At 67.3% G+C, this 52,898-nt stretch carries 59 protein-coding genes and 2 tRNA genes (1 of these 61 only partly in view); 43 read left to right on the top strand and 18 right to left on the bottom strand.

What is annotated here, in order from left to right; translation table 11 throughout:
- Together AC3WT0_RS01920 and AC3WT0_RS01915 are read left to right on the top strand one after the other, a co-directional pair.
- A protein-coding gene (locus tag AC3WT0_RS01920; protein WP_492750989.1) for an acyl-CoA dehydrogenase family protein crosses the window boundary here: on the top strand, positions 1-1,091 show its 3' portion. Its footprint begins 49 nt before the window's first position; 1,091 of the gene's 1,140 nt are visible here — the last part of the coding sequence; its start codon lies beyond the left edge, outside the window; the stop codon is at positions 1,089-1,091.
- A 76-nt stretch (positions 1,092-1,167) separates the two neighbouring features.
- A complete protein-coding gene (locus tag AC3WT0_RS01915) occupies positions 1,168-2,979 on the top strand; it encodes a gamma-glutamyltransferase family protein (protein ID WP_492750987.1) in 1,812 nt (603 codons plus the stop codon).
- 5 nt (positions 2,980-2,984) lie between these two features.
- On the opposite strand, the gene AC3WT0_RS01910 is transcribed toward AC3WT0_RS01915, so the two are convergent.
- A complete protein-coding gene (locus AC3WT0_RS01910; RefSeq protein ID WP_492750986.1) occupies positions 2,985-3,500 on the bottom strand; it encodes a hypothetical protein in 516 nt (171 codons plus the stop codon).
- Between the two features lie 83 nt (positions 3,501-3,583).
- Here AC3WT0_RS01910 and AC3WT0_RS01905 point away from each other — a divergent pair.
- Positions 3,584-3,660, top strand: a tRNA-Arg gene (locus AC3WT0_RS01905).
- Between the two features lie 312 nt (positions 3,661-3,972).
- Positions 3,973-5,478, top strand: coding sequence for a PQQ-dependent sugar dehydrogenase (locus tag AC3WT0_RS01900; RefSeq protein WP_492750985.1), 1,506 nt, complete (start codon positions 3,973-3,975; stop codon positions 5,476-5,478).
- A gap of 3 nt (positions 5,479-5,481) precedes the next feature.
- Here the strand turns inward: AC3WT0_RS01900 and rsmI are convergent, their stop codons facing one another.
- Entirely contained in the window at positions 5,482-6,321 is an 840-nt protein-coding gene (rsmI, locus tag AC3WT0_RS01895) for a 16S rRNA (cytidine(1402)-2'-O)-methyltransferase (protein ID WP_492750984.1), read from the bottom strand.
- A gap of 12 nt (positions 6,322-6,333) precedes the next feature.
- Here rsmI and AC3WT0_RS01890 point away from each other — a divergent pair, with 12 nt between their 5' ends.
- Positions 6,334-7,524 carry a penicillin-binding protein activator gene (locus AC3WT0_RS01890; RefSeq protein ID WP_492750983.1) on the top strand — a complete coding sequence of 397 codons (1,191 nt, stop codon included), beginning with the start codon at positions 6,334-6,336 and terminating at the stop codon, positions 7,522-7,524.
- A gap of 6 nt (positions 7,525-7,530) precedes the next feature.
- On the opposite strand, the gene hemW is transcribed toward AC3WT0_RS01890, so the two are convergent.
- Genes hemW through rph form a run of 3 tightly spaced genes read right to left on the bottom strand, consistent with a single transcriptional unit; the run spans position 7,531 to position 9,988 of the window.
- Positions 7,531-8,667: a radical SAM family heme chaperone HemW gene (hemW, locus tag AC3WT0_RS01885; RefSeq protein ID WP_492751189.1), complete on the bottom strand. Its 1,137-nt coding sequence runs from the start codon at positions 8,665-8,667 to the stop codon at positions 7,531-7,533.
- Complete coding sequence (rdgB, locus tag AC3WT0_RS01880; protein WP_492750981.1) at positions 8,664-9,278, bottom strand: RdgB/HAM1 family non-canonical purine NTP pyrophosphatase; 615 nt, start codon at positions 9,276-9,278, stop codon at positions 8,664-8,666. Before rdgB ends, hemW begins: the two co-directional genes overlap by 4 nt.
- Positions 9,275-9,988, bottom strand: coding sequence for a ribonuclease PH (rph, locus tag AC3WT0_RS01875; protein ID WP_492750980.1), 714 nt, complete (start codon positions 9,986-9,988; stop codon positions 9,275-9,277). Before rph ends, rdgB begins: the two co-directional genes overlap by 4 nt.
- Before the next feature lie 102 nt (positions 9,989-10,090).
- Here rph and AC3WT0_RS01870 point away from each other — a divergent pair, with 102 nt between their 5' ends.
- The 4 genes from AC3WT0_RS01870 to AC3WT0_RS01855 all read left to right on the top strand — a co-directional run bounded on the left by AC3WT0_RS01870 (position 10,091) and on the right by AC3WT0_RS01855 (position 12,762).
- A complete protein-coding gene (locus AC3WT0_RS01870) occupies positions 10,091-10,285 on the top strand; it encodes a hypothetical protein (RefSeq protein ID WP_492750978.1) in 195 nt (64 codons plus the stop codon).
- 32 nt (positions 10,286-10,317) lie between these two features.
- On the top strand, positions 10,318-11,358 hold the full coding sequence (gene hrcA / locus AC3WT0_RS01865; protein WP_492750976.1) for a heat-inducible transcriptional repressor HrcA: 1,041 nt from the start codon (positions 10,318-10,320) through the stop codon (positions 11,356-11,358).
- Positions 11,355-11,897, top strand: a complete 543-nt coding sequence (grpE, locus tag AC3WT0_RS01860) for a nucleotide exchange factor GrpE (RefSeq protein ID WP_492750974.1) — start codon at positions 11,355-11,357, stop codon at positions 11,895-11,897. The genes hrcA and grpE overlap by 4 nt, the downstream gene beginning before the upstream one ends.
- A gap of 142 nt (positions 11,898-12,039) precedes the next feature.
- Complete coding sequence (locus AC3WT0_RS01855) at positions 12,040-12,762, top strand: SIMPL domain-containing protein (RefSeq protein WP_492750972.1); 723 nt, start codon at positions 12,040-12,042, stop codon at positions 12,760-12,762.
- 107 nt (positions 12,763-12,869) lie between these two features.
- On the opposite strand, the gene AC3WT0_RS01850 is transcribed toward AC3WT0_RS01855, so the two are convergent.
- Positions 12,870-13,373 carry a vgr related protein gene (locus tag AC3WT0_RS01850; protein WP_492750970.1) on the bottom strand — a complete coding sequence of 168 codons (504 nt, stop codon included), beginning with the start codon at positions 13,371-13,373 and terminating at the stop codon, positions 12,870-12,872.
- Positions 13,339-13,773, bottom strand: a complete 435-nt coding sequence (locus AC3WT0_RS01845) for a copper chaperone PCu(A)C (RefSeq protein WP_492750968.1) — start codon at positions 13,771-13,773, stop codon at positions 13,339-13,341. The genes AC3WT0_RS01850 and AC3WT0_RS01845 overlap by 35 nt, the downstream gene beginning before the upstream one ends.
- A 148-nt stretch (positions 13,774-13,921) precedes the next feature.
- Between AC3WT0_RS01845 and dnaK the strand changes: the two genes are divergently transcribed.
- The 3 genes from dnaK to AC3WT0_RS01830 all read left to right on the top strand — a co-directional run bounded on the left by dnaK (position 13,922) and on the right by AC3WT0_RS01830 (position 17,847).
- Positions 13,922-15,829: a molecular chaperone DnaK gene (dnaK, locus tag AC3WT0_RS01840; protein WP_492750967.1), complete on the top strand. Its 1,908-nt coding sequence runs from the start codon at positions 13,922-13,924 to the stop codon at positions 15,827-15,829.
- Between the two features lie 106 nt (positions 15,830-15,935).
- Positions 15,936-17,063 carry a molecular chaperone DnaJ gene (gene dnaJ / locus AC3WT0_RS01835; protein WP_492750965.1) on the top strand — a complete coding sequence of 376 codons (1,128 nt, stop codon included), beginning with the start codon at positions 15,936-15,938 and terminating at the stop codon, positions 17,061-17,063.
- An 88-nt stretch (positions 17,064-17,151) separates the two neighbouring features.
- Positions 17,152-17,847 (top strand): RcnB family protein, encoded by a 696-nt coding sequence (locus AC3WT0_RS01830; RefSeq protein ID WP_492750964.1) that lies wholly within the window; start codon positions 17,152-17,154, stop codon positions 17,845-17,847.
- 524 nt (positions 17,848-18,371) lie between these two features.
- On the opposite strand, the gene purB is transcribed toward AC3WT0_RS01830, so the two are convergent.
- Positions 18,372-19,688: an adenylosuccinate lyase gene (gene purB, locus AC3WT0_RS01825; protein ID WP_492750962.1), complete on the bottom strand. Its 1,317-nt coding sequence runs from the start codon at positions 19,686-19,688 to the stop codon at positions 18,372-18,374.
- Between the two features lie 203 nt (positions 19,689-19,891).
- On the opposite strand from purB, the gene AC3WT0_RS01820 reads away from it, so the two are divergent.
- The gene (locus AC3WT0_RS01820) at positions 19,892-20,290 is read left to right on the top strand and encodes an EF-hand domain-containing protein (RefSeq protein WP_492750960.1); all 399 of its coding nucleotides are present in this window, start codon (positions 19,892-19,894) and stop codon (positions 20,288-20,290) included.
- A 169-nt stretch (positions 20,291-20,459) separates the two neighbouring features.
- On the opposite strand, the gene radC is transcribed toward AC3WT0_RS01820, so the two are convergent.
- A complete protein-coding gene (gene radC / locus AC3WT0_RS01815) occupies positions 20,460-21,152 on the bottom strand; it encodes a RadC family protein (protein ID WP_492750959.1) in 693 nt (230 codons plus the stop codon).
- A 192-nt stretch (positions 21,153-21,344) separates the two neighbouring features.
- Between radC and AC3WT0_RS01810 the strand changes: the two genes are divergently transcribed.
- The 5 genes from AC3WT0_RS01810 to AC3WT0_RS01790 are packed head-to-tail and all read left to right on the top strand — an operon-like array spanning position 21,345 to position 23,755.
- A complete protein-coding gene (locus AC3WT0_RS01810; protein ID WP_492750958.1) occupies positions 21,345-21,653 on the top strand; it encodes an AtpZ/AtpI family protein in 309 nt (102 codons plus the stop codon).
- Positions 21,654-21,667: 14 nt separating this feature from the next.
- Positions 21,668-22,405: a F0F1 ATP synthase subunit A gene (locus AC3WT0_RS01805; RefSeq protein WP_492751187.1), complete on the top strand. Its 738-nt coding sequence runs from the start codon at positions 21,668-21,670 to the stop codon at positions 22,403-22,405.
- A gap of 42 nt (positions 22,406-22,447) precedes the next feature.
- Positions 22,448-22,672 (top strand): F0F1 ATP synthase subunit C, encoded by a 225-nt coding sequence (locus AC3WT0_RS01800; RefSeq protein ID WP_492750956.1) that lies wholly within the window; start codon positions 22,448-22,450, stop codon positions 22,670-22,672.
- Between the two features lie 32 nt (positions 22,673-22,704).
- Positions 22,705-23,190 (top strand): F0F1 ATP synthase subunit B, encoded by a 486-nt coding sequence (locus tag AC3WT0_RS01795; RefSeq protein WP_492750955.1) that lies wholly within the window; start codon positions 22,705-22,707, stop codon positions 23,188-23,190.
- Between the two features lie 4 nt (positions 23,191-23,194).
- Positions 23,195-23,755: a F0F1 ATP synthase subunit B family protein gene (locus AC3WT0_RS01790; RefSeq protein WP_492750954.1), complete on the top strand. Its 561-nt coding sequence runs from the start codon at positions 23,195-23,197 to the stop codon at positions 23,753-23,755.
- Between the two features lie 31 nt (positions 23,756-23,786).
- Here AC3WT0_RS01790 and AC3WT0_RS01785 read toward each other — a convergent pair whose 3' ends face one another.
- Positions 23,787-24,296: a DUF4337 family protein gene (locus AC3WT0_RS01785; protein WP_492750953.1), complete on the bottom strand. Its 510-nt coding sequence runs from the start codon at positions 24,294-24,296 to the stop codon at positions 23,787-23,789.
- Between the two features lie 177 nt (positions 24,297-24,473).
- Between AC3WT0_RS01785 and uvrC the strand changes: the two genes are divergently transcribed.
- The 3 genes from uvrC (at position 24,474) to AC3WT0_RS01770 (ending at position 28,393) form a co-directional block, all read left to right on the top strand.
- Complete coding sequence (gene uvrC, locus AC3WT0_RS01780) at positions 24,474-26,396, top strand: excinuclease ABC subunit UvrC (protein ID WP_492750951.1); 1,923 nt, start codon at positions 24,474-24,476, stop codon at positions 26,394-26,396.
- A gap of 159 nt (positions 26,397-26,555) precedes the next feature.
- Positions 26,556-27,506, top strand: a complete 951-nt coding sequence (locus AC3WT0_RS01775; protein ID WP_492750949.1) for a polysaccharide deacetylase family protein — start codon at positions 26,556-26,558, stop codon at positions 27,504-27,506.
- Positions 27,503-28,393: a GNAT family N-acetyltransferase gene (locus AC3WT0_RS01770; protein ID WP_492750947.1), complete on the top strand. Its 891-nt coding sequence runs from the start codon at positions 27,503-27,505 to the stop codon at positions 28,391-28,393. The genes AC3WT0_RS01775 and AC3WT0_RS01770 overlap by 4 nt, the downstream gene beginning before the upstream one ends.
- On the opposite strand, the gene AC3WT0_RS01765 is transcribed toward AC3WT0_RS01770, so the two are convergent.
- Positions 28,362-28,733 (bottom strand): teicoplanin resistance protein VanZ, encoded by a 372-nt coding sequence (locus AC3WT0_RS01765; RefSeq protein ID WP_492750945.1) that lies wholly within the window; start codon positions 28,731-28,733, stop codon positions 28,362-28,364. The genes AC3WT0_RS01770 and AC3WT0_RS01765 overlap by 32 nt on opposite strands.
- 79 nt (positions 28,734-28,812) lie before the next feature.
- Between AC3WT0_RS01765 and recO the strand changes: the two genes are divergently transcribed.
- From recO to AC3WT0_RS01750, 3 genes are read left to right on the top strand one after another with little or no spacing between them, the layout of a single operon-like run.
- A complete protein-coding gene (gene recO, locus AC3WT0_RS01760) occupies positions 28,813-29,544 on the top strand; it encodes a DNA repair protein RecO (RefSeq protein ID WP_492751185.1) in 732 nt (243 codons plus the stop codon).
- A 15-nt stretch (positions 29,545-29,559) separates the two neighbouring features.
- Positions 29,560-30,603, top strand: coding sequence for a 3-isopropylmalate dehydrogenase (gene leuB, locus AC3WT0_RS01755; protein WP_492750943.1), 1,044 nt, complete (start codon positions 29,560-29,562; stop codon positions 30,601-30,603).
- Positions 30,600-31,703 carry a glycosyltransferase gene (locus tag AC3WT0_RS01750; RefSeq protein WP_492750941.1) on the top strand — a complete coding sequence of 368 codons (1,104 nt, stop codon included), beginning with the start codon at positions 30,600-30,602 and terminating at the stop codon, positions 31,701-31,703. Before leuB ends, AC3WT0_RS01750 begins: the two co-directional genes overlap by 4 nt.
- A 109-nt stretch (positions 31,704-31,812) precedes the next feature.
- Here the strand turns inward: AC3WT0_RS01750 and AC3WT0_RS01745 are convergent, their stop codons facing one another.
- Positions 31,813-33,057: a phospholipid carrier-dependent glycosyltransferase gene (locus AC3WT0_RS01745; protein ID WP_492750940.1), complete on the bottom strand. Its 1,245-nt coding sequence runs from the start codon at positions 33,055-33,057 to the stop codon at positions 31,813-31,815.
- Positions 33,058-33,190: 133 nt separating this feature from the next.
- Between AC3WT0_RS01745 and AC3WT0_RS01740 the strand changes: the two genes are divergently transcribed.
- The 6 genes from AC3WT0_RS01740 (at position 33,191) to AC3WT0_RS01715 (ending at position 38,881) form a co-directional block, all read left to right on the top strand.
- The gene (locus AC3WT0_RS01740; RefSeq protein ID WP_492750937.1) at positions 33,191-34,399 is read left to right on the top strand and encodes a trans-sulfuration enzyme family protein; all 1,209 of its coding nucleotides are present in this window, start codon (positions 33,191-33,193) and stop codon (positions 34,397-34,399) included.
- Complete coding sequence (apaG, locus tag AC3WT0_RS01735) at positions 34,396-34,794, top strand: Co2+/Mg2+ efflux protein ApaG (RefSeq protein WP_492750935.1); 399 nt, start codon at positions 34,396-34,398, stop codon at positions 34,792-34,794. The genes AC3WT0_RS01740 and apaG overlap by 4 nt, the downstream gene beginning before the upstream one ends.
- Positions 34,791-35,573, top strand: a complete 783-nt coding sequence (locus AC3WT0_RS01730; RefSeq protein ID WP_492750934.1) for a LysR family transcriptional regulator — start codon at positions 34,791-34,793, stop codon at positions 35,571-35,573. The genes apaG and AC3WT0_RS01730 overlap by 4 nt, the downstream gene beginning before the upstream one ends.
- Positions 35,574-35,742: 169 nt before the next feature.
- Positions 35,743-36,834, top strand: a complete 1,092-nt coding sequence (locus tag AC3WT0_RS01725) for a helix-turn-helix transcriptional regulator (protein ID WP_492750932.1) — start codon at positions 35,743-35,745, stop codon at positions 36,832-36,834.
- A gap of 156 nt (positions 36,835-36,990) precedes the next feature.
- Complete coding sequence (locus tag AC3WT0_RS01720) at positions 36,991-37,665, top strand: Npun_F0296 family exosortase-dependent surface protein (protein WP_492750930.1); 675 nt, start codon at positions 36,991-36,993, stop codon at positions 37,663-37,665.
- 223 nt (positions 37,666-37,888) lie between these two features.
- The gene (locus AC3WT0_RS01715; RefSeq protein ID WP_492750929.1) at positions 37,889-38,881 is read left to right on the top strand and encodes an SdiA-regulated domain-containing protein; all 993 of its coding nucleotides are present in this window, start codon (positions 37,889-37,891) and stop codon (positions 38,879-38,881) included.
- A gap of 89 nt (positions 38,882-38,970) precedes the next feature.
- Here AC3WT0_RS01715 and AC3WT0_RS01710 read toward each other — a convergent pair whose 3' ends face one another.
- Positions 38,971-39,645, bottom strand: a complete 675-nt coding sequence (locus AC3WT0_RS01710; protein WP_492750928.1) for an RBBP9/YdeN family alpha/beta hydrolase — start codon at positions 39,643-39,645, stop codon at positions 38,971-38,973.
- 200 nt (positions 39,646-39,845) lie between these two features.
- Between AC3WT0_RS01710 and AC3WT0_RS01705 the strand changes: the two genes are divergently transcribed.
- From AC3WT0_RS01705 to AC3WT0_RS01680, 6 genes are all read left to right on the top strand, one after another.
- Complete coding sequence (locus tag AC3WT0_RS01705) at positions 39,846-40,580, top strand: TlyA family RNA methyltransferase (RefSeq protein WP_492750926.1); 735 nt, start codon at positions 39,846-39,848, stop codon at positions 40,578-40,580.
- A 258-nt stretch (positions 40,581-40,838) separates the two neighbouring features.
- On the top strand, positions 40,839-41,393 hold the full coding sequence (locus AC3WT0_RS01700; RefSeq protein ID WP_492750925.1) for a TspO/MBR family protein: 555 nt from the start codon (positions 40,839-40,841) through the stop codon (positions 41,391-41,393).
- Positions 41,394-41,404: 11 nt separating this feature from the next.
- Positions 41,405-41,707: an accessory factor UbiK family protein gene (locus tag AC3WT0_RS01695; RefSeq protein WP_492750923.1), complete on the top strand. Its 303-nt coding sequence runs from the start codon at positions 41,405-41,407 to the stop codon at positions 41,705-41,707.
- A gap of 238 nt (positions 41,708-41,945) precedes the next feature.
- On the top strand, positions 41,946-42,458 hold the full coding sequence (locus AC3WT0_RS01690; RefSeq protein WP_492750921.1) for a type III secretion system chaperone family protein: 513 nt from the start codon (positions 41,946-41,948) through the stop codon (positions 42,456-42,458).
- A gap of 85 nt (positions 42,459-42,543) precedes the next feature.
- The gene (locus AC3WT0_RS01685) at positions 42,544-44,367 is read left to right on the top strand and encodes a cation:proton antiporter (RefSeq protein WP_492750919.1); all 1,824 of its coding nucleotides are present in this window, start codon (positions 42,544-42,546) and stop codon (positions 44,365-44,367) included.
- Positions 44,364-44,996, top strand: a complete 633-nt coding sequence (locus AC3WT0_RS01680) for an OmpA family protein (RefSeq protein ID WP_492750917.1) — start codon at positions 44,364-44,366, stop codon at positions 44,994-44,996. The genes AC3WT0_RS01685 and AC3WT0_RS01680 overlap by 4 nt, the downstream gene beginning before the upstream one ends.
- Before the next feature lie 9 nt (positions 44,997-45,005).
- Here AC3WT0_RS01680 and AC3WT0_RS01675 read toward each other — a convergent pair whose 3' ends face one another.
- Positions 45,006-45,779, bottom strand: coding sequence for an SDR family oxidoreductase (locus AC3WT0_RS01675; RefSeq protein WP_492750916.1), 774 nt, complete (start codon positions 45,777-45,779; stop codon positions 45,006-45,008).
- Between the two features lie 106 nt (positions 45,780-45,885).
- Between AC3WT0_RS01675 and AC3WT0_RS01670 the strand changes: the two genes are divergently transcribed.
- From AC3WT0_RS01670 to AC3WT0_RS01655, 4 genes are all read left to right on the top strand, one after another.
- Positions 45,886-46,731, top strand: a complete 846-nt coding sequence (locus tag AC3WT0_RS01670) for a helix-turn-helix domain-containing protein (RefSeq protein ID WP_492750914.1) — start codon at positions 45,886-45,888, stop codon at positions 46,729-46,731.
- Between the two features lie 70 nt (positions 46,732-46,801).
- On the top strand, positions 46,802-47,479 hold the full coding sequence (locus tag AC3WT0_RS01665; RefSeq protein ID WP_492750913.1) for a fumarylacetoacetate hydrolase family protein: 678 nt from the start codon (positions 46,802-46,804) through the stop codon (positions 47,477-47,479).
- Positions 47,480-47,486: 7 nt separating this feature from the next.
- Positions 47,487-47,795 carry a hypothetical protein gene (locus AC3WT0_RS01660; RefSeq protein ID WP_492750911.1) on the top strand — a complete coding sequence of 103 codons (309 nt, stop codon included), beginning with the start codon at positions 47,487-47,489 and terminating at the stop codon, positions 47,793-47,795.
- Entirely contained in the window at positions 47,749-47,901 is a 153-nt protein-coding gene (locus AC3WT0_RS01655; RefSeq protein ID WP_492750910.1) for a hypothetical protein, read from the top strand. The genes AC3WT0_RS01660 and AC3WT0_RS01655 overlap by 47 nt, the downstream gene beginning before the upstream one ends.
- Before the next feature lie 24 nt (positions 47,902-47,925).
- Here the strand turns inward: AC3WT0_RS01655 and AC3WT0_RS01650 are convergent, their stop codons facing one another.
- Positions 47,926-49,080: a GGDEF domain-containing protein gene (locus tag AC3WT0_RS01650; RefSeq protein WP_492750908.1), complete on the bottom strand. Its 1,155-nt coding sequence runs from the start codon at positions 49,078-49,080 to the stop codon at positions 47,926-47,928.
- Between the two features lie 128 nt (positions 49,081-49,208).
- Here AC3WT0_RS01650 and proC point away from each other — a divergent pair, with 128 nt between their 5' ends.
- Positions 49,209-50,033, top strand: coding sequence for a pyrroline-5-carboxylate reductase (gene proC, locus AC3WT0_RS01645; RefSeq protein ID WP_492751183.1), 825 nt, complete (start codon positions 49,209-49,211; stop codon positions 50,031-50,033).
- Here proC and AC3WT0_RS01640 read toward each other — a convergent pair.
- Positions 50,023-50,505 carry a MarR family winged helix-turn-helix transcriptional regulator gene (locus AC3WT0_RS01640; protein ID WP_492750906.1) on the bottom strand — a complete coding sequence of 161 codons (483 nt, stop codon included), beginning with the start codon at positions 50,503-50,505 and terminating at the stop codon, positions 50,023-50,025. The genes proC and AC3WT0_RS01640 overlap by 11 nt on opposite strands.
- Positions 50,506-50,602: 97 nt before the next feature.
- On the opposite strand from AC3WT0_RS01640, the gene AC3WT0_RS01635 reads away from it, so the two are divergent.
- The gene (locus AC3WT0_RS01635) at positions 50,603-51,700 is read left to right on the top strand and encodes a branched-chain amino acid aminotransferase (RefSeq protein ID WP_492750904.1); all 1,098 of its coding nucleotides are present in this window, start codon (positions 50,603-50,605) and stop codon (positions 51,698-51,700) included.
- Between the two features lie 83 nt (positions 51,701-51,783).
- Positions 51,784-51,858 (top strand) — tRNA-Gln (locus AC3WT0_RS01630).
- A gap of 117 nt (positions 51,859-51,975) precedes the next feature.
- Here AC3WT0_RS01630 and AC3WT0_RS01625 read toward each other — a convergent pair.
- Together AC3WT0_RS01625 and AC3WT0_RS01620 are read right to left on the bottom strand one after the other, a co-directional pair.
- Entirely contained in the window at positions 51,976-52,431 is a 456-nt protein-coding gene (locus tag AC3WT0_RS01625; protein ID WP_492750903.1) for a winged helix DNA-binding protein, read from the bottom strand.
- Entirely contained in the window at positions 52,379-52,855 is a 477-nt protein-coding gene (locus AC3WT0_RS01620; protein WP_492750901.1) for a hypothetical protein, read from the bottom strand. Before AC3WT0_RS01620 ends, AC3WT0_RS01625 begins: the two co-directional genes overlap by 53 nt.
- Positions 52,856-52,898 lie beyond the last annotated feature (43 nt).

Below are 52,898 nucleotides of genomic sequence, written 5' to 3'. Positions count from 1 at the left end.
GCCGCTTCCTGACCGAGACGTTCGATTTCGAAACGCGGCGCAAGGTCGTGGCATCGGATGCGGGGCGCGATCCCGGCATCTGGCGCGCGCTTGCGACCGAACTCGGCATTCTCGGCGCGCCTTTTGCCGAGGTGCATGGCGGGCTCGGCGGTGACGCCGTCGATAACATGGTGGTGATGGAGAAGCTGGGCGAGTCGATCGCGATCGAGCCTTATCTCCAGACCGTGGTGATCGGCGGCGGTGCGCTGAAGGCCGTGGGCGGCGCGGTTGCCGATGCCGTGATCCCGCAGATCATCGGCGGCGATGCGATCATCGCCTTCGCCTATGCCGAGCCGCAGGGCCGCTATGACCTCGCCAATCTGCGCACGACCGCGAAGAAGGACGGTGCCGGCTGGGTGCTGAACGGGCACAAGGCCGTCGTCTATGCCGCGCCCTGGGCCACGCATCTGCTGGTCACCGCGCGCACCGGCGGCAGCCGGAGCGAGAAGGCCGGCGTCTCGCTGTTCCTGATCGATGCCAACGGGCCCGGCATTGTCCGCCGCGACTATCCTACCGTCGATGGCTTCCGCGCCTCGGAGATATTCTTCGAAAACGCCTCCATTCCCGGCGATGCGTTGCTGGGCGGCGAGGGGGCCGCGCTCCCGATCGTCGAGCAGGTGGTGGACGAGGCGATCGCGGCGGTCTGCGCAGAGGCGGTCGGCGTGACGCGCAAGCTGCATGCCGGCACGATGGACTATGCCAGGCAGCGCAAGCAGTTCGGCAAGGCGATCGCTGACTTCCAGGTGCTCCAGCACCGCATGGTCGACATGTTCCTCGAGGTGGAACAGGCCGTCAGCATGACGCTGATGACGACGCTCAAGCTGGGCCTGCCCGCTGCCGAACGTGCGGCGGCAGCGTCGCAGGCCAAGGCCAAGATCGGCAAGGCCTGCCGCTTCGTCGGGCAGAGCGCGATCCAGATCCATGGTGGCATCGGCATGACCGACGAGCTGTCGATCGGCCATTATTTCAAGCGCGCGACGATGATCGAAGGGCAGTTCGGCTCGGTCGATCATCACCTGGCGCGCTACGAGGCGCTGACGATCGCCGATTGATCGCGCGGCGGGGATGGAGCGACGGCACCATCCCCGCTAGCGTCCACCCCGAGACTCATCCTTTCGGGGGACCGCAATGCGCCGTCGCACTTTCCTTGCCACTATTCCCGCCGTCGCGATCGCCGCCGGCGCACGCGCGCAGAGCGATGCAGGCATCGCACCCGACAGGGGCAAGGTCGACAATCTCCACCGCCCCGACGTTCATGCGGGCGACCGGCCGGTCGGCGCCAGCTATGGTAGCCGATCCGCCGTCTATGGCGTGAGCGGCGCGGCGGCTTGCGCCCATCCGCGCGCGACGATGATCGCGATCGATATATTGCGCAAAGGCGGATCGGCGGTTGACGCGGCAATCGCGATGAACGCCGCGCTCGGCTTCCTCGAGCCGACCTCGAACGGCATGGGCGGCGACGTCTATGCGCTGATCTGGGATCCGAAGCTCGGCAAGCTGCAGGGGCTGGCGGGATCGGGGCACAGCCCGCGCGCGCTGACGCTTGATATCGCCCGTTCGCGCGCGAAGAACGGCGTGCTGCCGCCCGTCGGCGCGGTGAGTGTTTCGGTGCCCGGCGTGGTCGACGGCTGGTGGACGATGCACCAGCGCTATGGCCGCCTCAAATGGGCCGAACTGTTCGAGCCGGCGATTGCGCTGGCCGAGGACGGGATGCCGCTGGCTCCTGTCATCGCTTTCTACATGCAGCGCGGGATGGAGGGCTTCCGCCGCCCGGGGCGGGGAATCGAGGAAACCGCGAATGCCTTCGCCACCTATACGCCGGGCGGCAAGCTGCTCGGCGAGGGCGACGTCTTCCGCAATCCGGATCTCGCGCGGACCTTCCGCATGATCGCGGTGGGCGGGCGCGATGCCTTTTACGACGGGCCGATCGCCGACACGATCGAGCGCTATTTCAAGCGCATCGGCGGCTGGATGACGCGCGCCGATCTCGCCTCGCAACATGCCGTGTGGAGCGAGCCGCTGACGACAAGCTATCGCGGCGTCACCGTCCACGCGATCGGCGAGAATACGCAGGGGCTCGCGACGCTCCAGATGCTCAACATCCTCGAAACGTTCGACATGGGCGCCGCCGGTTTCCAGTCGGCCGAGTCGATCCACCTGCAGGCGGAGGCCAAGCGCCTCGCCTATGAGGATCGCGCCCGATATTATGCCGATCCGAAATTCGCCAAAATCCCGATCGAATGGCTCGTGTCCAAGGATTATGCCGCCCAGCGCGCCAAACTCATCCGCCGCGACCGCATTTCGACCAGCGTCAGTCCCGGTCAGGCGCCCAGCCATGGCGACACCACCTATTTCACCTGCGCCGACAAGGACGGGATGATGGTCTCGATGATCCAGTCCAACTTCCGCGGCATGGGATCGGGGCTGGTCGCCGACGGCCTCGGCTTCATGTTCCAGGATCGCGGCCAGCTTTTCTCGCTGCAGGACGGCCACCCCAACATCTACGCGCCCGGCAAGCGGCCGTTCCAGACGATTATCCCCGGATTTGCCTCGAAGGATGGCAAGCCCTGGCTCTCCTTCGGCGTGATGGGCGGCGACATGCAGCCGCAGGGCCAGACGCAGATCGTCGTCGACCGGGTCGATTACGGCCTCGACGTCCAGGCGGCCGGCGACAGCCCGCGCTGGCATCATGAGGGATCGTCGGAGGCGATGGGTGAGGACAGCGAGGATGTGAAGGCGTCGCCCACCGGACTGCTACGCCTCGAATCGGGCGTGCCGGATGCGACGCGCGCCAAACTTGTAGCAATGGGCTGGACGATCGGGAAATCGGATGGCGGCTTTGGCCGTTACCACTGCGTCGAGCGCATGGATAAGGTCGGCGGGCGCGTCTACGCCTCGGCGACGGAGATGCGCGCCGACGGGACGGCGCTGGCTTACTGACGCAGTCAGCCGAGCGGGGCAGAGACTTTCGCCAGCGTCTCGCGCTGCGTGGTTGTCTGCGCGGCGGCGCGCTCGCGGATCGTGCGCAGCGCATCGAGCCCGGCGACGCTGCCGCCGCCGATCGCGGTATCGAGCCGCGCCAGATAAAGCTCGTCGATATCCGAGAGAACCGACGAGCTCGCCTCGGCCGCGGTCTGGAGCGTCGTGAGGCCCTGTTGCGCTGCGACCCAGGCGTCGCTGCCCTGCGGCGCGCGCGCACCCTTGTCGATCGCGGTGCGGGCGACTGGCAGCGCCGCATCGAAGTCGCGCGCGCTCTGGTCGATGCGCGCGGCGAAGCTGTCGATCTGTTTCTGCAGGTCGGCGTCGGGCGCCTGGGTAGCGGGGGCGGGCTTCCCCGCCGGCTCGTCGAACGTCACCTTCTCGATCGGCCGGGGGGAGAGCGACGGCGATTGATTCGGCCCCGAGGCGCATCCGCCGAGCAGGAAAGCGACGATAAGCGAGGCGGAAAGCGCGGATTTCATGGCTCCGCTCTAGAGCGGGGGCAAAAATGTCGCAACGGGGTTGCGCGCTTCGCCCGACGCCTCTATGTGACCGCCTCCACCGCGCGCCCGTAGCTCAGCTGGATAGAGCATCAGACTACGAATCTGAGGGTCGGACGTTCGAATCGTTCCGGGCGCGCCAATTTTTCCAGAACAATCTGTAGGCTTGCCGGAGCGGCTTTTCACGCGCCGCGCTTGCCGAAGCCATGTGTCGGCCGTCGCCTTACAGGGCGATGCGTTGCGACGGCGCGATGGAGCGAGACGGGGCCGCTATGGACAGGATCGCCCATATCTTCATCTCTTGATAACCTGCCTTCCATAAATATTAACCCGCGAAATTCGTTGATAATACAACGTAATCAGGGGGTTGTGGGATATGGTTCGCGATACTCGCAAAGTTGGTTCGCTCGCGCATCGGCGCGGGGCGAGTGCCGCGTCGACTTTGGCATGTCTTTTGGCGCCGCTTTTCCTCGCGGCCTGCGGCGGGGGCGATGGCGGCAACGGCGGGGTGAACCCCACCCCGACTCCCACCCCGACTCCAACCCCCACACCGACGCCCAATGCCGCGCCGGTCTTCACGTCGGCGGCCGCCGTCAGCGTCGTCGAGAATAATGCCGCCGCCTATCAGGCGACGGCGACCGATGCGAACAATGACGCGATCAGCTTCGCGATCGCGGGCGGCGCGGACGCCGCGCTGTTCCAGATCACTTCAGCCGGATCGCTCAGCTTCCGCACCCCGCCGCTCGTCGCGCAGCCCAGGGACGCCAATGGCGACAATGTCTATGAGGTGCAGATCGGCGCGAGCGACGGCAAGGCGACGACGCTGCTCAATCTACTCGTCACCGTTACCCCGGCGGGAACGGGCTTCAAGATCGTGCGCGTCGGCACGGGCTTTACCCAGCCCACCTATGTCGGCCCGGTGCCGAACGATCCGGCGCATGTCTTCGTGGCGGAGAAAGGCGGGCGGCTCTGGTCGCTCGATACGGCGAGCGGCGCCAGGGAATTGCTGCTGACCATCCCGACTGCCGATATCTCGACCGGCGGCGAGCGCGGGCTGGTCGGCGTCGCGCCGGACCCTGGCTACCAGACGAACAAGCTGGTGCTGGTTCATGTCACCGACGCTGCCGGTGCGGTGCAGATCCGCCAGTACAAGATCGGCGACGCCAGCTATAATGGCGGGCGCGGTTTCATCCTCGTCGTCAGCACCGATCATTCGGGCGCGGACAATCATAATGGCGGCTGGATCGCCTTCGGGCCGGACGGCAATCTCTATGACGGGATGGGCGACGGCGGCACCGGCGGCAATCCGGCGCAGGACGCCAATTCGCGTCTCGGCAAGATATTGCGACTGGCGCGCAATCCCGACGCGACGGCGGCGGCTGCGACGCCCTTCGTGCCGGCGCCCGGCAACCCCTTCGCGGCCGGGGGCGGTGACCCCTATGTCTTCGCGATGGGGCTGCGCAATCCGTTTCGCGCCAGCTTCGCACCCGACAATCGCCTGATCATCGGCGACGTGGGCGAAGGCGCGCGCGAGGAAGTCGATTTCCTCCGCACCGATCAGCCCGGCCGCAACTATGGCTGGCCCTTCATGGAAGGGACGCGCGTCAATCGCACGGGCGCGCCCGCCGGGCTGATCGCGCCGGTCACCGAATATACCCATGGCAGCGGCGATTTTCAGGGCGCCAGCATCACCGGCGGGATGGTCTATCGCGGGCCGGTCGCGGCGCTGCAGGGGCAATATTTCTTCGCCGATTTCGTGAACAACAAGATCTGGTCGGTGCCCTACGCCTCGCTGGCCGAGGGGCAGATCTTCCCCGCCGAGCAATATCGGCTGCGCAATGCCGATTTCACCGCGCCCAATGGCGCGATCCGCAGCGTCGTCTCTTTCGGCGAGGATAGCGCGCGCAACATGTATATCGTCGATCTGGGCGGGCACATTTACGCAGTGCTCCCCAATTAGGCGCTAGTTGCTGGCTTTGGCCTTCATCGCCAGCGCGTAGAGCGCCTTGCGGTCGGCCCCCGTGGCCTTGGCGACCTCGCTGGCCGCCTTGGCCGGGGGCAGGCGGGTCAGCGCTTCCGACAGCGCGGCCTCGATCGTGTCGGCCGAGGCGGGGGGCGCCTCGCCGGGGGGAGCGACCACGATCACGATCTCGCCTTTGGGCGGTTGCTCGGCATAGCGATCGGCCAGTTCGGCAAGCGTGCCCGTCACGCATTGTTCGAAGCGCTTGCTGATCTCGCGCGCCACCGCCGCCTCGCGGTCGCCCAGCCCTTTGGCGAGCGTGGCGAGGCAGGCGGCAAGGCGCGGTCCCGATTCGTAGAGCACCAGCGTGGCGCGCAGCGCGGCGACTTCGGCGATTGCATCCGCACGCGCTTTCTCCTTGGGCGGCAGGAATCCCATGAACAGGAAACGGTCGGTCGGCAGCCCGGCGAGCGTCAGCGCGGCGATCGCGGCGCACGGGCCGGGAATGGTGACGATATTGTGCCCCGCGGCGCGCGCATCGCGCACCAGCTTGAAGCCCGGATCAGAAATGAGCGGCGTGCCCGCGTCCGAAACGAGCGCGATCGCCTCGTGCCCCAGCCGCGCGACGAGATCGGGGCGGACCTGATCGGCGTTATGATCATGATAGGGCATCATCGGTTTGCGGATGCCGAGATGCTGGAGCAGCTTTGCGGTGACGCGGCTATCCTCCACCGCTATCATGTCGACGCCTGCGAGCACCGCCCCGGCGCGCGCCGAAAGATCGGACAAGTTGCCGATCGGCGTGGCGACGATATAGAGGCCGGGTTCTAGGGTAGCGTTCATAAGGGGATGGTCATGGCAGAGGCACGGGCCGCGTCGCAACCGCGTCGTTTCACTTTGGCGCGAATCGCGGCGATGGGACTGGCGCTGCTGATCGCGGGTTGTTCGACGGTCGTTCCGCGCGGGCACGCGCCGACGCCGACACAAACGCCGTCCACCGCGCCGCAGGGGCCGATCGGGCCGGAGCTTCCGTCGGATCAGGAGCGCCACCGCATCGCGCTGCTCGTGCCGACCACCGGCGCCAATGCCGGCGTGGGCCAGTCGATCGCCAATGCGGTCAATCTCGCGGTTATCGATACCGGCGGCAAGCGCATCCGCGTGACCACCTATGACACCGCCACGGGCGCGGCGGCGGCGGCGCAGCGCGCCATTTCGGACGGCAATCGCCTGATCCTGGGGCCGCTGCTTGCCGAGGATGCGCGCGCCGTCGCTCCCGTCGCGCAGCGCGCGAACGTGCCGGTCATCAGCTTCTCCAACGACGCCAGCGTCGCCGGGCGGGGCACTTATATTCTGGGCTACAGCCCGGTGCAGTCGATCGAGCGCGTGGTGAGCTATGCCAAGTCGCGCGGCGTGGTGCGCTTTGCCGCGCTGATGCCCGCCGGCACCTATGGCGAGCGGGCATCGCGCGCGATGATCCGCGCGGTCGAGGATGCGGGCGGCCAGCTTGTCGCCATGCAGAGCTTCGATCGCAGCCGCACGTCGCTGTCGGCCGCGATCGCGAAGCTGCCCAAGAATGGCTATGACGGGATCATGATCGCCGACAGCGGGCGCATCGCTATTCAGGCCGTGCCGTTGATCCGCAAGGGCAGCAGCGCCTCGGCGCGCGTGCTGGGCACCGAGCTGTGGAATACCGAGACCGATCTCAATACGGCGCCGGCGATGAGCGGGGCGTGGTTCGCAAGCGTTTCGGACGGGCTCTACAAGCAGCTTGCCGCCAAATATCGCGCGCGCTTCGGCACCGCGCCCTATCGCATCGCGAGCCTCGGCTATGACGGCGTGCTGCTCGTCACGCGCATCGCGCAGGACTGGAAAGTGGGCAGCGCCTTCCCGGTCGCGCGGCTGAGCGACAGCGGCGGCTTCGCGGGCATTGACGGCGCCTTCCGCTTCGATGCGAGCGGGCAGGCCGAACGGATGCTCGTCGTCCAGCAGGTCGGCGCCGGCGGTTTCACCGTCGTGTCGCCCGCGCCCTCCAACTTCGGGAACTGAACGCGGTCAGACCGCGACGAGTTCGGCGAGGATCGAATCGAGCAACAGCATTCCGGCGGGAGTGACGCGAAGCACGCCGCCCGATCGCTCGACCAGCCCGAAGCCTTCGAGGCGCGCCGCCGCAGCGTCGTCGATCAGACGATCGACGCCGGTGCGTCGTGCGATGCGGGCGAGGTCGACGCCTTCGTCGAGGCGAAGGCCCATCAGCAGGGCTTCGGCCGCGCGTTCGGCGGGGGCGAGATCATTCTCCTCGACCATGCCGTGGCCGTTGCGGCGGACGGCGGAGAGGAAATTCTCGGGCTTGCGGTGGCGCTGCGTCGCGCGGGCGAGGCGGCGGCCATGTGCGCCGGGGCCGACGCCGAGATAATCGTCATAGCGCCAGTAGCTGAGGTTATGGCGGCTCTCGGCGCCCGGGCGTGCATGATTGGAGACTTCGTAGGCGGGCAGGCCGGCATCGGCGGTGATCGCGCGCGTCAGTTCGAACAGCGCAGCGCCATGATCGGGGTCGACGGGCGGTAGTTTGCCCTGCGCCGCGAGCGTCGCGAAGCGCGTGCCCGGCTCGATCGTCAACTGGTAGAGCGAGAGATGTTCGGTGCCGAAGGACAGGGCGCGGCGTAGTTCCGCTTCCCACGCATCGAGCGTCTGGCCGGGGCGCGCGTAGATCAGGTCGAAGCTCACGCGCCCGAAGGCGCGCTGCGCGGTTTCGAGCGCCGCCAGCCCTTCGTTCACGTCATGCGCGCGGCCGAGGAAGCCGAGCGTCTCGTCGTCGAGCGCCTGGAGACCCAGCGAAACGCGGTTGATGCCGGCGGTCGCCAGATCGTCGAAGCGCGCGGCCTCGACCGACGAGGGGTTGGCCTCCAGCGTGATCTCGATGCCTTCGGCGAAGCCCCAGTGGCGCTCGGCCGCCGCGATCAGCGCCGCGACGGTTTGGGGCGGCATCAGCGACGGCGTGCCGCCGCCGAAGAAGATCGAGGTCAGCGGCCGATCGGCGACCAGCGCGGCTTCATGCGCCAGATCGGCGAGCAGCGCTGCGCGCCATTCGGCCTCGTCCACCCCCTCGCGGACATGGCTGTTGAAGTCGCAATAGGGGCATTTGGAAACGCAGAAGGGCCAGTGGATGTAAAGGGCGAGGAGCGCGCTCAGAGCAGGGCCGCCTTCAGCCTGGCGAAGGCGTCGGCGCGGTGGCTGATCGCATGCTTCTCCGCGGGTTCGATCTCGGCGAAGGTTTCATCGCGGCCGAGGGGCTGGAAGATCGGATCATAGCCGAAACCCTTCTCGCCACGCGGGGGCCAGACGATCGTGCCGTCGACGCGGCCCTCGAAACTTTCAATATGACCGTCGGGCCAGGCGACGGCGAGGGCGCAGATGAAGTGCGCGTCGCGGCCGGTGTCGGGGCCCTTTCCTGCTAGGTTGTCATGCACAAGTCGCATGGCGAGGCCGAAGTCTTTCGTTTCGCCTGCCCAACGAGCCGAGAAAATCCCCGGATCGCCGCCCAGCGCCTCGACGCACAGGCCGCTGTCGTCGGCGAGCGCGGGGAGGCCCGAAAGATCGGCGGCGAGCCGCGCCTTCAGCTCGGCATTGGCGACGAAGGTGGTGCCCGTCTCCTCGGGCTCAGGCAGCCCAAGCGCGCCCGCCGACACCGGCTCGATCCCCGCAGGCCCCAACAATTCCGCGATCTCGCGGATCTTGCCCTTGTTGTGGCTGGCGATGACGAGCTTGCCGGGGGCGAGCTTGCGGCTGTCCTGATAGTTCATGCGACGGCCTGTTCCTGCGCGGCGAAGATCTGCGTGCAGCCCATCCGCGCGAGGCGGAGCAGGCGGAGCAGCGCTTCCTCGTCATAGGTCGCGCCTTCGGCAGTCGCCTGCGCCTCGGCGATGTTGCCATCCTCGGTCAGCACGAAATTGGCGTCGGCATGCGCGTTCGAATCCTCGATATAGTCGAGGTCGAGCACCGGATTGCCTTCATAGATGCCGCAGCTGATCGCCGCGACCTTCTGGATGATCGGGTCCTCGGTCAGCAGCCCCTGCTTGAGCAGGCCGTTGACCGCGAGGCGCAGCGCCACCCAGGCGCCGGAAATCGAGGCGGTGCGCGTGCCGCCATCGGCCTGGATCACGTCGCAATCGAGCGTGATCTGACGCTCGCCGAGCTTCTTGAGATCGACCACGGCGCGCAGCGAACGGCCGATGAGGCGCTGGATTTCCTGCGTGCGGCCGGACTGCTTGCCCTTGGCCGCCTCACGGTTGCCGCGCGTGTGCGTGGCGCGGGGCAGCATGCCATATTCGGCCGTGACCCAGCCTTCGCCCTTGCCGCGCAGCCAGGGCGGCAGGCGTTCCTCGACCGACGCGGTGACGAGCACCTTGGTGTCGCCGAAACCGATCAGCACCGATCCTTCGGCGTGGCGGGTGAAGTTGGGAGTGATGCTGATAGCCCGCATTTCGTCGGGCGCGCGGCCGGATGGGCGCATTGAGCCTGCTTCCTTATACTGGTTCGGCGCGGCCTTTACGCGCAAGCCGCGACGCTTGCCAGCCCGATCGTCGCGGGCGAGAGAGAGGGTGAGGAGATTGCGATGCGCAAAGGGCTGATGATCGCGGGGCTGGTGCTGCTGCTCGCCGGGCTGCTGTTCGCGGGGCAGGGGAGCGGGATGATCCGCTGGCCCGAATCGAGCTTCATGATCGGACGGCAGGAGTGGGTGCGCCACGGCTTCGCCTTCGTGGCGGCGGGCGTCGCGCTGATGCTGGTGTCGCGGCGCGCGCGCCGTTGAGCCGCGGCCGCGACTTTCCTACATAGGGCGACATGAACTCCCCCAACGTCATCGAGATGTCGGATCGCGCGCGCGAGGTGTTTCGCCTCGTGGTCGAATCCTATCTCGACAACGGCGCGCCGGTGGGGTCGCGGACGCTGTCCAAGTTTACGGGGCTCAACCTGTCGCCTGCCTCGATCCGCAACGTCATGCAGGATCTGGAGGAAGCGGGGCTGCTCGCTGCGCCGCATACCTCGGCCGGGCGGATGCCGACCGAGGTCGGGCTGCGCCTGTTCGTCGACGGGATGATGCAGGCGGCCGAGCCTTCGCCGGAAGAGCGCGCCGAGATCGAGCGCCGATCGGCCAATGCCGGCCCGATCGAGGAAGCGATTTCCTCCGTCACCGCCACGCTTTCGGGGCTTTCGGCCTGCGCGGGCATCGTGCTGGTGCCCAAGCATGAGCCGGTGCTGCGCCAGCTGGGTTTCGTGCCGCTGTCGCGCGGGCAGGCGATGGCCGTGCTCGTCGGGCAGGACGGCACGGTCGAGAATCGCGTGGTCGAGCTGCCCGAGGGCGTGACGTCCTCGACGCTGATCGAGGTCGGCAATTATGTGAGCGAGCGGCTTGCCGGGCTGACGCTGGCCGAGGCCGAGGCGCGGCTGGCGGCGGAGATCGGGCTGGGCCGCGCGGCGATCGACCATGCGGCGCGCGAGCTGATCGCGCGCGGGCTGGCGGTCTGGTCGGGCGATGGCGCGCGGCCGGTGCTGATCGTGCGCGGGCAGGCGAATCTGATCGACGAAAGCGCCGCCGCCGATCTGGAACGCGTCCGCCTGCTGCTCGACGAGCTTGAAGGCAAAGAGGAAATCGCCCGCCTGCTGGAGAATGCGCGCAGCGCCAGCGCCGCGCGAATCTTCATCGGATCGGAGAACAAGCTGTTCGCGCTTTCGGGATCGTCGGTGATCGCAGCACCCTATCGCGGCAGCGACGGACGCGTGCTGGGCGTGGTCGGCGTGATCGGCCCGACACGATTGAACTATGCCCGGATCGTTCCCATGGTTGACTTCACGGCGCAAACGCTTTCGAGACTGATGACATGACTGACGAAAACAAGACTGACAGCAACGTCCGCGAGGACGCACCCGAAACCACGGCGCAGGCCGATGCGGTCAATGACCGCGTGACCGAGCTCGCCGCCGAACTGGCGGAAGCCAAGGCCGCCGCGCTTTATGCGCAGGCCGAGACGCAGAATGTGCGCCGCCGCTTCGAGAAGGAAGCGCAGGATGCGCGCGCCTATGCCGCGACTTCCTTTGCGCGCGACATCCTCTCCGTCGCCGACAATCTGTCGCGCGCGCTGGATGCGATCCCCGCCGATCTGCGCGAGGACGAGAAGTTCAAGGGCCTCGTCGCCGGCATCGAGGCGACCGGGCGCGAACTGGCCAGCGTGTTCGAGCGCAACGGCATCAAGCGCATCAGCGCGCTGGGCGAGACGCTCGACCCCAACAAGCATCAGGCGATGGTCGAGATTCCGTCGGCCGACGCCGCGCCGGGCACGATCATCCAGGAAATGCAGGCCGGCTATATGATCAAGGACCGGCTGCTGCGCCCTGCGCTGGTGGCTGTCGCCAAGGCGGGCTGATTCCCCCGGGCGTATCGCGCCTTTCTTCTTTGTTCGCGCGGAGGCGCGGAGACGCGGCGTTGGTTCGGCATCGACGCCGCGCCTCATTCTCGTCGTGCTCGGAATCGCGTAGAAGGTGGCGAAGAAACGGGAGGAGAGGGCGATGAGCGGTGAGAGTGATGCGGGCAGATCGCTTCTTCGGGCTGCCATCCCCGCGCTGATCCTTGCGATCGGCCTGATCGCCGGCGGCTATCTGATGGGCAACGGGCTGGTGCGTGCGCGCCATGCCGACCGGTCGGTCGCGATGAAGGGACTGGCCGAACGCGACGTCGTCGCCGATCGCGCGACATGGACGCTCGCCTATTCGCAGACGGGAAGCGACCTCGCCTCGCTCCAGCAGGCGATCGACGCCAATACCCAGTCGATCATGAAGCTGCTCGCCGCCAACGGCTTCACGCCCGACGAGGTTCAGGTGCGCGGGCTTTCGGTCAACCAGTACACCAACAGCAACGGCGTGCTGAACATCACGGTGCGCCAGCGCATTCAGCTTCGCACCACCAAGGTCGAGGCGGCGGCCAAGGCCTTTGCGCGGCAGGCCGAGCTGGTCCGCCAGGGCGTCGCGCTCGAGGACGGATCCTCGATGGTCTACAGCTTCACCAAGCTCAACAGCATCAAGCCCGGGATGATCGCCACCGCCACCCGCGACGCGCGCGCGGCGGCCGAGCAGTTCGCCAAGGATTCGGGGGCGCAGGTCGGCGCGATCAAGGCAGCGAGCCAGGGCTATTTCTCGATCGGCGCGCGCGACGGCGACGGCGACGGATCGGCAGGGGACAGTCCCTATCAGAAAGTCCGCGTCGTCACGACGATCGACTTTTACCTGGATTGAGGGGGGTGCATCTGGGCCGTCATTGCGAGCGCAGCGAAGCAATTCAGAGCGATGCGTCCGGCACAGGCTGGATTGCGTCGCTGGGCTCGCAATGACGGGAGGCAGGCTCAGCCCGAACGATGTTTTCGGGGCGGGCCGGCGTACGCGCCGAAAGGCAGGCAGGCGGCCTCGTCGCAGGCCGGATCGATGAAGGCGCGGCGGACGATCTCGGCCTGCTGCTCGATGCCGTAGCGGGCGAAGGGCTTGCCGGGCCTGAGGCTGTAGCCATAGCGGCAGAAAGGGTGGCGCATCAGCACCAGCCACCAGCGCCCGCTGCGCTGCGCCTGCCAGACATGCGTCATCTCGTGAATGAAATGCGCCTTGAGCGATTGCGGGGCGGCGGCGAAATCGTCGCACCAGGCCGATCCTTGGGGATGGAACCAGATGTCGCCGTCGGGAGCCATGGTGACGCCGCGCGGCTGGAAGGGCCACCATTTGCGGCGGTGGAGGCGGACGCGATCATAATCGATCGCGTCGCCGAACAGCGGGCGGGCCAGCGCTCGCTCGCCCGGGGTCAGCGGCCGGCCCGGATCGCGCTTAATGGGCGGCGCCCATCGCCTTGGTGGGCGCATCGACCTGAATCTCGTTGCCGTCGGCGAAGGTGAAGATCAGCGTTATCGCCTTGCCCGCGGTGATGCCGGGATTGACGTTCCAGAACATCACATGCTTGCCGCCGGGGGCGAACTTGACCTCGCTCTTCGCCGGAATGTCGACTTCGCGGACCTGCTGCATCGACATCACGCCGTCCTGCGACGTGCTTTCGTGCATCTCCGCCTTGATCGCGACCGGGCTGGAGACCTGGATCAGCTTCGTATCGGTATCGCCGCCATGGACGGTGAAATAGGCGACCGAGGGGTTGCCGCGCACGGGAGAGAGATTGACCACCGCATTGTCGACGTAGAGCTCCGCCGGCTTCTTGTGGCAGGCGGTGGCGACGAGGGCGAGGGGAAGAAGAAACAGGGCCTTGCGCATCTTTACTCTCTCCACGGGCGTTTCGATCGGCAATCTATCGACGCGGCAATCTTGCGACAAGCGAAAGCCCCCCTATATCGCCCCCATAAGCCGGCCGGGGCGGTCGGCATCTGTCTGTATTTCTTTATGCAGGGGCATGAGGGTTAGAATGGCAAAAGTTATCGGTATCGACCTTGGCACGACAAATAGCTGCGTTGCCGTGATGGAAGGCGGCAAGCCCAAGGTCATCGAAAATGCGGAAGGCGCCCGCACCACCCCGTCGATCGTCGCCTTCGCCAAGGATGGCGAGCGCCTGATCGGCCAGCCCGCCAAGCGCCAGGCGGTCACCAATCCCGACAACACCGTGTTTGCGGTGAAGCGCCTGATCGGCCGTCGCTTCGACGATCCCGTCACCAAGAAGGACACCGAACTGGTTCCCTATCACATCGTGAAGGGCGCCAACGGCGACGCGTGGGTGCAGGCCGGCGGCAAGGATTACAGCCCGTCGCAGATCAGCGCCTTCATCCTGCAGAAGATGAAGGAAACCGCCGAAGCCTATCTGGGCGAGACGGTGACGCAGGCGGTGATCACGGTCCCCGCCTATTTCAACGACGCCCAGCGTCAGGCGACCAAGGACGCCGGCCAGATCGCGGGCCTCGAGGTGCTGCGCATCATCAACGAGCCGACGGCGGCGGCGCTGGCTTACGGCCTCGAGAAGCAGGACGGCAAGACGATCGCGGTCTATGACCTTGGCGGCGGCACGTTCGACATCTCGATCCTCGAGATCGGCGACGGCGTGTTCGAGGTGAAGTCGACCAACGGCGACACCTTCCTCGGCGGCGAGGATTTCGACACCAAGGTGGTCGAATATCTGGCGGCCGACTTCAAGAAGGCCGAAGGCATCGACCTGACGCAGGACAAGCTGGCGCTCCAGCGGCTGAAGGAAGCCGCCGAGAAGGCGAAGATCGAGCTGTCCTCGGCGCAGACGACCGAAGTCAACCTGCCCTTCATCACTGCCGACGCGACGGGGCCGAAGCACCTCGTCAAGACGATCACGCGCGCCGACCTGGAGAAGCTGGTCGAGGACCTGATCAAGCGCACGCTCGAGCCCTGCAAGAAGGCGATCGCCGATGCCGGCGTGAAGGCAGAGGATATCTCGGAAGTCGTGCTCGTCGGCGGCATGACGCGCATGCCGCGCGTCCGCGAGGTCGTGAAGCAGTTCTTCGGCAAGGAGCCGCACACCGGCGTGAACCCCGATGAGGTCGTCGCGATGGGCGCGGCCATCCAGGCGGGCGTGCTGCAGGGCGACGTCAAGGACGTGCTGCTGCTCGACGTGACCCCGCTTTCGCTGGGCATCGAGACGCTGGGCGGCGTGTTCACCCGCATGATCGACCGCAACACCACGATCCCGACCAAGAAGACGCAGACCTATTCGACTGCCGACGACAATCAGCAGGCGGTGACGATCCGTGTTTTCCAGGGCGAGCGCGAGATGGCGGCGGACAACAAGCTGCTCGGCCAGTTCGATCTGGTCGGCATCCCGCCGGCGCCGCGCGGCGTGCCGCAGATCGAGGTGACCTTCGACATCGACGCCAACGGCATCGTCAACGTCTCGGCGCGCGACAAGGGCACGGGCAAGGAGCAGCAGATCAAGATCCAGGCCTCGGGCGGGCTTTCGGACAATGACATCGACCAGATGGTCAAGGATGCCGAGCGTTTCGCCGAAGAGGACAAGAAGCGTCGCGAGGCGGCCGAGGCGAAGAACAACGCCGAAAGCCTGATCCACACGACCGAGCGTCAGCTTTCCGAGCATGGCGACAAGGTCGACGAGGCGCTCAAGAGCGAGATCGAGGCTGCGATCGCCGCCGCCAAGGCCGCAGTCGAAAGCGGCGATGCCGAGCAGATGAGCGAGAAGGCTCAGGCGCTCGCGCAGGTCGCGATGAAGCTCGGCCAGGCGATCTACGAGAAGGATCAGGCCGCCCAGGCATCGCCGGGTGCGGACGCTGGCGAAGCCCCCAAGGCCGACGACGATGTCGTCGATGCCGAGTTCTCCGAGGTCGACGAGAACAAGGGCTGATGACGGAACGGGTCTCGACTTCGCTCGACCCGAACGGATTTGAGGGTGTCTCCACCCCGCCGTTCGTCCCGGGCGAAGTCGAGGGACGTTTCCTCTCGGGGGCAGTATGAGCACCGACTTCGACTATTATGAGCTGCTGGGCGTCGAGCGCACCGCCGACGGCGGGACGATCAAGACCGCCTACCGCAAGCTCGCCATGCAATATCACCCGGACAAGACCGGCGGCCATGCCGAGTCCGAGGAGAAGTTCAAGGCGATCAACGAAGCCTATGAGTGTCTGAAGGACGCCGACAAACGCGCGGCCTATGACCGCTATGGCAAGGCGGCGTTCCAGAATGGCGGCTTCGGCGGCGGTGGTGCGGGGCCGCAGGGTTTCGAGGGATTCTCGGACATTTTCGAGAATATCTTCGGCGAGTTCATGGGCGGCGGGCGCGGGCGGCAGCAGGATTCGGCGCGGCGCGGCGCGGACCTGCGCTACGACATGGAAATCAGCCTGGAAGACGCCTTCCACGGCAAGGCGACCGAAGTCACCATCGATGTTTCGGCACCGTGCGAGCCGTGCGGCGGATCGGGCGCCAAGCCCGGCACCTCGGCCAAGGGCTGCACGATGTGCGGCGGCGCGGGCAAGGTGCGCGCGCAGCAGGGCTTCTTCGTGGTCGAGCGGACCTGCCCGACCTGCCACGGCGCGGGGCAGGTGATCGCCGATCCCTGCACCGCCTGCCGCGGCGAGGGCCGCGTCGACAAGACCAAGACGCTGAGCGTCAACATCCCCCCCGGCGTCGACGAAGGCACGCGCATCCGCCTGACCGGCGAGGGCGAGTGCGGCGCGCGCGGCGGGCCGTGCGGCGATCTCTACATCTTCCTCCACGTGGCCCGCCACAAGCTGTTCGAGCGCGACGGCACGACCCTGTTCGCGCGCGCGCCGATCAGCTTCACCACGGCGGCGCTGGGCGGCGCGATCGAGGTGCCGGGGCTCGACCGGGACGTGCACGAGATTCGCATCCCGGCCGGCATCCAGTCGGGCAAGCAGATCCGCCAGCGCGGCGCGGGCATGCCCGTGCTCAACGGGCGCGGACGCGGCGATCTGGTGATCCAGATCGAGGTCGAGACGCCGAGCAAGTTGTCGGCGCGGCAGAAGGAGCTGCTCCAGCAGTTCCGCGAGACCGAGACGGGCGAGGAATGTCCGCAGAGCCACGGTTTCTTCTCGAAGCTCAAGGGGATGTGGGGCGAATAGGCGCGGGCGGGCGGGCTCCGCTCGTCATGCTTGCGTCGATGCCTGGGGAGGCATAGCCTCGCGCCACCTGCAACAGGGTGGAGAGGTTATGAAACTGCGTCTCCTGTTTCTGACGAGCATGCTCGTCCTGCCTGACATCGCCATGGCCCAGCCCCCGGCGCCGACGCGCCCGGGGCCGGCGGTGCGGCCGGCCCCGGTCAAGCCGCCGCAAGTCGAACGGCCCAATCCCGGACCGGGGGCGAACCGCTCGCGTCCGCCGGGTTCGGGCGGTCCTTCGATTCAGCCGGTGCGTCCCGGCCGTCCGGGTGGTCCCGGTGGACCGGGCGTGCAGCCCCCGCATCCCGGCCGTCCCGGTGGTCCCGGTGGCCCCGCGATCCAGCCGCCGAGACCCGATCCCGGGCAAGGCGTCCGGCCGCCGCGCCCGCCCCGTCCGGGCGACGGGCATCGCCCACCGCCGCGTCCGGGCGACGGTCATCGTCCGCCGCCGGGTGGCGGCTGGCATCGGCCGCCGTCATGGGGCAATGGCGGACGTCCGCCCAATTTCCGCCCGATCAACCGGCCCGGCTGGCAATATCCGCCCGGCTATCGCTACCGGCGCTGGTCGATCGGCTTCCTGCTGCCGGGGCTCTTCCTGTCGTCGAGCTATTATTTCGACGACTGGAACCGTTACGGCCTGCCGCGTCCGCCGATGGGCTATCGCTGGGTGCGCTACGGTCCCGATCTGCTGCTCGTCTGGGTGGCGACCGGCCGGATCGAGGACGTGATCTACGGCGCCTTCTATTGAGGCGCGCCGCCGGGTTGCGCGGATATGAAAAGACCCTCCCCGATGCTGAGACGGGGAGGGTCTGCGACCCGGAATATCCGGTTCAGAAGGGGACTTGCTCCGCCGGGTCGGGGTGGGGGAGGGTAACCCGGCGGAGCTGCCAGTCGGGGCTCAGAGGGAGAGAATGACCCCGACGACCAGAGCCTGGGTGGCGAAAGCCACGACGAGGCTCGAAACATTTTCAAAGATGCGCATAATAGAAACTCCAGCAGTACGGCCGCGCCGCCCGCTTTGTCATTTGATGCGCTAGAGATAATATAATTTCGCATTGGCGCAATTTAAAAATATGACAATTTGGTTGCAGCTTTTGCAACCGCTGGTTGCGCGGGGCGCGGGCCGGCGTTGCGATCGCCTGTTTCACCCAAAGCCGTCACCCCGGCTCGACCCGGGGTCCCGCTTCTTCCGGGCGCAAAATACCGCTCGCCGTTCGCCGCTGTTCAAGCTGGACCCCGGATCAGGTCCGGGGGGAAGAGAGTGGGCGAAGTTCAGTCTTCGGCGAAGACCCGCGCGAAGATCGTGTCGACATGCTTCAGGTGATAGCCGAGGTCGAACTTGTCCTCGAGCGCGGCTGGCGACAGCGCCGCGGTCACCTCGGGATCGGACTTGAGCAGCTCGAGCAGCGAGAGCTGGCCGTCCGATTCCCACACCTTCATCGCGTTGCGCTGGACGAGGCGATAGCTGTCCTCGCGGCTGACGCCGGCCTGGGTGAGCGCGAGCAGCACGCGCTGCGAATGGACGAGCCCGCCCATGCGATCGAGATTCTTCTGCATCCGATCGGGATAGACGAGCAGCTTGTCGACCACGCCGGTCAGGCGGGCGAGCGCGAAATCGAGCGTGATCGTGGCGTCGGGGCCGATATAGCGCTCGACCGACGAATGGCTGATGTCGCGTTCGTGCCACAGCGCGACATTCTCCAGCGCCGGGGTGACATAGCCGCGCACCATGCGCGCAAGGCCGGTGAGATTTTCGGTCAGCACCGGGTTGCGCTTGTGCGGCATCGCCGACGAGCCCTTCTGGCCCGGCGAGAAATATTCCTCGGCCTCGAGCACTTCGGTGCGCTGGAGGTGGCGGACCTCGATCGCGAGCCGCTCGATCGACGAGGCGATCACGCCCAGCGTCGCGAAGAACATCGCGTGGCGATCGCGCGGGATGACCTGAGTCGAGACGGGCTCGACGGTGAGGCCCAGCTTGTCGGCGACATGCTGTTCGACCTGCGGATCGATATTGGCGAAGGTGCCGACCGCGCCGGAGATCGCGCAGGTCGCGATATCGGCGCGCGCGGCGACGAGGCGCGCGCGGCAGCGGCTGAATTCGGCATAGGCCTCGGCGAGCTTCAGGCCGAAGGTGACGGGTTCGGCGTGGATGCCGTGGCTGCGCCCGATCGTCGGCGTCAGCTTGTGCTCGATCGCGCGGCGCTTCAGCACAGCGAGCAGCGCGTCGATATCGGCGAGGAGGATATCCGAAGCGCGTGCGAGCTGGACCGCGAGGCAGGTGTCGAGCACGTCCGAGCTGGTCATGCCCTGATGCATGAAGCGCGCTTCGTCGCCCACCTGCTCGGCGACCCAGGTGAGGAAGGCGATCACGTCATGCTTGGTCACGGCTTCGATCGCGTCGATCGCGGGCACGTCGATCGCCGGATTGGTCGCCCACCAGTCCCACAGCGCCCTGGCCGCGCTTTTCGGCACCACGCCCAGTTCGCCCAGTGCCTCGGTCGCGTGCGCCTCGATCTCGAACCAGATGCGGAAGCGGCTCTCGGGCGTCCAGATGGCGACCATGTCGGGGCGGGAATAACGAGGGATCATCGGGGGCGCTTCCTGAAAAGATCGAACAGATTGTCGCTGAATCGGGGCAAAAGCCGATGAGCGGTGCGCTAGCAGCGATCGATGGCCCGGGCAAACCGCGTCGTCCTGCAACCCCCTCGCGCCAGCCCGGTTGATTTCATTGGCAAGACAAGCCGCCGGGCTCCCCCTCGCCCGGTAACGGGATCAAATACGGAGAGAAAAACATGGTTCGCAACTTGATGATCGTGAGCGCGCTGGCGCTCGCCGCGCCGGCCTTCGCGCAGCAGACCTCGACCCCGGCCGAGCCGCCGGCCACGGAGGCCGTGCCCGCCGACACGCAGGCGGCGCCTGCGCCGGCCCCCGCCGAGGCTGCACCCGCGCCGACGCCCGATGTCGGCGCCGTCGTCCAGGCCGAATTCTCAACTTACGACACCGACAAGAGCGGCGACCTGAACAAGGAAGAGTTCAGCAAATGGGTGATCGCGCTCAAGACGCAGGCGGAAGGCGGCAAGGCCGACCCCGCCACGCTCACTAAATGGGCGACCACGGCCTTCGCGCAGGCCGATACCGACCACAGCAAGGCGGTGTCGCCCGACGAACTGACCACTTTCCTGAAGGGCTGAGCCCCTCGGGATTTCCCCGTCGTCACCGGGGACGGGCCTTCCTTGTGAAAGGGAGGCCCGTTTTCGTGCCCCCGTCATCGTCATTGCGAGCGCAGTGAAGCAATCCAGAACGATGCGTCCGGCACAGGCTGGATTGCTTCGCTGCGCTCGCAATGACGGTGCGAAGGGATCAGATCAGCCCCAGCGCGCGCATGCTCGAATGGCCTTCGATCCCGATGATGACATGGTCGTGGACGGCGATGCCCAGCCGCTTGCCCGCCTCGACGATGTCGCGCGTGATCGCGATGTCCTGTGCGCTGGGGGCGGGATTTCCCCCGGGATGATTGTGGACGATGATGACCCCCGTCGCGCCCAGATCGATCGCGCGGCGGATGACCTCGCGCACGTGGATGGCGGCCTGATCGACCGATCCCTCGCTGGTCAGTTCGTCGCGGATCAGCATGTTGCGCGCGTTCATATAGAGGATGCGCACCCGCTCGACGGGGATATGGGCGAGATCGGCGCGCAGATAGTCGAGCAGCGCCTGCCAGCTGGCGATGACGGGGCGGGCGCGAATCTCCGCGCTGACGAGCCTGAGCGCCGCCGCCTGCACGATCTTGAGCGCCGCGACCGCGCCTTCGCCGACGCCCGCGCGCCCGATCGCCTCGGCATCGGCCGAGAGCAGCCCGCCGATCCCGCCAAATTCGTTGAGCAGCCGCTTGGCGAGCGGCTTGGTATCGCGGCGGGGGATGGCGAGGGCGAGCAGATATTCGACCAGCTCATGATCGAGCAGCGCATCGCCGCCGCCTTCGATCAGCCGCCTGCGCAGCCGCGCGCGATGCCCGGTGCCGTCTGTCGGCCCGTCATTGTCCTCCTCGCTCATATTGCGTTCATAATAGGGAAGGCGGCGGGCGGGAAGCATGGCTGGGAGTGGCGGTAATCCTGCCCGTTTCGCAGCGCGGTTGACTCGCCCCGACTCGGTTCCTAAACGGGCGGCGCGCAGACGGTATGAACGCTGCGCGACAGTCGCTGCGGCCTCGTGTCGGGCGGCATTTTTATATCAGGGTAACGAATTTTGGCTGAGGATCGCCAGGACGACAAGGACGCTCTCGATCGGCGCATCGCCGAGGCGAAGGCGTCGCACAAGCACAGCGTTTCGAGCGTCGAAGCGCGTGCCGAAAGCCGCGGCTGGGCCGTGGGCATCGAGTTTGTCGGCGCGGTGCTCGTGTCGGGCGCGATAGGCTGGGGCATCGACAATTATGCCGGCTTCGGCACCAAGCCCTGGGCGATGATCGTGCTGCTCGTGCTGGGCTTCGCCGCCGGCACGCGGCGCGCGATGAAGACCTCGCGCCAGTTCGACGCCGATCCGGATTCGGGAGAATAATCGTGTCGAGCCCGATGGAGCAGTTCGCCATCAAGGTGATCCACCCGATCAATGCGGGCGGATACGACCTTTCCTTCACCAATTCGTCGCTGTGGATGGCGATCGCGCTCGCAGGCGTCGCGATCTTCATGTTCGTCGGCACCGCGCGGCCGCAGCTGGTTCCCAACCGGATGCAGGCGGCGGTCGAATATCTCTACGATTTCGTGAGGAAGATACTCGACGACAATGTCGGGCCGGAAGGCAAGCGCTTCACGCCGCTGATCTTCTCGCTGTTCATTTTCGTGCTGGCCTGCAACCTGCTCGGCCTGATCCCGTGGGTGGGGGCGTTCACGCCGACCAGCCATGTCGCGGTCACGCTCGGCCTTGCGGTGCTGGTGTTCGTGATCGTCTGCTTCGTGGGTCTCGCGCGGCACGGCCTGCACTTCTTCAGCCTGTTCTGGCCGAAGGGCACCAATATTTTCCTCGGCGCCTTCGTCTGCGTCATCGAGTTCATCAGCTTCCTTTCGCGGCCCTTCACGCTCGCGATCCGGTTGTTCGCGAACATGACCGCCGGCCACGTTCTGCTGAAGGTGTTCGGCACCTTCGTCGTCACGCTCGGCTCGTTCGGCGCGCTGCCCTACGTGTTCGGCGTGCTGCCGCTGGCAGTGAACGTCGCGCTCTCGGCGCTGGAAGTGCTGATCGCGGTCGTGCAGGCCTATGTCTTCGCGCTGCTCGCGTCGATCTATCTGAACGACGCGGTCAATCTTCATTGAGTTTCAGTTTGTTAAATCTTTGATTTCAGGAAGGGTATTGAAATGGACGCAGAAGCTTATCGCGTGATCGGCGCCGGTCTGGCTGCTATCGGTGCGGGCCTTGCCGCTATCGGCGTGGGCAACATCTTCGGCCAGTATCTGAACGGCGCGCTGCGCAATCCGGAAGCAGACGCCAAGATGGGCGGCCGCCTGATCTTCGGCTTCGCGGTGACCGAAGCGCTCGGCCTGATCGCGGCCGTCGTCGCGCTCGCGCTCGCTTTCTCCTGATCGCGCAGATCAGGTAATTCCGGGGTCGTCCGATGCCTCAATTTGACCTTGCGAACTTCGTTCCGCAGATCGCTTGGCTCGCGCTGTTCTTCGCGATCCTCTATTTCGGGATCGTGCGACTGACGCTGCCGAAGATCGGCAATGTCGTCGACGCGCGCGAGGCGAAGGTGACGGGCGACCTTTCGGCGGCGGAAACCGCCAAGGCCGATGCCGACCGGATCGAGGCCGACTATCATGCCGCGATCGCCGAGGCGCAGGCTTCGGCGCGCGCCACGGTGACGGATGCCCGCAGCAAGGCCACCCGGGCGACCGAGGCGGAACTCGCCAAGGCGGATGCCGCTGCGGAAGCCAAGCTGGCCGAGGCGCACCAGCGCATCGACGCCGCCAGCGCGGAGGTGTCGACAAGCATTGAATCGATCGCGGCCGATGCGGCGGCGGACATCGTCGAGCGTCTGACGGGCAAGCGCCCCGACGGCGCGGTGGCGACCAAGGCGGCGCGCGCCGCGATCGCAGGGTGAAGTGATGGCTGAGATCGCAGCTCATACGGTCGCGCTGACCAGCGCCGACGCCAACCATGAGGAAGAAGGCCCCACGCTGCTCGGGCTGGGCGCCGAAGGCTGGGTCTATGTCGGCCTGACCATCTTCCTGCTCATCGCGATCTTCGTCGCCAAGGCGCCGAAGAAGATCACATCCGCGCTCGACGCGCGCATCGCCGAGACCAAGCGCGAGCTTGACGAGGCGAAGGCGCTTCGTGCCGAGGCCGAGGCTTTGCTGGCCGATGCCAGGAAGCGGCAGGCGGCAAGCGTCACCGACGCCAAGGGCATCATCGCGCTGGCCGAGGAAGAAGCGACCGACCTGATCGCCAAGGCCAAGACCGACGCCGCCGATCTGATCGCCCGGCGCACGCACATGGCCGAGGACAAGATCGCCGCCGCCGAGCGCGCAGCGATCGCCGAGGTTCGCGCCAAGGCGGCCGGGGCTGCTGCTGCTGCCGCCGCCGCGCTGATCGCCGAGACGCACGACGCCAAGGCCGACAAGGCGCTGGTCGACGGCACGATCTCGGGCCTCGCCCGCCTGAACTGACGGGCTGGAGCGCTCAGGCGCTCCGCCCTTTTCAACTCAGAAACGACACCAGCGCGTCGGGGTGAATCGCGAACCCCGCGAACCCGGCGATGCTGAACAGCAGGCCGGTCGCGCCCGCGACCCAGCCGACGCTGAGCAGACCCCAGCTTTCGACCAGAGCGGCGATCGCCGACACGGCAAGCGCGATCGAGGCGAAGCCGTCGGACAGGTCGAACTGGTCGTCGCGATAGCCCTGCCGGTCGTAGTCGGCCTGCGCCGCGATCGCCTTCGCCTTCAGGTCGACGGCCTCATGCTGATATTTGGCGATGGCCGCCTGATCGGGGCTGGCGCTTTGCTGGCTGATATGCAGCTTGATCCGCGCCGCCTGATATTCGCTCCACGTGTCGATCTTCGCCGCCTGAGCGGCCTGCATCGCCTGGACGATATTGTCGTCCTTGATCTTGGTCATCGCCATCGAGACCGAGAGCAGCACGACGGTGATCGCGATTGCGCGGTTGAGCCTGCGGTTGCTGCCCTCGGGCAGATCGGGAGCGCCTTCCATAAGGTCGCGAATAGCATCGGCCGGGCGGCGATTGCCCTTAATTCGGGTTCATGAACCCGGTCGTCATTGCGAGCGCAGCGAAGCAATCCAGACTGGGCGTCAGGCATCGCACTGGATTGCTTCGCTGCGCTCGCAATGACGATTTCAATCCGCGCCGATCGTCCCTAGATCACTGCCATGTCAGACCCCGCGTCTCCCGACCGCTTCAACGAGGAAAAGGCCGCCTACACGGTGCGCGGCAGCGATACGCCCGATCTCGATACGGGCGTGGCGGCGATCCGTAACGTGCTGAAGACCTTGCCCGCGCGCCCCGGCGTCTATCGGATGCACGATGCGCGCGGCGACGTGCTCTATGTCGGCAAGGCGCGCGCGCTGAAGAACCGCGTGACCAACTACACGCAGGTCGCGCGGCTGCCCAAGCGGCTGCAGCGCATGGTCGCGCAGACGCGGTCGATGACGATCGTGACGACGAACAACGAGGCCGAGGCGCTGCTGCTCGAAGCGCAGCTGATCAAGCGCTATCGCCCGCCCTACAATGTCCTGTTGCGCGACGACAAAAGTTTCCCCTTCATCCTGCTGCGCGCCGACCACGATTTCCCGCGCATCCAGAAGCATCGCGGCGCGCGCAAGGCGAAGGGCAATTATTACGGCCCCTTCGCCAGCGCCGGATCGGTGGGGCGGACGCTCAATGCGCTGCAGAAGCTGTTCCTGCTCCGCTCCTGCACCGACAGCTTCTTCGCCAACCGATCGCGGCCGTGCCTGCTGTTCCAGATCAAGCGCTGCTCGGCGCCCTGCGTGGGGCGTATCGATACCGATGCCTATGGCGAGCTGGTCGACGACGCCAAGGCCTTCCTCGCGGGCAAATCGACGCAGGTGCAGAAGAAGCTGGGCGAAGCGATGGAGCGCGCGGCGGGCGATCTCGATTTCGAGCTGGCCGCCGTCTATCGCGACCGGCTGAAGGCGCTGACCTTCATCCAGGGCGGGCAGGCGATCAACGCCGAGGGGCTTGGCGATGCCGATATCTTCGCGCTGGCGACCAAGGCCGGCGTGATGTGCATCCAGGCCTTCTTCATCCGCGGCGGGCAGAATTGGGGGCACCGCGCCTTCTTCCCCGCGCATGTCGCCGACGTGCCCGAGGATGAGGTTCTGTCGAGCTTCCTCGTCCAGTTCTACGAGAGCGTGCCGCCGCCGCGCACCGTGCTGGTCGATCGCGACCTGCCCGAGGCCGATCTGCTGGCCGAGGCGCTGGGCGAGCAGGCGGGGTTCAAGGTCGCGATCGCGCGGCCGCAGCGCGGCGACCGCGTCCGCCTGATCCGCCAGGCCGAGCGCAACGCCGTGGAAGCGCTCGACCGTCACCTCGCCGAGACGACGACGCAGGGCAGGCTGCTGCGCGAGCTGGCCGATCTGTTCGAGCTGGACGGGCCGCCCGACCGCATCGAAGTTTATGACAACAGCCACATCATGGGCACCAACGCGCTGGGCGCGATGATCGTCGCGGGGCCGGAGGGGTTCCGCAAGAACGCCTATCGCAAGTTCAACATCAAGCGCGCGGAGACCGTGCCGGGCGACGATTTCGCGATGATGCGCGAAGTGCTGGAGCGCCGCTTCGCGCGCGCGCGCGACGAGGATCCCGATCGCGACGGCGGCGAATGGCCCGATCTGGTGCTGATCGACGGCGGCCGGGGGCAGCTGAACGCCGTGCGCGGCGTGCTGGAGGAAATGGGGATCGAGGATGTTCCCCTCGTCGGCGTCGCCAAGGGGCCGCATCATGGCCGTGAGGGGCGCGAAATCTTCCACCTGCCCGACGGGCGCGAAATCACGCTGCCGCCCAATGCGCCGCTGCTTTTCTACGTCCAGCGGCTGCGCGACGAGGCGCATCGCTTCGCGATCGGCGCGCATCGCACCAGGCGGGCGAAGGCGATCGGCGGCAGTTCGCTCGACGAGGTGCCGGGCATCGGCCCCGCGCGCAAGAAGGCGCTGCTCATGCATTTCGGAACGGCGCGGGCGGTGCGCGACGCGAGCCTCGAGGATCTGCAGAAGGCCCCCGGCGTCTCGACCGCGATGGCGCAGAGCATCTACGATTTCTATCATATGCGCTGAGGGCGCGCGCAGCCCGAACGGCATTCTCGTCATTGCGAGCGCAGCGAAGCAATCCAGTGCGATGTCCGGCCTCAGGCTGGATTGCTTCGTCAGCTTCGCTTCCTCGCAATGACGGGGTGGTTTACCCCTCCTTATGCCCCGGCGGGTTAAGTCGTCGGCATGCCGAGCCCCGTCCTGCTGACGATCGATACCGAGATCGCCTGGCGCCACCACGCCGCGGGGCTCGATCTCGATACCGTACTGCGGCGCTCGATCGATCCGGCGGGGGTGGGAATCGGCCATCAGCTCGAGCGGCTGGCGGCGCATGGGCTGAAGGCGTGCTTCTTCGTCGATCCGATGCCGGCGCTTGCCTATGGCATCGCGCCGGTGCGCGCGCTGATCGGGCGGATATTGGCGGCGGGGCAGGAAGTGCAGCTTCACCTCCATCCCAATTGGGCGGGGGCATCGGCGGACGATCGCAGGACAAGCGGCGGGTTCGAGCTGGGCGCGCTGCCGCCGGCGGAGCAACGCCGGCTGATCGGGCAGGCGCGCGACCTGCTGGTCGAGGCGGGCGCGCCGCCGCCCGTCGCCTTTCGCGCGGGGAGCTTCGCGGCCAATGACGATACGATCGACGCGCTTGCCGCGCTCGGCTTCCGCTTCGACAGCAGCCATGACGGCGCGCACGCACCCGATCCCAGCGCGATCGGCCTGCCGCACGACCTGATCGCGCCGGCCGCGCATCGCGGCGTCGTCGAAGTGCCGGTGAGCCTGTTCGAGGAATGGCCCGGCCGGCTGCGCCATTGCCAGATCACCGCCATGTCGCTGGCCGAGATGGCGGGGGTGCTCGATCATGCCGAGGCCGAGAACCATTCGCTGACCTGCTTCGTCGGCCACAGTTTCGAGCTGGCGACGCGCGACGGGCGGCGGCCCAACGGGATGCTGGTGCGGCGCTTCGAGGCGCTGTGCGCGCTGCTGGCGGAGCGGCGGGCGGCGCACCCGACCCGCTTCTTCGCCGATCTCGATCCGCCGTTGGGGCAGGCGGCGCAGCCGATGCGCTGGCGCGCGGGGCGGACGGCGGCGCGGATGGTGGCGCAGGCGGCGGCCAATCTCTTCTACGATTTGAAGCCATGACGCCGACCGTCACCGAAGCGCGGCCGGTGCTGATCAGGCTGACCATGGGCGCTCGCACGATCCTGTCGGTGCGGCGGCGCCTGCATCATGTCGCCTATGGGCTCGACGCCGCGCTGGCGGGGGCGGCGCCCGATCTGCCGCCGCTGGGGGATGCCGAAGGGTGGCTCGTAAGGTCCTTGCCAGCAGGGCAGGTGCCAGTTGCGGCAAACGCGATCCGGATCGAGCGCCAGCGCTATGCGCGGCGCTATGTCGACCTCACGATCGGGCGCGAGGCGTGGCTTGCCGGGCTGTCGGCCAATGCGCGTGCCGCGATCGGGCGCAAGCTGCGCCGGATCGAGGGACAGGGACTCCGCGTGACGGCGCATCATGAACCGCAGGCGATTGCGGCCTTCCATGCGGCCGCGCGCGCGATTTCGGCGCGAACCTATCAGGAAAGGCTGCTCGACACAGGGCTGCCCGAGGGCGGGGATTTCGTCGCCTCGCTGACGGGCGAGGCCGCAGCGGGGCGGCTGCGCGCCTGGCTGCTGCATGTCGGCGACCGGCCGGCCGCCTATCTGTGCTGCCCGGCCGAGGGCGCGACGCTCGTCTATCGCTGGGTCGGGCATGATCCCGATCTGGCGGCGCTCTCGCCGGGGAGCGTGCTGCTCCACGAAGCGATCGGCGCGCTGATCGAGGAAGGGGCGTTCGCGCGCTTCGACTTCACCGAGGGCGACGGGCAGCACAAGCGCCAGTTCGCGACCGGATCGGTCGACTGCATCGATCTGCTGCTGCTCCGCCCGACGATCGCCAATCGCGTGCTTGCGGTGCTGCTCGGCGGGTTCGAGGGCGCGGCGCGGCTGGCGAAGCGCGCGGGGATCAGGCGTCTTCTTCGACCGATCCTGCGCTGAACCAGCTTTTGGGAAGGATCGCGAGCAGCCCGTGCGCGGCGGCGAGGCCGAGGAGGATCGCCGCGACGTCGGCATACCAGTCGTTGATATCCTCGTCGCGGTGGACGAAGGGCAGGCCCTGCACGATCTCGATCAGGCCACCGAGCGCGGCCAACGCCAGCGCGACCTGCCACCAGCGCGCGCGCGGCCAGGCCAGCGTCCAGCCGATCGCCAGCGTCGCGAAGGCCAGTTCGTGCTGCGATTTGTCGTTGTGGATCAGCGTCGGCGGGTGCGGCGCCCATGCGAAATAGAGCGTCACGGCGAGCGCGACCCAGAATCCGGCTTTGATGAGGCGGGGCATGGCCGAGCGATGGCCGATCCGCTGCGCCGCGGCAAGCGCCGAACTGGCGTTGGAGGCGCAAGCGCCCTATCCGGATGGCATGAGGGTCGAAGCCGAAGCGATCATCTGCGGCGTGCGCGTGCATGGCGAGCATGGTGCGATCGTGCGCGCGCTGACCCGCGATCACGGCCTGCTCGCGGGCTATGTGCGCGGCGGGCGGTCGCGACAGCTTCGTCCCGTGCTCGTCCCCGGCAATATCGTCGCCGCCGATTTCCGCGCGCGGACCGAGGATCAGCTTGCCGGGCTGACGGTGGAGCTGGTCCACAGCCGCGCGCCCTTGCTCGCCGAGCCGCTGGCTGCGGCGGGGATCGACTGGGCGACCGCGCTTGCCGCCGCGACCTTGCCCGAAGGGCTGGCCGCGCCGCGCCTGTTCGACGCGCTGGGCGGCGTTCTCGACGCGATCGAGGCCGCGCCGGCGGCACGCGGCTGGGCGGGGAGCCTGGCGCGGTTCGAGCTGCTGCTGCTCGCCGAACTGGGCTTCGGCCTCGACCTCGAGCGCTGCGTCGCGACAGGGGTGGACGAGGATCTGGCCTATGTCAGCCCGAAGAGCGGCGGCGCGGTGAGCCGGGCGGCGGGCGATCCCCACGCGACCCGGTTGTTCCGCCTGCCGGCCTTTCTTTTGGATGGCGGCCCGGCCGGCTGGGACGAACTGTTTGACGCGCTGACGATCACCGGCCATTTCCTCGCGCGCGATCTGCTCACCGACCGCAAGGCGGAGGTGCTGGCGGCGCGCGAGAGGCTGCTCGACCGGTTGCGGCGGGCGGCGGGGTGAGGAAAGGGAGCGTTTGTGCTGATCGCATTGTTGGCGGGTGACGGAATCGGGCCTGAAGTCGTGGCTGAGGCGGTGCGCGTGCTTGGGGCTGTCGCGCCCGATCTGGCTTACGAATCGGGTCTCGTCGGCGGCGCGGCATACAAGGCCGTTGGCCATCCGCTTCCACCCGAGACGCTGGCGCTGGCGAAGCGCGCCGATGCCGTGCTGTTCGGCGCGGTCGGCGATCCCGATTGCGACGCGCTCGAACGCCATCTGCGCCCTGAACAGGCGATCCTCGGGCTGCGCAAGGAACTGGGGCTGTTCGCCAATCTCCGCCCCGCGCGCCTGTTTCCCGAGCTGGCCGACGCATCGGCGCTGCGCCCCGAAGTCGCGCGCGCGATCGATCTGGTCATCGTCCGCGAGACCAATGGCGACGTCTATTTCGGCGAGAAGGGGATGCGCACCACGCCCACGGGCCGCCGTCAGGGGTATGACCTGATGAGCTATGACGAGGATGAGGTTTCGCGCATCGCCCGCGTCGGATTCGAGACGGCGCGCGCAAGGCGCGGCAGGCTCTGCTCGGTCGACAAGGCCAATGTGCTGGAGACCTCGCAGCTGTGGCGCGACGTGGTGATCGAGACCGCCGCCGATTATCCCGATGTCGCGCTCAGCCACATGTATGTCGACAATGCCGCGATGCAGCTGGTGCGCAACCCCGGCCAGTTCGACGTGATCGTCACCGGCAATCTCTTCGGCGACATCCTGTCCGACCAGGCGTCGATGTGCGCGGGATCGATCGGGATGCTGCCTTCGGCGACGCTCAACAAGGACGGCAAGGGGCTTTACGAGCCGATCCACGGCTCCGCGCCCGATATCGCCGGGCAAGGCAAGGCCAATCCGCTGGCGACCATCCTCTCGGCGGCGATGATGCTGCGCTATTCGCTGGGTCGCGGGGTCGAGGCCGATCGGATCGAGGCGGCGGTGGCGGCCGCGCTGGCCGGCGGCGCGCGCTCGCCCGATCTGGGCGGCTCGCTTTCGACGCGCGAGATGGGCGACAGGGTGCTCGCGGCGCTCGCATGACGCTGCCGCTCGACATCGCAATCGTGCTGCCGACCTTCAACGAGTCGGGCAATATCCGCGCGGTGATCGAACAGCTCGACAAGGCGCTGGCCGGGCGGGGCTGGGAAGCCATCTTCGTCGACGATGCCAGCCCCGACGGCACCGCCGCGCTGGTGCGCGAGATCGGCCGCACCGATCGGCGCGTGCGCGTGATCGAGCGGATCGGGCGGCGTGGCCTCTCCTCGGCCTGTATCGAGGGGATGATGGCGACCTCGGCGCCGCTGATCGCGGTGATGGATGCCGATCTGCAGCATGACCCCGATGTGCTGCGCGCGATGGTTGAGCGGCTGGAGGCCGATCCGTCGCTCGATATCGCCATCGCCTCGCGCTTCGTCGAGGGTGGCGGCACGGGGGACTGGGATCGCGACCGGCTCGCCAAGTCGGAGCTGGCGACGCGGATCGCGCGTAAGGTGCTGCGCGCCGACCTCAACGATCCGATGAGCGGCTTCTTCCTGATCCGCGGCGATCGCTTCCGCGAGCTGGCCCCGCGCCTGTCGGGGATCGGCTTCAAGATATTGCTCGATCTCTTCACCACGGCGCGGCAGCCGCTGCGCTTCGTCGAGGTGCCTTTCACCTTCCGCAGCCGCGAGGTCGGCGAAAGCAAGCTCGACCATGTCGTCGCGCTCGAATTTCTGATCGCGCTCTACGATCGCGCCTTCGGGCGCTTCGTGCCCGTGCGCTTCGCGATGTTCGGCGCGATCGGCGCGATCGGCATCGTCGTGCATATGAGCCTGCTGGCGCTGGCCTATGAAGCGATGGGCCTCGGCTTCGTGCCCGCGCAGGCGACGGCGACGATGGGCGCGATGACCTTCAACTTCGTCCTCAACAACATGCTCACCTACCGCGACCGGCGGCTGCGCGGCAGCAAGGCGCTGTTCTGGGGCTGGGTCAGCTTCTGCCTCGTCTGCGCGGTGGGCGCGCTCGCCAATGTCGGCGTCGCGGCCTTCCTGTTCGAGGTGCGCCATGCGCTGTGGACGGTGTCGGCGCTCGCCGGGGTCGTGGTCGGCGCGGTGTGGAACTTCGCGCTGTCTTCGTGCTTCACCTGGGGGCGTTACCGCTAGATTTCTCCCGGTCCGTCATTGCGAGCGCAGCGAAGCAATCCAGCGATGCCGGCCGCCCGACTGGATTGCTTCGCTGCGCTCGCAATGACGATGCGCGACCGAACCGCCGTCACCGCCAGCTGTCGAACCACATCCAGGTCAGGAAGGCCTGATCGTTGACCAGCGGCAATGCGGCGATGATCGGGTAGAAATAGAGGAAGGCGGCGAGCGCGACGGTCAGGAAGATCGCCGGCTCCTTGCCCGTCCGGCTTTTCTGGAAGGCTCCGGCAAGCGCGAGGCTGAGGAACAGGGCGGGCAGATAATAATAATAATAGAAGCCGATCTTCTTCGGGATCACCGCCCACAGCGCGAAAGCGAAGACCCAGATTCCACCCGCCCACAGCAACGCGGGAGACCGGTCCTTCACGCCCCACCACAGGCAGGCCGCGACTGCGATCAGCCCGCCCCACATGATCGCGGGATTGCCGACGAGCAGGATTCCGCGCTGCACGCCGTCCACCTGTTCGTAGAAATACCAGATCGGGCGGCTGATCAGCGGCCATTGCCACCAGTCGCTCATATAGGTGTGCGGCGACAGCGGCTTGGTCTGCTGCACGTACATTTCGAGCTGATAGGGCAGCAGCCGGGCGAGGCTGAGCGGCCCGTGCTGATAATAGAAGGCCGGCGCGAAGCTGATGAAATAGGCGACGAGCGCCGGGATGCCGATCCACAGCGCCGGGGTCGGCAGGCTCGTGCCCGCAAAGCGCGCCGGGTCGCGCCACCGGGCGATCGCGGCGGCGATGCAGGTCAATGCGACATAGGGGGCGGCCGCCCATTTGCACGCGACGGCGAGGCCGAGGCACAGCCCCCCCGCCGCCAGCCGCCAGCGCGCGTCGCCCGGCCCGCGCCATGCCCACAGCGCGAACGCCAGCCCGGCCATCAGGAAGGCGGCCATATAGGTGTCGAGCATCGCGATGCGCGCCTGGATGAACAGCAGCTGGTCGAGCAGCGCGATGACACCCGCCGTGATCGCCGTGCGTCGATCCTGGAACAGCAGCATCGCGATCCAGAAGATCGACAGCGCCGTTGCAGTGCCCGCGACGGTGCCCAGCACACGCCAGCCCCAGGGCGTGTCGCCGAACCAGTCCATCGACAGGCCGATCAGCCATTTGGCGAGGATCGGATGCTCCTCGTTCGCCGGGGATTCGAGCCCGTAGATGATCCGCGCCGCGCGGACATAATGAGTCTCGTCGAACACCATCTTGTTGGGATCGCCGAGGTGGGCGAGGAACAGCAGTTCGGCGACGGCGGCGAGGATCAGCGCCAGCTCCAGCGCCGTGCGCCGCGCCAGCCAGTCGACCATCCGGTCCAGCATCAACCCATATCCCTTATTTCCGGCCTTTTCCTGGCCCGCTCATGGCGACCCGCCTTCTCTGCCTTGGCCGCCGCGCGAAGGAAAGGCCGTTCGCCGTTGACCTTGGCCATGGTGAGGCTGCAAAGCGAAAAACATGAAGCGCTATGCAGGCCAGGACCGTTCGATCACCCGCAACTGGCGTCCGGCGACGCTCGCCGTGCGCGGGGGCACCGCGCGCTCGGAATGGGGCGAAACCTCCGAAGCGCTCTTCCTGACCTCGGGCTACAGCTATGACAGCGCAGCCGAAGTCGCGGCGCGCTTTGCCGGTGACGCGCAGGGCATGACCTATTCGCGCCTGCAGAACCCCACCGTCGAGATGCTCGAGCATCGCATCGCGCTGCTCGAAGGCGCGGAGGCCGCGCGGTCGATGGCCACGGGCATGGCGGCGATGACGGCGGCAATCCTGTGCCAGCTCTCGCAGGGCGACCATATGGTCGCCGCGCGCACCATGTTCGGTTCGTGCCGCTGGCTGACCGACAGTCTGCTGCCGCGCTTCGGCATCGGCGTGACGATCGTCGACGGGCGCGACACGCAGGCCTGGGCCGATGCGGTGACGCCCGCGACGAAGCTGTTCTTCTTCGAGACGCCGGCCAACCCGACGCTGGACATCGTCGACATCGCAGCCGTTTCGGCGATCGCCAGGCCGCACGGCATCAAGGTGCTCGTCGACAACGCCTTCGCGACCTCGATGCTCCAGCGTCCGCTGGATCTGGGCGCCGACATCGTCGCCTATTCGGCAACCAAGATGATGGACGGGCAGGGGCGCGTGCTGGCGGGGGCGGTCGCGGGCAGCGAGGATTTCATCCTCAACACGCTGCTGCCCTTCACGCGCAACACCGGGCCGACGCTGAGCGCCTTCAACGCCTGGGTGGTGATGAAGGGGCTGGAGACGCTCGACCTGCGCATCCGCCGCCAGAGCGAGAATGCGCTGAAGGTCGCGACTTTCCTCGAAGGCCGCGTGCCGACCGTGCTCTATCCCGGCCTGGCCAGCCATCCGCAATATGATCTCGCCACGCGCCAGATGGCGGCTGGCGGCACGATCCTGTCGGTTGTGCTCGACGGCGGACGCGCGCAGGCGCACGGTCTGCTCGACGCGCTCGAACTGGTCGACATCTCTAACAATATCGGCGATTCCCGTTCGCTGATGACGCATCCCAGCTCCACCACCCATGCCGGGCTTTCGGCCGAGACGCGCGAGGAAATGGGGATCGGCGAAGGCATGCTGCGCCTCAACGTCGGGCTGGAGGATGCCGACGACGTGATCGACGATCTCGACCGGGCATTGAAAGCCGTCGGCCTGTGAAGGCGCTGTTCCCACACGCTGCGACCACCCGCGAAGTGACGGTGCGCGTATCGGTGAGCTTCCTGCCCGAACAGTCGGAGCCCGATCGCGGCCGCTGGTTCTGGGCCTATCATATCCGCATCGAGAATGAAGGCACGATGGCGGTGCAGCTGCTGAGCCGCCACTGGTCGATCACCGACGGGCGCGGCGCGCGCCACGAGGTCGAAGGCGAAGGCGTGGTGGGCGAGCAGCCGATGATCGCGCCGGGCCAGTCCTACGACTATGTCTCGGGCTGCCCGCTGGCGACGCCGACCGGCCAGATGGTCGGCAGCTATCATATGATCCGCGAGGACGGATCGGTGTTCGACGTCGCGATCCCGCGCTTCGCGCTCCTCGCGCCGACGGTTTCGCAATGAAGCGTACGCATCTGCCGCTCAACGGCCTGCGCGTGCTCGATGCGGCCGCACGTCACCTTTCCTTCACGCGCGCGGCCGACGAGCTGGCGGTGACGCCGGCGGCGGTCGGCCAGCAGATCCGCGCGCTTGAGGATACGCTGGGCACCGTGCTGTTCCGCCGCACCGCCAAGGGGCTGGAGCTGACGCCCGAGGGGCAGGCGGGGCTGGAGGCGCTGCGCGCCGGCTTCCTCAATTTCGAGGATGCGGTGCGCGCGATGCAGGCGGGGCAGACCTCCAAGTCTTTGACCATCGCCGCGCCGCGCGACTTCACTGTCAAATGGCTCGCGCCGCGCCTTGCCGCCTATGCCGCGACCGACCCCGAGCTGCGCTTCCACCTGATCGCCGCCGACGAGGCGATCGACTTTACCGAGGCCAATCTCGATATCGCCATCCGCCTGATCGAAGGCCCGGGCGAGCATGAAGGCGTGATGCTGGGCACCACGCGCTTCGTGAGCGTAGGCGCGCCGGGCGGCGGCGAGGGCTGCATAGGCTGGCCGGGCGCGACGGCGGGCGAAGGCGTGCTGCGCGTCGCCGATGCCGGCATCGCGATCGATTCCGCCGCCGCCGGCTTCGGCGTCGCCGAGGTGCCCGAGCTGCTCGCCGCCGCCGATCTTGCGGCCGGGCGGCTGGTCGTCCGCGGCGAGGCGATAGATCGCGCGCTCGGCTATTGGCTGGTCGCGCCGCTGCCGCAATGGCGCCAGAAGAAAGTAAAGGCGCTGGTCGCCGCGCTAACCGCCTGACAAATATCTGAAATCATCCGGAACCTCGCGACGAGCCGCGCCGGATTTGCGTTGAAATGCAAATCCGTGCGACTATCGGCGCCATCAACACGACTTCGCGTCATCGAAATGCGAAGCGGTTGAGAGGAGGGGTGATTTCAGGATCATGGCGGCTGATGGCGCGCGAACGATGTCGATCCCGTCCGGGCTGGAGATAGCGCGCCTTTCCATCGGTGAAGACGATGCGTGGCTGATCGGCGATTTCGCCACGCGCAGCGAGGCGGTCGCCATCCTTCTCTCGCTCCACTGCCGGGGACGCGACGAGGCTGAACCCCTTTTCCTGCTCCTCCCCTCCGACGGCGACAAGGCGCTTGCCGAACGCATGGCCGCCGCCGCCGCCGGCATCTGGCCCGATCGGCGCGCGAGCGACTATGCCGTGCAGGCGCAGTGGAGTTCGGTGGCGCATGGCGGACGCGACCGGCTGTTGCTCGCCATGCCGCTTGCGGCGCGCGGCGCGGGGCGGCTGGTGCTCACCGCGCTCTACGATCGTGATGCCGACGCCGATCACGCGGCGCAGGATGCGGCGATCGCGTCGGCCCAGCCGATGCTGTCGATCCATTTTCGCCTCTGGTTCGCCGAGCGCGAGCATCTGCATCGCATGGCGGGGATGGCGGCCGCGCTCGACGCCACCGATTTCGCGACTTACCTGATCGACCGCGCCGGGCAGATAGTGTTCGCCAATAGTTGCGGGGAGCGGCTGGCCGAGGTCGGCGACGGGGTGCGGCGCGCTGGCGCAATGCTTGCCGCGACCGACGTGACCGATTCGGTGAAGCTGCGCGTTGCGATCGATCATGTCGTCTCGCTCGATCGCAGCGGCGAGGCCACGCCGCCCAGCGCGACGATCGTGCCCCTGCGGCGCGGCGCCGGCCAGCGGCCCCTGGTCGCCGTGATCATCGCGCCGGAGACCGCGCCGGGCGGGCCTGACGATCCCGCCGCGATCGTGCAGATCTTCAACCCCGAGGTCGAGGTCGCCGATCTGCTGCTGCCGATCTGCCAGCTTTACAGCCTCTCCCCCGCCGAGACGCGGCTGGTGGCGCTGCTCGCGGAGGGGCTTTCGGTCAACGAAGCCGCCGTCCGCATGAAAGTGAAGGTGCCGACGCTGCGCACCTATCTGAAGCAGATCTTCGCCAAGACGCAGACCGGGCGGCAGAGCGACCTCATCCGTCTGATGATGGGCAGCATGATCCGCGCGCGCAGCCCGGGCGGCTACCGCACGCTCTGAATACCCCCAAATGGATGAGGGTAGCCGACCATGTGGATGGCCCGCTTTGGTCGGGGTGGGGGCAGACCCGATCCGGGGGCGGCAGGTAAATATTCCGATGCGTGTGAGTCCGGGTGGGTGATTCGGGCGCTTAGGCACGTTTGAAGGGGTAGATGTATGCGCTTCAAGACCACGTTCCTCGCCGCGGCTGCCGCCGTGGCTCTCGCGGCCCCGGCTTACGCCGTGACCGTCACCACGATCTCCAGCGGCTCGTCGCCGGCTGTCGATCCGGGCTATGCCTCGCTCGGCCAGACCCTGCTTTATGATTTCGACGCGCTCACGCCGTCGGCAGGCAATCTGACCGGCAACTACAGCATTCTCGTTGCGCCGGGTAACGGCAACAGCGCTGCGCCCTCGGGCACGGCGGCTGGCACCAGCTACCTCAGCGTTCCGAACCCGGCGTCGAGCGGCACCGCCACGATCCTGCTCGGCGGCACCTACAAGTCGGCGAGCTTCTACTGGGGGTCGATCGACAACTACAACACCGTCGAAGTGCTCGGCGTTGGCGGCGTGGTGCTCGGCACCTTCGGCGGCGCGGGGCTTCCCTCGCCGGTCGACGCCAACGGTAACCAGTCGGCGTTCACGTCGAACATGCGCGTGAACTTCGCTGACGCGGCCGGCATCACGGGCTTCCGCATGACTTCGACGCAATTCGCGTTCGAGACCGACACCTATGCGGTCGGTGCTGCGGTTCCCGAGCCGGCGACCTGGGCGATGCTGATCGCGGGCTTCGGCCTCGTCGGCTTCGCGGCTCGTCGTAGCCGCAAGACGGTCTCGGTCGTCACCGCCTGATCGCTTCGATCGGAAGGACAAAGGGGAGGGGCGGTCTTCGGGCCGCCCCTTTCTTTTTGTCCGGCGCACCGGCGTCAATCGCCGATCGTTGCCCCAGCGCGGGACATGTCTCGCGTCGGTCATATCCCTGTTGTGAAACGGTAACGCCAAAGTCGGTTAACCTTCATTAACCCTGTCTAAGTGCCTCTCGCTCTTTGGATTTCACACAGGGGAGAATCGCACAATGAACGGGTTTCTGACGACGCGCATCGCCGCTATCGCCATCGCGGCGGCCGCTCTCACGCCGGCTGCCGAGGCCGCCGGGCTCGACCTTTCGACCTATCAGGTCAGCCTCGTCCGCGGCCTCCAGTTCGATGAGGCCAGCGGCGTCACCTATAATTGGGACCGCAACTCGCTGATGATCGTCGGCGACGAAGGCACCGCGATGGAATTCACCACCTCGGGCGATCGCTATCCGGGCGTGTTCGACTATCTCGGCGTGTCGACATACAATGATCTGGAAATCGCCGCCTATGTCGGCAACGGCCAATATGTGTTCGGCAACGAGCGCACGATGCGCGCGTCGCTGGTCGGCGTCGATCAGGTCAACACCGTCAACATGGGCGGTGGCCTGACGCGCTATTTCTTCACGCCGCCGGTCGAGGCGCAGAGCTACTCGTTCAGCAACGGCGTGAACGTCGGCAATATCGGGCTTGAAGGCATCACCTATGATCCGATCACCGGCGGCTTCTTCGCGGTGAAGGAAAACAGCCCGCAAGGCATCTTCTTCGTCGACCAGATCGCGCCCAACGCCGTGCAGACCACGCCGTTCAACGTCGCTTCGCTCGGCCTGCAGACGCTGTCGGACATCATGGCGCTGTCGAACAACCCCAACTATGCCAGCACCGATTTCTACGCGAACCTGCTGATCCTCAGCCAGTCGTCGCAGAAGCTGCTCGAAGTCACCCGCACCGGCGAACTGGTCAGCAGCTTCGACCTGTCGGGCATCTTCGGCGACACCAGCCGCGTGACGGTGATCGAAGGTGTGACGATCGACCATGCCGGCAACATCTATCTGGTGGCCGAGCAGGGCGGCAATCCCTCGTCGCTGGTCGTGCTGTCGCGCGCCAACGCGGCGGTTCCCGAGCCGGCGACGTGGGCGATGCTGATCGCTGGCTTCGGCCTCGTCGGCGGCGCGATGCGTCGTCGCGCGCGCACGACGGTGAGCTTCGCCTGAGCGTCGGACATGAAACGCCCCTTCTCTACGGAGAAGGGGCATCTTCAGTTTGATTGTTAATATTGTGTACTAAATAACTGTAACATAATCTATCTTGTCCCGAGATAATGCGCCGATGCGCTGTCGGTGGCGTTGACGGCAAGGATCGTCCGCGCCTCGCTCACCGCCGCGCCTGATCGTGCGGCGCCGCCGGCGCGGATCACCCGCTCGAGCAGTTCCTGGCCTTCGTCCCACCAGCCCAGCCCGCTTGCCGCGTTGATATGGCCATGCGCCCCCGCGCTCACGAAATGGCTTCCCCAGTCGGCGGCAAGGCTGTGCGCCTTTTCGGGGCTGATCCACGGATCGTCCTCGCTGGCGACGACGATCGACGGGAAAGGCAGCGGCTTGCGCGGCGAGGGGCCGAAGCCCCTGAGTTCGGGGCGCACGTCGCCGCGATCGACATCGGCCGGCGCGACGAGCAGCGCACCCGCGACCGGCCAGCCATAAGGCTGGCCCGAAAGTTCCGCCCACCATGCGACGGCAAGGCAGCCAAGGCTGTGTGCGGCCAGGATGATCGGCGGCTTGGCGCCGCGAATGGCCTGGTCGAGCTTCGTGACCCATGCGTTGCGATGCGGCTGGGACCACATGCCCAGCTCGATCCGCGTCGTATCGGGGCGTGACTGTTCCCACAGGCTCTGCCAATGGGACGGACCGGATCCGTTGAGGCCGGGAACGGTGAGCACCAGCGGCTGGAGCCGGTCGCTCTCGTGAAGGTCGCGTGGCATGTCATCTCTCCCGATTAAGGCCGGGAATGACCGTGCGGCGGTGTTGAAGGCCACCGCACGGCCACCTTCTCTCGACGGGCAGATGATGACTCTACCGATGAAATAGACAATGGGGCTGCGACGAGTCGAAGGCGGCGCGAGCCAGTCGGACTCGGCCCTTTCAGCGGCTAAAGAAAAGTTTGTAGAAGGCGTTCGGAACAATGGCGAAAATCCGCGTGGATCAGATGCTTGTCGATCGCGGCCTGGTGGAGAGCCGGGCACGCGCACAGGCGCTCATTCTCGCCGGGCTGGTGTTCAGCGGCGAGCAGCGAGTCGCTAAGGCCGGGCAGGCGCTGGCGGCCGATGCGCCGCTCGACGTGCGCGGCCGCGACCATCCCTGGGTGTCGCGCGGCGGGATCAAGCTCGATCATGCGCTGACCCATTTCGGCTGGGACGTGACGGGCGCGGTCGCGATCGATGTCGGCTCGTCGACGGGCGGCTTCACCGACGTGCTGCTCAGCCGTGGCGCCGCGCGCGTCTATGCCGTCGATTCGGGCACCAACCAGCTTGCGTGGAAGCTGCGGCAGGATCCGCGCGTCGTCGTTCACGAGCAGACCAGCGCGCGCATTCTGACCGAAGACCATATCCCCGAACCCATCGACCTCATCGTCTGCGACGCCAGCTTCATCGGGCTCGCCAAGGTGCTCGAACGGCCGCTGGGCTTCGCGAAGCCCGGCGCGCGCCTGCTCGCGCTCATCAAGCCGCAGTTCGAGGCGGGACGCGGCGAGGTCGGCAAGGGGGGTGTCGTCCGCGATCCCGCGACCCACGCCCGCGTCTGCGCGGAAGTACACGCCTGGGTCGAGGGCGAGGGCTGGGCGGTCGAAGGCATCGTCGAAAGCCCGATCAAGGGCCCCGAGGGCAATGTCGAGTTCCTGATCGCCGCGCATCGCGGCTGAACCATAACGGGACGCGTCTCGCCGCTTGCCATGAACGGCTCGTCCCGGTAGCGCCGGGCCTTGATGCGACCTGCCCGGCCATGGCTGATTGATCCGGGGGCGACCTCCATGTCGCCCGCCATCCGCCGCACCCGTGCGGCCGGGCGTTCATCCTGTTCCGTACCGCTTGCAATCGGCGCGCGCCGCTGGCCTCATGGCGTCATCGCGGCCGCGCCTGGAGACTTGTCACTGTAGCCTGGAGTCAGAAGGGGGTTTTGAATGGGTGAGATCGCATCCCGGTCGCAATTGCGCATGTCGTATCTGCGCTGGGCCCTTGTCTGCGTGCCGGCGATCATCCTTCTCGGTTTCATCTCGTCCAGATTGTCCGGCGCGGGGGCCGACGGCATCTGGTTCGAACGGCTGGCCAAGCCGTCCTTCATGCCGCCCAGCTGGCTTTTCCCGGTCGCGTGGACGATCCTCTACGCGCTGATGGGCTTCGCGCTCGCGATCATATTCAACGCGCGCAGGGCGAAGGGCAAGGGCGCCGCGATCGGCCTGTTCGTGGTCCAGCTTGCGCTCAATCTCTTCTGGTCGCCGCTCTTTTTCGGCGCACACCAGATCCACCAGGCCTTCTTCCTGATCCTAGCCATCCTCGCCTTCGCGGTGCTGACCGCCTTCGCCTTTGCGCGCATCCGCGCGCTCGCGGGCTGGCTGCTCGTGCCCTATCTGCTCTGGCTGGGCTTTGCCGCGGCGCTCACCTACAGCGTCGACCAGTTGAATCCGGGGGCCGAGTCCCTTGCCGTTCCGGCATCGGCCACCAACATTGGGCTTTGAAGGAGATTAGAATGCAGTCCGAGAACCGCCTGTTCGATGATCTGGCGAAAGTGCTGAACGGCGCCGCCGGGACGATCGCAGGCCTCGGCCGCGAAGCCGAAGCCTCGGCGCGCGAACGCGCGCGCGAGTGGATCGGCGGTCTCGACTTCGTCAGCCGCGACGAGTTCGAGGCTGTGAAGGCGATGGCCGCCGCCGCGCGCGACGAGAATGACGCGCTGCGCGCGCGCATCGAGGCGCTGGAAGCCGCGATCGCCGGCGCTGCCGGGCCGGCCGCGAAACCCGCAGCAAAGCGCGGCAAGGGCGCCGCTGCCTAGGATTTTGTTTCAGCGCGGCCCCGGCCCACTCCTCCACCCGGCCTCCCAACGACAGTATCCTGAAATGGGAGGCCTGGTGGAGGAGTGGGCCGGTGCCGCGAAATGCGCTATGCGCATTTCTGACCCGCTCACGGATGGCCAACAGCTTATCCACAGCTTTTTACACTGTTGCCTTGCTCCCCTTGGGCGTTGCGGGCAATTTTCAGCGCGGCCGAACAGGGCTGCGGGGCGCTAAGGCATGACGTTGGAAGAATTTGAAGACAGCAGCGGCGACGACGCCGCGCCGATCGACATGCTCGAAAATTATTTCTCGGCGCATGGCTGGTCCTACGAGCGGATGGGCGATGACGAGATCGTCGCCAATATTCAGGGCAGCTGGGCCAAATATGAACTGCGCGGCGTGTGGCGCGACGATGATCGGGTGCTCCAGTTCCTGGCGCTTCCCGACGTGCGCGTGCCCGACGACAAGCGTGCGACGATCTACGAGACGATCGGGCTGGTGAACGAGCAGCTATGGCTCGGCCATTTCGAGCTGTGGGCGAACAGCGGCATCCTGCTCTTCCGCCACGCGGCGTTGCTTTCGGTTTCCGATGGGCCGCTGCTTGCGCTCGATCAGGCCGAAACCCTGATCGAGGCGGCGCTCGACGAGTGCGAGCGCTTCTACCCCGTGTTCCAGTTCGTGCTGTGGGGCGGCAAGAGCCCCAAGGAGGCGATCGCCGCCGCGCTCATCGAGACGCAGGGCGAAGCCTGAAATCAGCTTGATCGGCAAGGGCGGCGGGAACTTATCCGCCGCCGGGGTTTTCGTCCGGCTATCCCGTCATTAGTCTGGAGCCCGGATGGAGCCCTATGCCCTCGTCTTCGCGCTGATCGGCGCGCTCGGTATCGGCGCGCAATGGATTGCGTGGCGGACGGGCTGGCCCGCGATCGCGCTGATGCTCGCGGCCGGCGTTATCGCGGGGCCTGTCACCGGCCTCGTCCGCCCGCACGATATATTCGGCGATCTGCTCGAACCGATGATCTCGGTCGCGGTCGCGCTGATCCTGTTCGAAGGCGGGCTGAGCCTCAATTTCCGCGAGCTGCGGCGCACCGACGGCGCGGTGACGCGGCTGGTGCTGCTCGGCGCGCCGATCGGCTGGGTGCTGGGCTCGCTCGCCTGCTATTATGTCGCGGGGCTGGTCTGGCCCGTCGCGATCCTCTTCGCCGGCATATTGGTGGTGACGGGGCCGACGGTGGTGCTGCCGCTGCTCCGCCAGAGCAACGTCGCCGCCCGGCCGCGCGCGATCCTCAAATGGGAAGCGATCGTCAACGATCCCGTCGGTGCGCTGTTCGGCGTCATCACTTACGAATATCTGCGCCGGACGGGCGAGGGCGGGACGCTGGCCAGCGTCCTCGTCTCGCTCGCGGCGGCGGCGGCGGTGGCGGGGCTGATCGGCTGGCTCGCCGCGCGCGCGATCGGCTGGGCCTTTCCGCGCGGCCATGTGCCCGAATATCTGAAGGCGCCCATCCTGCTCGTCGCGGTCATCGCGGTGTTCGTCGGCTCGAACATGGTCCAGCAGGAAACCGGGCTGCTCGCCGTCACGGTGATGGGGATCGTGGTCGCCAACATGAAGATGGAGTCGCTGCGCGATGTCCAGCCCTTCAAGGAGAATATCACCGTCCTGCTCATCTCGGGCGTGTTCGTGCTGCTCTCCGCCTCGCTCGATCTGCAGGTTCTCCGGCAGTTCGAGTGGCGCTTCCTTGCCTTCCTCGTCGCGCTGCTCTTCCTCGTCCGCCCCGCGACGGTGCTGCTGAGCCTGGCTTTCAGCCCGGTGCCCTGGCGCGAACGGCTGCTCGTCGCGTGGATCGCGCCGCGCGGCGTCGTCGCGGTCGCCATTTCCGGGCTGTTCGCGCTGCGCCTCGATCATCTGGGGTATAGCGACGGATCGATCCTCGTCACCCTGTCCTTCGCGGTGGTGATCGCGACGATCATCGCGCACGGCTTCTCGATCGGCCCGGTCGCGCGGCTGCTGAAAGTGACGGGCGCGACCGAGCAGGGGCTGCTGATCGTCGGCGGCACGCCGTTCAGCCTCGCGCTCGCCGATCAGCTCCGCCAGCTCGAAGTGCCGGTGACGATCGCCGACAATAGCTGGCAGCGCCTCGCCGCCGCGCGGCAGGCCGGCATCCCCACCTATCATGGCGAGATACTGGCCGAGGCGACCGAGGAGCGGCTGGACCTCACCCAGTTCCAGGTGATCGCCGCGACGACCGACAACGAGGCCTATAACGCGCTGGTCTGCAACGAGTTCGCGCCCGAGGTCGGCCGCGACAATGTCTATCAGCTCGGCGATTCGAGCGATGACGACGATCCCCGCTCGCTGCCCGAGGCGCTGCGTGGCCGTGCGCTCTTCGCCTCGGGGCTGGGCGTCGAGCAGATATTGGAGCGCGACCGCGCCGGCTGGGGCTTCCGCAAGACGCGGATCACCGAACAGTTTGATTTCGAAGCCGCGCGCGCCGGGCTGCCCGAGGGAGCCGACATGCTGCTGCTGATCCGCAAGGGCGGCGCGCTGCGCTTCTTCACCCACGCATCGCGGCCGACGCCGCAGGCGGGGGACATAATCATATCCTACGTCCCGCCCGACGCGGCGGCGGCGAGGGAACAGGAGGGAGAGGCAACGGCATGACGACAGAGAAGATCGGCGCAAGGCCGGCGGGGATCGCGCTGGGGGTGGCGCTGGCGCTTCTCGCCGCCGCCTGTGCCCCGCAGACGAAGCAGGGCAATGCCGCCGACAATGCGGTCGCGGACAATGAAGCGGTCGGCGATGCCGGCAGCAATGAGGCCGTCGAGCAGCGCTCGATCCTCAGGCCCGAAGTCACGCCGACGCCCGATGCGCCCAGGCCGCTCGAACCCGAGACGCTGACTGTCGCCTTCGCTACGTCGGGCCAGAAGCTCGACGATGCCGGGCGGCAGGCGATCGACGCCTTGCTGGCGCATCCGGTGATGCAGGCGGGCGGCCCGATCATCCTCAGCGGCCACAGCGATTCGCGCGGATCGGACGGCGACAATCGCGTCGCTTCGCGCAAGCGGGCCGAGGCGGTGCGCGCCTATCTGGTCGAAAAGGGCGTGGACGCGAAACGGATCACCGTCGTCGCGCTCGGCGAGACGCGCCCGATCGCGCCCAATGCCAATGCCGACGGCAGCGACGATCCCGAGGGGCGGGCGAAGAACCGCCGTGTCGAGATCGAGGTCGGGCCGCCGGAGCAGCCTTCTCCCAATCCGACAGCGCAGCCCGCGCCCGCCGCCACACCCTGATCGCCCGCCCTATTTGGTCGTATAGCCGCCGTTGATCAGGATGGTCTGCCCGGTCAGCCACCAGCCGTCGGAGACGACGTGGCGGATGAAAGGCACGATATCGGCGATGTCGGTCAGCCCGGTCTTCGTATAGCCCGACAGCGCCGCCGCGCTTTCATGATATTGCTGCGCTTCCTTGCTTTCGGCGGGATAGAAGAAAGGCGTGTCCATCGGCCCCGGCCCGATCGCGTTGACCGAGATGCCGCGCTCGCCAAACTCCTTGGCCGCTGCGCGCGTATAATGCTCCACCGGCGCCTTCGAGCCCGCATAGGTCGAATAGAAGGGCGTGAACGCGCCGAGCAGCGAGGTGACGATCGTCACCAGCTTGCCATTGTCGTTGAGCGTCCTGCCCGCTTCCTTGATGAAGAAATAGGCCGCCTTGGCGTTGACGGCGGACATTTCGTCGAACTCCTCCTCGCTGGTCTCGACGATCGGCTTCTTGAGCACCTTGCCCACGGTGTTGATCGCGATGTCGATCGATCCCATCGCCGCCCTGGCATCGGCGAACAGCGTCTCGACCGCAGCCGCCGTGGTCAGGTTGCCCTGGAAAGCATAGGCCCTGGCGCCCAGCGCCTGCACCGCCGCCAACGTTTCCTCGGCCGCCGCCTTCGTCGCCTCGCTATTATAGTGGATGGCCACGGCCGCCGCGCCCTGGCCGGCCAGATCGCGCGCGATCAGCCCGCCCAGATTCTTCGCGCCGCCAGCGATCAGCGCCGTCTTGCCTGCGATATCATGCTTGGACATTCGGAAAGGTCTCCCTCGTTGGATTCCCGCCGAATCTAGCGAGGCTGCGCTCCGCCGCTTTCGAGATATAGTCGGCGATTGTCGGAATCGTTGCGAGGAGGCGCTTATGGTGTGGGACGGGCGAAGGCCGCTGTCGGAACGCCGGCGCCTGTCGCATCGCGCGCTCGGCGCGCAGGGCATGGGCTTCAACTTCGTCACTGAGTCGATCGCCGCGCCGACCGACTGGTGCATCGAGGAGGATCACCACACCCTCGTCCTCCACATGGCGGGCGGGTTCCGGGGCATGGAATCGGTGTTCGCCAACGGCCCCTCGGCGCGCGTGCTGCCCGATGTGGGCGATTTCTGGGTGATCCCGGCGGGCCAGCGCTATGCCGCGCTCGCCGAGGGCGAGACCGTCGGCTATTGCGAAATGACGGTGCCGACCGCGCTTATCGCCGATCGGGCGCTGTCCCCGCGGATCGGGCATCGCGATCCCTTCCTCCAGGGCATGATCGAGCGGCTTGCGGCCGTCGCGGGACGCGAGGACGATCTCGCCCAGATGCTCCGCGATACGCTGGCCGAACTGATCCGGCTGCACCTGCTCGATCGTTCGCGCGAACCCATGCCGGGCGGGCAGGGCGGCGGGCCGGTCCCGCGCGCGCTGCTCGGTCTGCTCGATGAGCTGCGCGAAACGCTCGACTGGCCCCACAGCCTCGACACGATGGCGGCGCGCGCCGGCATGGGGCGCGGCGATTTCCTGCGCGCCTTCCATGCCGCGACGGGGATGACCCCGCATCGCTGGCTGATCGGCCAGCGCATCGCACTGGCAAAGGCGCTGCTCGCCGATCGCCGCCGCCCGATCACCGATATCGCGCTGGCCGTCGGATTCTCGACCCCCAGCCATTTCTCGGCGGCCTTCCGCCAGCATACCGGCCTCAGCCCCAGTGAACATCGGCAGGCGCTGCTGGGCTAGGCGGTTGCGCGCGACGGGGCGGGGTGTAGGGAAGCGTGTATCCCGTTTTCCGAAAAGGGCCATGCCTGCCATGCCGACGCTTCCCGAGATCGCCGTCCCCACCGTTGCCATCGAGGGATCGGCAGCCCGCTTCCCCGTGCGCCGCATCTTCTGCGTCGGGCAGAATTATGCCGATCATGCGCGCGAGATGGGGGGCGATCCCGATCGCGCGCCGCCCTTCTTCTTCTCCAAGCCCGCCGATGCGGTCGTCGCGAACGGCGCGACGCTGCCTTTCCCGTCGCTGACCGACAATCTTCATCACGAGGTCGAGCTGGTCGTGGCGCTGGGTGCGGGCGGGGAGACTCTCTCGCCGGATGCGGCCGCCGGGGCGATCTTCGGCTGGACGGTGGGCATCGATCTCACGCGCCGCGACCTTCAGGCCGAGGCCAAGAAGGCCGGCCGCCCGTGGGACATGGCCAAGGGTTTCGATCGGTCGGCCCCGGTCGGCGCGATCCGCCCCGGCATGCCGCCCGCGAGCGGCGCGATCACGCTCGGCATCGACGGCGAGCAGCGCCAGTCGGGCAATCTCGATCAGATGATCTGGCCGGTGCCGGAAGTCATCGCCAATCTCTCGACCTATGTCGCGCTCGCGCCCGGCGACCTGATCTTCACCGGCACGCCCGCCGGCGTCGGCCCGATCCTGCGCGGCCAGACGGTCGAGGCCAGGATCGACGGCCTCGATCCGCTCGTCATCACCTTCGGCCGGTGATCGCGCGATGAGCCTCAGCCTGACCACGCCGGAGATGCCCGGCGACGCCGAACGCGACGCCGTCCTCGCGCCGCTGCGCGCCTATAATGTCGAGCGGGCGGGCGATCCGCGCGCCCGGCCGGTCGCGATCCTGCTCACCGACGAGGCCGGCAATCATGTCGGCGGCCTGTGGGGCAAGACTGCCTATGACTGGATGTTCGTCGAATTTCTCGCCGTGCCCGAGGCGTGGCGCGGACTATGGCACCGCGCTGATGCGCGAGGCCGAAAGCGTGGCAAGGGCGCGCGGCTGCATCGGCATCTGGCTCGACACCTATGATTTTCAGGCGCGCGGCTTCTACGAGAAGCTGGGCTTCACGCTGTTCGGCACGCTGGAGGACCAGCCCGTCGGCCACAGCCGCTTCTTCCTCCGCAAGCGCTTCTGAGGAAGCGGGTTGCGATTCAAATCCTCAGGCGATGATCACCTGATCGCGGCCCGCTCTTTTGGCGCGGTAAAGCGCTTCGTCGGCGCGGCGGAGCATGTCGCGGCCCTTGGCGTCGTCGGCGGTGAGCTGCGCGACGCCTGCCGAGAAGGTGATCTGGCCCAGCGGCTCGCCTGAATCCTTGGCCGCCAGCCGGCGCGACGCGAGCGAGCGCCGCGCCTCGTCGACCATCTCATAGGCTTTTTCGGCGGCGATATTTTCGAACAGCACCACGAATTCCTCGCCGCCGTGGCGCGCCACATGGCATTTGTCGTTCGAGATTTCGCTGAGCAGCTTGGCGACGAACTTGAGCACGCGGTCGCCGACCTCATGGCCGTGCCTGTCGTTGACCGTCTTGAAATTGTCGATGTCGCAGAAGGCGAGCGACAAGGGATTCTGCGACGCCTTGGCCTCGGTCACCGATCGCGTCAGCAGCGCCTCGAAGGCGCGGCGGTTGGGCAGGCCGGTCAGTTGGTCGCTGTCGGCCTGGCGGCGCGCCTCGACGAGGCTGGTGCGCAGCGCGGCCATTTTCTTGCCGGCCTGGCGCAGCTCATGTTCGGCGGCGCGGGTTTTCTCGATCATCGCGCGGGTGAGGAAGACGAGCGCGCTGACGCTCTGGCTGACATCCTCCTGCGCGGCGAGCCCGGCAACCTTGTCTTCCAGCGCTTCGCCATAGGCCTGCGCGTCGGCGCCCGATTGCTTGACCACGCCGGCGACGCTGGCGAGGCCGACCTGCGCCTCATCGATCAGCTTGTGGAGCGCGGCGGCCGACATGTCGGTGCGCGTCTCGGCGAGGATCGCTTCGGCCACTTCGTCGCGCAGGATGCCGTCACGCTCGATCGCGCGATCGACGGCGAAGGCCAGGCGGCGGTTGCTGCCCGAGATATAGGCGTGGGCCAGCTCATAATGCGTCGGCAGCGGATCGAGCTGGTTGTTGAACAGGAAGGTGCCGATGCGCTCATACAGGTCGCGCGGGCCGATCGGCGGATCGGTGCGCGCCCGCTCGCCGTCGGCCTCGTCCTGCTCGGTGCCGAACAGGCCGCGGACCGCGCTCATCAGGCGCGACGTGCGGCGGTCTCCCGTCTGGTGCGAGGGAGAGGATGGCGTCGCCGTGACGCGGCCGGAATGAGCGATATCGGTCATGACCCGGTTAACGACAATATCGGCGCTTTCTTGCGTGCCTCATCCGAAAGATCGGCAAATTATTTCGTCCGATGTGGATGCCTGCGCAGACGGTTCCGTCGCGGCGGCTGGCGGGCTATGCGCTGGGCATGACGCTCGAACATTTTGACCATGCGCCGATCTGGCTGCTCGGCTGCGGAAACATGGCCGGCGCGATGCTCGGCCGCTGGCTCGATCAGGGGCTCGATCCCGCGCTGGTCACCGTGATCCGCCCCAGCGGCGCGCCCGTCGCGCCGGGTGTCCGCGTGCTGACGGCCTTCCCCGACGAAGCGCCGCCGGCGATCCTGATGCTCGGCGTCAAGCCGCAGCGCCTGGGCGATGTCGCGCCCGCAGTGCGCGCGGCGGTCGGGCAGGGGACGATGCTCGTCTCGATCCTCGCCGGCGTGCGGATCGATACGCTATCGCAACATTTTCCCGCGGCCGGCGCCATCCTCCGCGTCATGCCCAACACCCCCGTCGCCATCGGAAAAGGCGTTGTTCCCCTGATAACCCAGCAGGAAACCTCCGAAACGCAGCGCTTGGCGGCGGAAAAGCTGATGGCTCCCCTCGGCCTCGTCGAATGGGTCGCCGACGAAAATCTGTTCGACCTGATCACCGCGCTGTCCGGCAGCGGCCCCGCCTTCCTCTTCCGCTTCATCGATGCGCTGGCGGGCGCTGCCGCAGATATCGGCCTCCCCGCCGATCAGGCCGCGCGCTTCGCTCTGGCGACCGTCGAAGGCGCGGCTCTGCTGGCGGCGGCGTCGGACGAGGAGCCGGGCAAGCTCGCCGATCGCGTCGCCAGCCCCGGCGGCTCGACGCGCAAGGGGCTGGACGTGCTCGACGACGGGGAAGCGCTCCGCGACCTGCTCCGCCGCACGCTCGCCGCCGCGACGAAGCGCAACGCCGAGATGGCGGCCGAAGCGCTCAAGGGGTGACGAGGCGCGCGCGCTCGGCCTCGGGAATCAGCCCTTCGAGCACGCGCCAGAATCCCGTCACCGCATCCTGCCCCGCCTCGGCATAGGCGGCGGCGAGCCGCGCGCGCATCGCCTCGAACAGCCGCGTCTCGAGCGCCTGCCCGTCGGCGGTGAGCCGCAGCAGGCGTTGCCGCCGATCGTTGCGGCCCTGCCGTGTCTCGACCAGCCCGCGCGTCTCCAGATCGCCCAGCACGCGCCCCAGCGACTGCTTGGTGATCGCCAGCAGGCGGAGCAGATCAGTGACACTCAGGTCGGGCCGCCGCGCGATGAAATAAAGCGCGCGCTGGTGCGCTCGCCCCAGTCCTTCGACCGCCAGCACCGGTTCGATCGCGCGGCCCAGCACCGTCTGCCCGAAATGCATCAACTCGATGCCGCGCCTGACCTCGGCTTCACGAAGGAACAGCGCTGAAGCGCCCGGATGTGGGGAGACCATGTTGACGACTCTAGCGCCCCCTCCTAGTCCCGGGCAACCCGCGCGGCCCGATGACAGGCAAGCGAGGCATCAGGGTCAGCCAGCCGGAGGTCAGCACATGAGCGACGCCGCGTCGTTGCGTTTCGAGTTCGAACCCACTGCCAATCCCATTCCCGCGAGCGAGCGCGATCCGATGCTCGCCAATCCGGGTTTTGGCCGCGTGTTCACCGATCATATGGCACTGATCCGCTATTCGGATGCGAAAGGCTGGCATGACGCCAGGATCACCGCGCGGGGATCGGTGACGGTCGACCCTGCGGCGGCGGTGCTGCATTATGCGCAGGAGATTTTCGAGGGGCTGAAGGCCTATCGTCTGCCCGACGGCGGCGCCCAGTTGTTCCGCGCCGAGGCCAATGCCCGCCGCTTCCGCCACAGCGCGCGGCGCCTCGCCATGCCCGAACTGCCCGAGGAACTGTTCGTCGAATCGGTCCGCGCGCTCGTCCGCACCGATCGCGACTGGATTCCGCAGGATGCGGACGGCGCGCTCTATCTGCGCCCCTTCATGTTCGCGAGCGAAGCCTTTCTCGGCGTGAAGCCCGCCAGCGAATATCTCTACATGGTCATCGCATCGTCGGTCGGCGCCTATTTCAAGGGCGGGGCCAAGCCGATCGCGCTCTGGGCCACGCCGACCTACAGCCGCGCCGGGCCGGGGGGCACCGGCGATGCCAAGTGCGGCGGCAACTATGCCTCCAGCCTGATCGCGCTTGCCGAAGCGACGAGCGAGGGCTGCGATCAGGTGCTGTTCCTCGACACCAAGGAGCGCCGCTGGATCGAGGAACTGGGCGGGATGAACGTCTTCCTTATCTTCGACGACGGCTCGCTGGTGACGCCGCCGCTGGAAGGCACGATCCTGGCCGGCATCACGCGCGACTCGCTGATCCGGCTCGCGCGTGCCGAAGGACGCACCGTTCGCGAAGAGCATTATGGCATCGACCAGTGGGAAGCCGACGCGAAGAGCGGCCGCCTGCGCGAGGCATTCGCCTGCGGCACGGCAGCGGTCGTCACGCCGATCGGCCGGGTCAAGACGCCGACCGCCGACTTCACCATCGGCAACGGCGCGACCGGATCGGTGACCGAAGGGCTGCGCGAAGCGCTCGTCGCGATCCAGCGCGGCACCGCGCCCGATCCGCACGGCTGGACCGAGAAGCTGTTCTGAAATCCTCTGGATCGCGCCTGCGCCCTTCCCAACGGGCGCGGGCGCGGCTAGAGGCAACGGCCCGGGCTGGTCGCCCGGCCTGCTGGGGCGTCGCCAAGCGGTAAGGCACCGGTTTTTGGTACCGGCATTCGCAGGTTCGAATCCTGCCGCCCCAGCCAGTCTGGCCAATTGCGCCGCGTCGAAGGCGAGACGCGACGACACGTCGTCCGAACGCGCCGCCGCGCTGTTCCACCGGAGCATCGACCGGCTCGCGGGAAAGACGCCGGCATGCTCCTTTATGCCGAGCGTCTTTCGGAGCGGGCGAGACGATCGAGATAGGCGTCGAGGGCGGCGCGGCTTTCCGGCGTCAGCCGCAGGAAGACGCGGCGGCGATCCTTTGCGTCGTCGCTGCGTTCGAGCAGGCCGCGCGCCTCCATGGCGTGGATATGGCGAAGCGCCGTCGTGGTCGGAACGCGCGAAGCGACACAGGCGCTCGATACCGATACGGGCCGCGACAATATGTCCTGGATCGCCATATCGAGCAATATGTCCCAGACGGGATCTGCGAACAGTTCCGCGCTGAAATGGCGTTCGCGCGCGCGCCGCTCGGCGACCAGGCGTTCCAACTGGATGAGGCGGCCGGGCTTTATCGAGGGGGGAAAGGATTCCCCGATGCTTTCGATCCGGTGCGTCTCGCCTTCAACGATCCGCGCCGACACCTTTGCCCGAAACACCGGCATTTCGTGAGTCATGATTGCGCCGCCAGTGTCCGGCCGCCCCGGCGGCCAGGCTTGCGAGAATGGGATAGGCCCAAAAGCCCTGCAGCAGGGAATAGGCGACGGCGAGATAATGCGGCGTCACGAGCACGGCGATATGCGAACTGAGGCCTGCCAGCTGGAATCCCGCTGCCCAGATCGGCCAGTTGCGCGGCGTCCTGAGCGCCAGCCCGATCAGAATGGCCAGCAGGACGAGATCGACGACGAACGTCCCCGCCTCGAAATGCAGATAGGCTTTCAACGTACCCGGCTTCACGAGGACGCTGAGGCCCGAGGCGGCGATCATCGCGAGCGCGCCGATCCGTTCGGGCCACGCGCCTTTCGCGAGCGCAAAAAGGATGGCCCCCGCAAGGGCCAGCCAGAAGGCCGCGACGAGCAGCAAGCTGATCGGGGAGATCATCAGACCCGGCTCCTGAAGTGCACCGCCCCCTACCGGTGATCGC

Source organism: Sphingomonas sp. EU05-FHT14C10 (assembly GCF_058790595.1).
This window is presented reverse-complemented; position numbering and strand designations above follow the sequence as displayed.

Excerpts from the sequence above, each read along its gene's own strand:
- AC3WT0_RS01915 (WP_492750987.1), top strand. The coding sequence starts at position 1,168 with ATGCGCCGTCGCACTTTCCTTGCCACTATTCCCGCCGTCGCGATCGCC.
- AC3WT0_RS01910 (WP_492750986.1), bottom strand. The coding sequence starts at position 3,500 with ATGAAATCCGCGCTTTCCGCCTCGCTTATCGTCGCTTTCCTGCTCGGC.
- rsmI (WP_492750984.1), bottom strand. The coding sequence starts at position 6,321 with ATGAACGCTACCCTAGAACCCGGCCTCTATATCGTCGCCACGCCGATC.
- AC3WT0_RS01890 (WP_492750983.1), top strand. The coding sequence starts at position 6,334 with ATGGCAGAGGCACGGGCCGCGTCGCAACCGCGTCGTTTCACTTTGGCG.
- rdgB (WP_492750981.1), bottom strand. The coding sequence starts at position 9,278 with ATGAACTATCAGGACAGCCGCAAGCTCGCCCCCGGCAAGCTCGTCATC.
- rph (WP_492750980.1), bottom strand. The coding sequence starts at position 9,988 with ATGCGCCCATCCGGCCGCGCGCCCGACGAAATGCGGGCTATCAGCATC.
- AC3WT0_RS01870 (WP_492750978.1), top strand. The coding sequence starts at position 10,091 with ATGCGCAAAGGGCTGATGATCGCGGGGCTGGTGCTGCTGCTCGCCGGG.
- hrcA (WP_492750976.1), top strand. The coding sequence starts at position 10,318 with ATGAACTCCCCCAACGTCATCGAGATGTCGGATCGCGCGCGCGAGGTG.
- grpE (WP_492750974.1), top strand. The coding sequence starts at position 11,355 with ATGACTGACGAAAACAAGACTGACAGCAACGTCCGCGAGGACGCACCC.
- AC3WT0_RS01855 (WP_492750972.1), top strand. The coding sequence starts at position 12,040 with ATGAGCGGTGAGAGTGATGCGGGCAGATCGCTTCTTCGGGCTGCCATC.
- AC3WT0_RS01850 (WP_492750970.1), bottom strand. The coding sequence starts at position 13,373 with ATGCGCCCACCAAGGCGATGGGCGCCGCCCATTAAGCGCGATCCGGGC.
- AC3WT0_RS01845 (WP_492750968.1), bottom strand. The coding sequence starts at position 13,773 with ATGCGCAAGGCCCTGTTTCTTCTTCCCCTCGCCCTCGTCGCCACCGCC.
- dnaK (WP_492750967.1), top strand. The coding sequence starts at position 13,922 with ATGGCAAAAGTTATCGGTATCGACCTTGGCACGACAAATAGCTGCGTT.
- dnaJ (WP_492750965.1), top strand. The coding sequence starts at position 15,936 with ATGAGCACCGACTTCGACTATTATGAGCTGCTGGGCGTCGAGCGCACC.
- AC3WT0_RS01830 (WP_492750964.1), top strand. The coding sequence starts at position 17,152 with ATGAAACTGCGTCTCCTGTTTCTGACGAGCATGCTCGTCCTGCCTGAC.
- purB (WP_492750962.1), bottom strand. The coding sequence starts at position 19,688 with ATGATCCCTCGTTATTCCCGCCCCGACATGGTCGCCATCTGGACGCCC.
- AC3WT0_RS01820 (WP_492750960.1), top strand. The coding sequence starts at position 19,892 with ATGGTTCGCAACTTGATGATCGTGAGCGCGCTGGCGCTCGCCGCGCCG.
- radC (WP_492750959.1), bottom strand. The coding sequence starts at position 21,152 with ATGAGCGAGGAGGACAATGACGGGCCGACAGACGGCACCGGGCATCGC.
- AC3WT0_RS01805 (WP_492751187.1), top strand. The coding sequence starts at position 21,668 with ATGGAGCAGTTCGCCATCAAGGTGATCCACCCGATCAATGCGGGCGGA.
- AC3WT0_RS01800 (WP_492750956.1), top strand. The coding sequence starts at position 22,448 with ATGGACGCAGAAGCTTATCGCGTGATCGGCGCCGGTCTGGCTGCTATC.
- AC3WT0_RS01795 (WP_492750955.1), top strand. The coding sequence starts at position 22,705 with ATGCCTCAATTTGACCTTGCGAACTTCGTTCCGCAGATCGCTTGGCTC.
- AC3WT0_RS01790 (WP_492750954.1), top strand. The coding sequence starts at position 23,195 with ATGGCTGAGATCGCAGCTCATACGGTCGCGCTGACCAGCGCCGACGCC.
- AC3WT0_RS01785 (WP_492750953.1), bottom strand. The coding sequence starts at position 24,296 with ATGGAAGGCGCTCCCGATCTGCCCGAGGGCAGCAACCGCAGGCTCAAC.
- uvrC (WP_492750951.1), top strand. The coding sequence starts at position 24,474 with ATGTCAGACCCCGCGTCTCCCGACCGCTTCAACGAGGAAAAGGCCGCC.
- AC3WT0_RS01775 (WP_492750949.1), top strand. The coding sequence starts at position 26,556 with ATGCCGAGCCCCGTCCTGCTGACGATCGATACCGAGATCGCCTGGCGC.
- AC3WT0_RS01770 (WP_492750947.1), top strand. The coding sequence starts at position 27,503 with ATGACGCCGACCGTCACCGAAGCGCGGCCGGTGCTGATCAGGCTGACC.
- AC3WT0_RS01765 (WP_492750945.1), bottom strand. The coding sequence starts at position 28,733 with ATGCCCCGCCTCATCAAAGCCGGATTCTGGGTCGCGCTCGCCGTGACG.
- recO (WP_492751185.1), top strand. The coding sequence starts at position 28,813 with ATGAGGGTCGAAGCCGAAGCGATCATCTGCGGCGTGCGCGTGCATGGC.
- AC3WT0_RS01750 (WP_492750941.1), top strand. The coding sequence starts at position 30,600 with ATGACGCTGCCGCTCGACATCGCAATCGTGCTGCCGACCTTCAACGAG.
- AC3WT0_RS01745 (WP_492750940.1), bottom strand. The coding sequence starts at position 33,057 with ATGCTGGACCGGATGGTCGACTGGCTGGCGCGGCGCACGGCGCTGGAG.
- AC3WT0_RS01740 (WP_492750937.1), top strand. The coding sequence starts at position 33,191 with ATGAAGCGCTATGCAGGCCAGGACCGTTCGATCACCCGCAACTGGCGT.
- AC3WT0_RS01730 (WP_492750934.1), top strand. The coding sequence starts at position 34,791 with ATGAAGCGTACGCATCTGCCGCTCAACGGCCTGCGCGTGCTCGATGCG.
- AC3WT0_RS01725 (WP_492750932.1), top strand. The coding sequence starts at position 35,743 with ATGTCGATCCCGTCCGGGCTGGAGATAGCGCGCCTTTCCATCGGTGAA.
- AC3WT0_RS01720 (WP_492750930.1), top strand. The coding sequence starts at position 36,991 with ATGCGCTTCAAGACCACGTTCCTCGCCGCGGCTGCCGCCGTGGCTCTC.
- AC3WT0_RS01715 (WP_492750929.1), top strand. The coding sequence starts at position 37,889 with ATGAACGGGTTTCTGACGACGCGCATCGCCGCTATCGCCATCGCGGCG.
- AC3WT0_RS01710 (WP_492750928.1), bottom strand. The coding sequence starts at position 39,645 with ATGCCACGCGACCTTCACGAGAGCGACCGGCTCCAGCCGCTGGTGCTC.
- AC3WT0_RS01705 (WP_492750926.1), top strand. The coding sequence starts at position 39,846 with ATGGCGAAAATCCGCGTGGATCAGATGCTTGTCGATCGCGGCCTGGTG.
- AC3WT0_RS01700 (WP_492750925.1), top strand. The coding sequence starts at position 40,839 with ATGGGTGAGATCGCATCCCGGTCGCAATTGCGCATGTCGTATCTGCGC.
- AC3WT0_RS01695 (WP_492750923.1), top strand. The coding sequence starts at position 41,405 with ATGCAGTCCGAGAACCGCCTGTTCGATGATCTGGCGAAAGTGCTGAAC.
- AC3WT0_RS01690 (WP_492750921.1), top strand. The coding sequence starts at position 41,946 with ATGACGTTGGAAGAATTTGAAGACAGCAGCGGCGACGACGCCGCGCCG.
- AC3WT0_RS01685 (WP_492750919.1), top strand. The coding sequence starts at position 42,544 with ATGGAGCCCTATGCCCTCGTCTTCGCGCTGATCGGCGCGCTCGGTATC.
- AC3WT0_RS01680 (WP_492750917.1), top strand. The coding sequence starts at position 44,364 with ATGACGACAGAGAAGATCGGCGCAAGGCCGGCGGGGATCGCGCTGGGG.
- AC3WT0_RS01675 (WP_492750916.1), bottom strand. The coding sequence starts at position 45,779 with ATGTCCAAGCATGATATCGCAGGCAAGACGGCGCTGATCGCTGGCGGC.
- AC3WT0_RS01670 (WP_492750914.1), top strand. The coding sequence starts at position 45,886 with ATGGTGTGGGACGGGCGAAGGCCGCTGTCGGAACGCCGGCGCCTGTCG.
- AC3WT0_RS01665 (WP_492750913.1), top strand. The coding sequence starts at position 46,802 with ATGCCGACGCTTCCCGAGATCGCCGTCCCCACCGTTGCCATCGAGGGA.
- AC3WT0_RS01660 (WP_492750911.1), top strand. The coding sequence starts at position 47,487 with ATGAGCCTCAGCCTGACCACGCCGGAGATGCCCGGCGACGCCGAACGC.
- AC3WT0_RS01650 (WP_492750908.1), bottom strand. The coding sequence starts at position 49,080 with ATGACCGATATCGCTCATTCCGGCCGCGTCACGGCGACGCCATCCTCT.
- proC (WP_492751183.1), top strand. The coding sequence starts at position 49,209 with ATGACGCTCGAACATTTTGACCATGCGCCGATCTGGCTGCTCGGCTGC.
- AC3WT0_RS01640 (WP_492750906.1), bottom strand. The coding sequence starts at position 50,505 with ATGGTCTCCCCACATCCGGGCGCTTCAGCGCTGTTCCTTCGTGAAGCC.
- AC3WT0_RS01635 (WP_492750904.1), top strand. The coding sequence starts at position 50,603 with ATGAGCGACGCCGCGTCGTTGCGTTTCGAGTTCGAACCCACTGCCAAT.
- AC3WT0_RS01625 (WP_492750903.1), bottom strand. The coding sequence starts at position 52,431 with ATGACTCACGAAATGCCGGTGTTTCGGGCAAAGGTGTCGGCGCGGATC.
- AC3WT0_RS01620 (WP_492750901.1), bottom strand. The coding sequence starts at position 52,855 with ATGATCTCCCCGATCAGCTTGCTGCTCGTCGCGGCCTTCTGGCTGGCC.